Origin of the sequence: Pseudomonas sp. 2hn (assembly GCF_019646095.1) — a bacterium.
GTDB classification, from domain to species: Bacteria; Pseudomonadota; Gammaproteobacteria; order Pseudomonadales; family Pseudomonadaceae; genus Aquipseudomonas; species Aquipseudomonas peradeniyensis.
The window spans coordinates 2,094,442-2,151,746 of sequence record NZ_CP081016.1 but is presented as its reverse complement, the minus strand read 5'-3'; the positions used below and the strand labels follow the sequence as shown (position 1 = coordinate 2,151,746).

Sequence of the window (57,305 nt, the reverse complement as noted above, 5' to 3'; positions counted from 1 at the left end):
ACGCACTCAATAGCTCAGTACATAGTCATACCATTCATATTCACACCATTCCTCGCCTATAGAATCTATTTTATAAAAAAACTTTCAAACTTCTATTTCAGCCGCTCAACCAAAAAAATCCTGTACCAGCGCGGCAAAAAACTTATCACTTTTGACTGGAACAAGACCCATGGAGGCGTATTCAAACGCACCGAATTTGGAGGCTCATCCTTTAGCACCAGTTATGCACTTGCCTTCGCCCCACCTAGAGAGGATGGCAGCCTGCACCAGAAAGATTGCTTATGGGTCGACAGCAACGAACCCACTGAATCCGACATCAAACATGTCGCCGAAGTCTGGGAATACCTTCGCCAGTTCATGAACCACGGCCCGGCCAAACTCCCACCTCCCGGCGAATCCAACTGGTGGTACCGACCGCTTCATGCCATCTGCCTGACCCCGGCGGAAGCCTGGCGCCACTACGCCCCCTGGCGAACCGGCGAGCCCGGAGAAATGCAGGGCAAGAAAAACTGGCAACTGCCGTTCTGGGCCGTGTTGTTCCCTTACAACTTCGGCCTCGCCCTCTGCTGGTATGGCGTCTGCCGACTCTTCAATGTCCGGGCAGCACCGCCTCCGCCAGAGGCCTTCGACGAAGCCCCTGTTCAACTAAAAAAAGGAAAGCGCAAATGAAACCCATCGTACTCGTAGGCCATCGTCATAGTTGCCCTATCCATGGCGAAGGCACCGTAGAAACAGGCGCAAGCGCAGCATTCGTGGCTGGCAGGGCAATAGCACGCGTCGGCGACCGAATCAGTTGTGGCGCTGTCATCGAAACCGGTGCTGGCAGCACGATCATCGAGGGCCAACCGGCGGCAAGGGAGGGAGACACCACCAGCCATGGCGGAACCTTGGTCGAGGGTGATCCGGGTTGGCTGATTGATTGACAGCAAAACCGGCAGATGGCTTTGACAATCTCTAGCCCTGAAATAGGTTTACACCTGCTCAGGTAGGCCGATAGGCCATAAAACGCCCGATGCACGCATCGGGTGTTTTGTTTTTCAGGGCCATTGAAGCCGCTCTGTGTTGTAGATCTGCACGGCTTCAGCAACCATCTTCCTTGCCTGTTCCAGATTTTCAGGGCTACTTAGCAGCAGCTCTGTTTTGAGAATTCCATTGATGCGCTCAGCTAGGTGTTCTGCTCTGCAAGGTTATGGGTGCGGCGCTGATGCCGACGATGCGTGCAAGGGTTGGTGCCTTGGGCGATCAGCCGCCGCGCTTCATCGCGCAGTGAGCGCGCCTGACACAGGCCGACTTCGGGGTAGGTGCCAAGGGATGCGATTTTGCTTGCTGGCCCATAAGTAGCGGAAATGCCAAGATTTTCCGCCAGCCCCGCTCACGCCGAGTGAAAGGCCGTCGCTATCGCCGAGGGTGTAGTTCTTGCCGGTGGCCTTGGCCTGGCGAACGGTTGCATTTGAGAGTGCCATGTACGAGCTCCCGAACACGAAAAAGTCCGGATGCCCATGGATCAAAGTGGTTTTGACTGGAACGAAAAAAGACGCCGAAGCGTCTTTTTTCAATGATCTAAAGATTTCCATGGAATTCTGTAGATCGATATTTGGAGCGGGAAACGAGACTCGAACTCGCGACCCCGACCTTGGCAAGGTCGTGCTCTACCAACTGAGCTATTCCCGCGTCGTGATGGGTGCCATTCTAGCGATTTCCAGAACGGCGTCAACCCCTTGATTCAAAAAAACTTTTACTTCTGCTCCGAACCTTCGCGCAGGTGCGGCCAGGCGGCCAGCAGGTAGTGCACCATCGAGATCAAGGTCAGGCCCGCCGCCACCAGCAGCAGCCCGTAGCCCAGCACCACCCAGAAGGTCAGCAGCGGCGGGTTGGCCAGCAGGATCACCAGCGCCAGCATCTGCGCGGCGGTCTTCCACTTGCCCAGGTTCGACACCGCCACGTGGGCGCGGGCGCCGAGCTCGGCCATCCACTCGCGCAGCGCCGAGACGACGATCTCGCGGCCGATGATCACCGCCGCCGGCAGCGTCAGCCAGAAGTTGGCGTGCACCTGCACCAGCAGGACCAGGGCCACGGCGACCATCAGCTTGTCGGCCACCGGGTCGAGGAAGGCGCCGAACGGGGTGCTCTGCTGCAACCGACGCGCCAGGTAGCCGTCGAGCCAGTCGGTGGCGGCGGCGATGGCGAACACCGTGCTGGCGGCCATGTAGCTCCAGTGATAGGGCACATAGAACAGCAGGATGAAGATCGGGATGAGCAGGACGCGTAGAACGGTGAGCAGGTTTGGAATATTCATCGGTACGACTGGCTGCGAGTTGAACCCGGCATTCTACTCGCTATGCAGGCTGGCATAAATCGACTCGGCAAGCTTTTTACTGATGCCGGGGGCTTTGGCGATCTCGTCGACACTGGCGCGGTTGAGCTCCTGCAGGCCGCCGAAATGTTTCAGCAGGTCGCGACGGCGCTTGGGCCCGACCCCGGCGACGTCCTCCAGGCTCGAGGTGCGCCGGGCCTTGCCGCGCCGGGCGCGGTGGCCGGTGATGGCGAAGCGGTGGGCTTCGTCGCGGATCTGCTGGATCAGGTGCAAGGCCGGCGAGTCGCCCTTGAGGGTGAACTCGTGGGCCACGTCGTTCAGGTACAGGGTCTCGAAACCGGCCTTGCGGGTCACGCCCTTGGCCACGCCCAGCAGCGTCAGGTCAGCAAAGCCCAGTTCCTGCATCACGTCGCGGGCCATGTTCAGCTGGCCCTTGCCGCCGTCCACGAGCAGCACGTCAGGTAGCTTGCCTTCGCCGTCCTTGATCCGCCCATAGCGGCGCTGCAAGGCCTGGTGCATGGCCGCGTAGTCGTCGCCAGCGGTGACGCCCTCGATATTGAAGCGGCGGTAGTCGGACTTGAGCGGGCCTTCGGGGCCGAACACCACGCAGCTGGCCACGGTGGCTTCGCCGCTGGAGTGGCTGATGTCGTAGCACTCCAGGCGCTGCGGCACCTCGTCCAGGTCGAGCACCTGGGCCAGCGCCTCGAAGCGCGCGGCCATGTGCTGGCGGTTGGCCAGGCGGGCGTTGAGGGCCTGCTCGGCGTTGGTCACCGCCAGCTGCTGCCAGCGCGCGCGGGTGCCGCGCACCCGGTGGCTGATGCTGATTTCGCGGCCGCGCAGGGTCTGCAGCGCCTCGCTGATGGCGGCGAAGTCGTCGTGCACCACGTTGACGATCAGCTCGCCCGGCAGCTCGCGCTCGGCGTTGCCCAGGTAGTACTGGGACAGGAACGCGGCCATGACCTCGGCCACCTCCTCCTCGATGCCCACCTGGGGGAAGAAGTTCTTGCTGCCCAGCACCCGGCCGCCACGCACGCTGATCAGGTGCACGCAGGCACCGCCCGGGTTGACGAAAGCCGCCACCACGTCGACATCGCCGGAGCCGCCCTCCATGTACTGCTGGTCCTGGACCCGGCGCAGCAGGGCGATCTGGTCGCGCAGCTCGGCGGCCTTCTCGAAGTTCAGGGCCATGGCGGCCTTTTCCATCTCGGCGCTGAGCTCGTTGCCCAACTGCTGGCTGCGGCCTTCGAGGAACATCACCGAGTGGCGCACGTCCTCGGCGTATTCCTCGGCGGCGACCAGCCCCACGCACGGCCCCTTGCAGCGCTTGATCTGGTACTGCAGGCACGGGCGGGTGCGGTTGGCGTAGTAGCTGTCCTCGCACTGGCGCACCGAGAACGCCTTCTGCAACAGGCTCAGGCTCTCGCGGATGGCACCGGCGCTGGGGTACGGGCCGAAATAGCGGCCCTTGGCCTTCTTCGCGCCGCGGTGGATGCCCAGGCGCGGGAACTCACCGTCGGACAGGAACACGTACGGGTAGGACTTATCGTCGCGCAGCAGGATGTTGTAGGGCGGCCGCCATTCCTTGATCAGCGTCTGCTCGAGCAGCAGCGCCTCGGTCTCGTTGGCGGTGATGGTGGTTTCGACCTGGGCGATGCGCCCCACCAGGGCAGCCGTCTTCGGCGCCAGCCCGGTCTTGCGAAAATAGCTGGCCAGGCGCTTCTTGAGGTTCTTGGCCTTGCCCACGTACAGCAGCCGGGCCTCGGCGTCGAACATCCGGTACACGCCCGGGCGACCGCTGCAGGTCGCCAGGAACGCGCTTGCATCAAAAGGTTGTGACATGAGGTGTGCTTACAGACTTGCGTCGACCATACCGTGGCGGACAGCCAGCAAGGTCAGTTCGACGTCGCTGGTGACCGAGAGTTTTTCGAAGATTCGATAACGGTAAGTATTGACGGTCTTGGGGGACAGACACAACTTGTCAGAGATGATCTGCACCTTCTGGCAGCCGACGATCATCAGCGCAATCTGGATTTCCCGCTCGGACAGCGCGTCGAACGGCGAGCCCTGGGGCTGGAACGACTTGAGCGCCAGCTGCTGGGCGATCTGCGGGCTGATGTAGCGCTGGCCGGCGAAGGCCAGGCGGATTGCCTGGACCATTTCGTCGAGCCCGGCGCCCTTGGTGAGGTAGCCCGCGGCACCCGCCTGCAACAGGCGGGTGGGGAACGGGTCTTCCTCGCACACGGTCACCGCGACCACCTTGATGTCCGGATGGCTGCGCAACAACTTGCGCGTGGCTTCCAGACCACCGATCCCTGGCATCTTCACGTCCATCAGGACCACGTCCGGCTTGAGCTCGCGGGCCAGCTTGAGGGCGGACTCGCCAGAGTCCGCCTCCCCCACCACCTGCAGCCCGTCGATGTCGGCCAGCATGCGTGTGATGCCGGTACGCACCAGATCGTGATCGTCGACCACCAGGACCCTAATCAAGCAGACACCTCGTCAGTGGGGCGATTGGATCCCGCCACCTTAACAAAATTTTTCACAACGAACCTAGCGCAAAGCGTCATGGAAATATGCCTGCCGGTCAGGCCGCCGAATACGCAGCACTTGCGCCCCGCCCTCCTCGCCCGCCAGGCGGTTGAGCAGGTGCCAGACCGCGGCCTGGTCGGCCGAGGGCAGGCGGCGGAACGCGTCGAGCAGACGGTTCTCGTCGGACGTGAGGCTGTCCAGCGGCGCGGGGGTGTGCACGCCGCTCAGTACGTAGAGCGCATCGACGCCCTTGCTGGCGACCGCCGCGAGGTAGTCCATGCGCGGCGTGCGTTCGCCGCTTTCGTATTTGCCCTGGGCGTTGGGCTCGACCCCACCGATGTCGCCAAAGATACGCTGGGTCAGCCCCAGGCGTTCGCGCTCTTCTCTGAGTCGCGGACCGAATCCGTTCATCTGCTTGCCTCCTTTGCATGAATGGAAGAAGGGTGCATCCCGCACCCGAGTGAATGCCTGCGCAGTCGTCCGGCACTATGCCAATTGGATCCAATCCTTGCAAGCCATCATTGCGCCACAGTCGGACGGCTGGGGGACATGGAAGCGCCCGACGACAGACGAAAATAGCACTTCCAAGAATCAGAAAAATCACCCAAGCCAGTAAAAAAGCGTACATCGAAGCACCACTGAAACGGCGGAAAACATGGCGAAAAGCGCCATTTTGGCGTCATTTTATCGGCACAAACAAGCATATCGATTTTTTGACGCCTAACTTTTATCTAACTTTAACTCATTGTTTTATAAGTAATTTTTAACTTTCTCACAGCGCATTTAGAATTTATCAAAACAACAACACAACAAAGCTTGCCGAACTATCAGAAAACTCCTTAGGATGTAAAAAGACCACCAAGAAACAGCCTGCATCGCTATATATCTAGCGCGGCCTGATCCTGCGCGTCTGGCATTTTCAAAACTTCTGAACTGAGTATCTCGGCCGGCCTTGCGCCGCGCCTGGGGAGAGGGATCTATGAACATCAGTATCTTCGGACTTGGCTATGTGGGAGCGGTCTGCGCCGGCTGCCTGTCGGCACGCGGACACCAGGTACTGGGGGTGGACGTCGCCCAGGCGAAGATCGACATGATCAACCAGGGCCGCTCGCCCATCGTCGAGCCGGGCCTGGAGCAGCTGCTGCTCGACGGCGTGCGCCAGGGTCGCCTGCGCGGCACCACCGATGTCCAGGCGGCGATCCTGGCCACTGAACTGTCGTTGCTGTGCGTCGGCACGCCGAGCAAGGCCAACGGCGACCTCGACCTGGTGTACATGGAAGCGGTGTGCCGGGAGATCGGCGCGGCCCTGCGCGACAAGGCCAGCCGCCATACCGTGGTGGTGCGCAGCACGGTGCTGCCGGGCACGGTGAAGAACGTGGTCATCCCGCTCCTCGAGCAGGCTTCGGGCAAGCAGGCCGGGCGCGATTTCGGCGTGGCGGTCAACCCGGAATTCCTGCGTGAAAGCACGGCGATCCAGGACTACGACTTCCCGGCCATGACCGTGATCGGCGAACTCGACAGCCGCTCGGGCGACCTGCTCGCCGCGCTGTACGAAGGCCTCGACGCCCCGGTGATCCGCAAGTCGATCGAGGTCGCCGAGCTGATCAAGTACACCTGCAACGTCTGGCACGCCACCAAGGTCAGCTTCGCCAACGAGATCGGCAACATCGCCAAGGCCTCGGGGGTCGACGGCCGCGAGGTGATGGACGTGGTCTGCCAGGACTACAAGCTCAACCTGTCGCGCTACTACCTGCGCCCGGGCTTCGCCTTCGGCGGCTCGTGCCTGCCCAAGGACGTGCGCGCCCTCACCTACCGCGCCAGCCAGCTGGACGTGGCGCACCCGCTGCTGGCCTCGATCATGGACAGCAACCGCAACCAGGTGCGCAACGCCTTCGACCTGGTGACCCGGGCCGGCAAGCGCCGCATCGCCCTGCTCGGGCTGGCCTTCAAGGCCAACAGCGACGACCTGCGCGAAAGCCCGCTGGTGACCCTGGCCGAACAACTGATCGGCAAGGGCTACGACCTGCGCATCTTCGATGCCAACGTCGACCACGCCCGTCAGTTCGGCGCCAACCGCCAGTACATCGAGCAGCAGATCCCCCATGTCAGCGCCCTGCTGCGCAGCGACCTGCAGCAGGTGATCGACGAGGCCGAGGTGATCGTGCTGGGCAACAACGACGAGCGCTTCGTCCAGGCCCTGGACGTCGGCAACGGCAAGCAGGTGATCGACCTGGTCGGCTTCATGGCCGGCAGCAGCGACGCCCAACGCCACGGCATCTGCTGGTAAGGCACGCCGCCGCCCGCCGTCACGGCGGGCCCCGACCCAAGGAGCTACAACGCCATGGAACGACAGCAACAGCGGCCTTTCGCGGCCCCGGCGTACATGCGCGCGGCGGCCGGCTTCTGCGCCTGGGCGCTGCTCGCCGGGCTGATCGCCCTGGCCGCGCAGATGGTCGCGCCACAGTACCTGGACCCGAGCCACCACCAGTTCATCTTCATCATCGGCACCCTGGGCTTGTGGCGCTACGGTAATGCCATCGTCCACTACCTGCGTGGCATGTACTTCCTCCACTGGCGCTTCCCGCGCCTGCGCCGCCGGGTCGAGCGCCTGGGTGACGCGGCCTTGCCGTCGCACATGTTCATGGTGGTGACCAGCTTTCGCATCCCCACCCACACCACCTTCAAGGTGTACCAGTCGGTGTTCCAGGAGGTGCAACGGCTGAAGGTGCCGTGCACGGTGATCGCCTCGATCGTCGAGAAAGGCGACGAGCAGTTCATCAAGGACATCATGCGCGACGAGGTGCAGGGCCGCGACGATATCGGCCTGGTAATCGTCCGCGCCCGCGGCACCGGCAAGCGCGATGGCCTGGCCCACGCCTTCCGCGCGCTGTCGCGGCAGATGCCGCTGGACGACGCGGTGGTCGGCGTGGTCGACGGCGACACCATGATGCTGCCCGGCTGCGTCGAGCGGGCGGTCAAGCTGTTTGCCGTGCTGCCCGACGTCGGCGGCCTGACCACCAACGAGTTCTGCGAGGTCGAGGGCAGCCGCTGGATGCGCCAGTGGCACTCGATGCGTTTCGTCCAGCGGCACATCAACATGTGCTCGATGGCCCTGTCGCACCGGGTGCTGACCCTCACCGGTCGGTTGTCGTTCTTCCGCGCCGGGGTGATGACCGACCCGGACTTCATCCGTGACGTCGAGGCGGATTTTCTCGAGCACTGGCGCCTGGGCCGCTTCCAGTTCCTCACCGGCGACGACAAGTCGAGCTGGCTGAGCCTGATGCGTGCCGGCTGGGACACCTTCTACGTGCCCGACAGCCACACCCTGACCGTCGAGCACCCACCCAGCGACAGTTTCTGGGTGGCCACCCGCCAGCTGATGTTCCGCTGGTACGGCAACTCGCTGCGGCAGAACTTCCGCGCCACCGCCCTGCTCGGCCGCGCGCGCCTGGGGCTGTTCACCCTGTACGTGCTGCTCGACCAGCGGGTGTCGATGTGGACCTGCCTGATGGGCCTGACCGCTTCGGTGGTGGCCGGCCTGGTGTTCGGCATCCAGTACCTGCTGGTGTACCTGTTCTGGGTGCTGGTCTCGCGCAGCCTGGTGACGGTGCTGTTCGTCTTCGCCGGGCACCCGGTCAGCCCGATGTACCCGTTCGTTCTCTATTACAACCAGATCGTCGGTTCGCTGATGAAGGTCTACGCGATGTTCCACATGGACCAGCAACGCTGGACGCGGCAGAAGACCACCCTGGCCACCGGCAGCGTCGACTTCGACGCCAGCCTCAACCGCTGGTCCTCGAAGGCGATGCTGTGCTCCTCGATCGCCATCTTCTTCGGGGTCATCACCGTTCTCCTGGAACTCACGCAACGTTAAGGAAAGGCGCCTGCACATGAGTACTTCGAATACCCCGGCGGCCCCGGGCAAGACCGCCGCCAACATCGTCCACGAAGCCATCGACGAGCGTCAGTACGTGCGCACCCGCATGCACGCCCGGGTGCGCCTGTCCGGCGCCGGACGCGAACCGTTCGAGGCCGACCTTGCCGATATCTCGCTGGGTGGCATCGGCCTGCTGCACGAGGCGCCGCTGACCGTCGGCGCGCTGTACGACGCCTCGATCCAGCTGCGCCTGAACCAGGTGGACCTGTCGATCGACGGCAAGGTGCGCATCGTCTCCCAGCGCGGCAAGGAGGTCGGCGCGCAGTTCGTCGACCTCGACGCGCAGAAGCGCGACATCCTGCGCTACCTGATCAGCGCCTACCTGTCGGGCGAAGTCGCCGACATCAACGGCCTGTTCAACGTGATGCAGCGCGAGAACTACATCAAGGCGCGCAAGCACCAGCAGGCCAGCGCCCGCACCCCGGCCGAGCGCCTCAAGGCCGTGGCCGGCACCGCGCTGTACGCCGCCGCCGGCCTCGCCGCCCTGGGCTTCGTCGGCTACAAGGGCTACCTGCTGTTCTTCCGTGTTCCGGCGCTGCAGGCCACGGTGGCCGGCAATGCCCAGGTCATCAGCATGCCGGACAACGGCTACGTGAAGTACCTGCTTCCGGCCGGCGCCAGCGAGGTGCAGGCCGGCCAGCCGCTGGCGAACATCTCCACCCAGCTGGCCACCAGCTTCACCAGCCCGGCGGACATGAAGGCCCTGGCCGACCTCGCCCCGGGCGACCTGCAGGCGCTGCTGGGCCGCGCCAGCGTCGAGACGGTGATCAACAGCCCGTGCGACTGCCAGGTCTGGTACCCGTCGCCGCCGCTGGACGGCTATGGCTACAAGGCCGCGCCGATGATGCACCTGCTGCCGAAGAACGAGGGCTTGTTCGTGCGCGCCAACGTGCCGTTCGACAAGCTCGCCGATGTCGGCCGCGTGCGCTCGGTGGACATGCAGGTGTTCGGCCTCGACCAGCACTTCAGCGGCACGGTGGTCGACGCCCGCTCCGACGAGCTGAACCACAACCTGGCGCTGACCATCCAGCCGGACAGCCCACTGCCGGCGGCGGCCTACCAGAAGGCCGTGGCGGTCGACCTGTACCTGGGCCTGCCGTTCGGCAGCGGCAACTGAGGGCCGCTCATGAACGCCAAGAACGCCCCGCGCCTGTTGCTGGTCGGCCTAAGCCTGGCCTGGGCCGGCAGCGGCTGGGCCGGGCAGAGCCTGGAGCAGATCCGCTACGCGCTGTACAAGGACCCGAGCGCCGACGTCACGAGCGACCTGCGCGCCCTCGCCGAGCGCGGCGACCTGGCCTCCAAGCAGCTGCTCGGCGATGTGCTGGCCAACAGCGACAGTGCCAACCGCCAGGACATCGTGAGCCTGTACCAGGAGGCCTTCGCCGACGGCCACGGCCAGATCCCGGCGCTGGCCTCGCTGGCGCGCCTGCTCGACCGCACCCCGCGCCTGCAGCGCAGTCACGAAGCGTGGGTGCGCCAGGCCCTGGCCCGTTACCCCAACGACCGTGATCCGCGCAGCACCAGCACTAGCCTGGAGGTGTTCCTGGTCTATCCGCAGCTGTTCCCCGGCGAGCGCGCCGGCGAACTGCTGACGCTTTACGAACAGAGCTGCCTGCTCAACTGCCGTCCTGAGCTGTACCGCGCCGTGGTCGCCGAGCGCCAGGGCGACCGCGCCGCCGCCGAGCGCTGGTACCGGCAGGCGGCACGCATCGACCCGCGCGGCATCGAGCGCTACTACCGCTTTCTTGGCGAGCGCCAGGACCCGGCCTTCCTCGCCTTCGCCCGCAGCCTGGAGCCGGAGATGGCCAGCCTGCCGGTGGAGGTGGTGCAGCGCATCGGCGCGCTGCTGGACAGCATCCATGGCACCACCCGCGCCGAGCTGGACGCCGAGCGCGAGCAGCGCCAGAGCCGCGCCATGGGCCCCAAGGTCGAGCCGACGCCCGAGCAACTGGCCCGCGACAAGGCCAACGACCAGCTGCGCGCCGACGGCATCGCCGAGGCCCAGCGCTGGCTGGACAACGCCGTCGCCCGTGGCTACCTGCCGGCACAGGTGTCCAAGGCCAACTTCATGATTTCCAACCCCACCGAGCACAACGCCGAGCAGACCCAGGCGCTGATCGCCCAGGTGCGGGCCAAGGACCCGACCCGGGCCAAGGCGCTGGACGCGGCGTTCTACATGGTCAACAACTGGCTGACCCTGGATCCGCAAAAGTCCCAGGCGCTGATCGACGAACTGATCGCCGCCCATTATCCCGACGCGCAGCTACTGCTGGGCGACCTGTACAGCAAGGGCGGCCTCGACCAGCCCGACCAGGAACGCGCCCTGGCCATCTGGCAGCGACAGGCCGAGCAGGGTTCGACCGCGGCCTGGTACCGCATGGCCACCGTGCACCTGCGCGGCCGCGCCATCTGCCACGACCCGGTCAAGGCCTACACCTATGCCCGCATCGCCCTCGACCTGGGCGAGACCCGCGCCCGCGGCCTGATCAAACGGCTGGACAAGACCTTGCCCAAGGATGACATCGAGCGCGCCCTGGCCGCGCGCAACGATCTGTTGAAGGAGGCCACCCTGTGAAAGCCCATCCATCCCTGCTCGGCGCCCTGCTCGCCCTGGCGCCCCTGGCGGCGCTGGCGGGCGAGGAAGTCACCGGCCCCGAGGCCGACAGCAGCGCGCCGGTGCGCGTCACGGCCGTTGACGGCAGCGAGCCGGTGATCACCTCGGAGTTCTTCAACAAGCTCACCGTGCAGACCGGCTACGGGCCGGCAGACTCCCAGGTCGGCCGCGACCGCGAAAGCTTCTACAGCCTGCGCTACGAGCCGTCGTTCGCCTGGTACTCGCCGGAAAAACGCTGGGCCAGATGGATGGTCTACGGCCGCCTGTGGCTGAACTACGACTCCAGTCAGTCGAGCAACCTGGCCAACGAGTCGACCAACAACAATGAACGCGAGCAACCCGAGGGCTGGTACGCCGAGCTGCGCGAGCTGTACGTCAAGCGCAACCTGATCGGCGACGACCCGCGCTTCTCGCTGTCGTTCGGTCGCCAACGGTTCTACGACGACTACGGTATCTGGTGGGACGACAGCCTGGAGTCGCTGCGCTTCAACTACCAGGACACCTTCAGCGACGCCTTCGTCGCGGTCGGGCAGAAATTTCGCAATTACAACACTGACGTCAATTCGCTGGCCGCAAGCGAAGCGCGCACGCTGTACCTGATGGGCCAGTACGCCTATCGCTGGAGCCCGAACAACCAGGTCGGCGTGCGTCTGATGCAGGAGAACGACCGCAGCGGCCACGATGTCGACGACCGCTACGACTTCAAGGGTTGGCGCTACGGGTTGTTCTTCAAGGGCGACAACCTGCCGCTGGCCAGCGACTACCACCTGGAACTGGCGGCGCTGGACGGCACGATGGACAACACCGCCGGCAACGGCGTCACCAGCACCGGCCACGGCAGCCGCGGCTGGGCGGTGCTGGGTGAGGTCGGCAAGCGTTTCGAGACCTTGCCCTGGACCCCGCGCGTGGCCCTGCGCGGCGGCCTGACCGACAAGCCGGACGACGACAACGACGGCTTCCGGCTCAACCCGATCCAGTCCGACCGCATCACCCGCCAGGGCTCGTACAGCACGCGCCTGACCAGCTCGTTCGTCGCCCTCGACCTGCGCAACCTGAGCTACTACGGCTTGGCCCTGGAGACCCGGCCCACGGCGCGCAGCGCCCTGGACCTGCGGGTGACCCAGCTCAACCTGCGCGATGAAGGCGGCGCCCTGCCGATCCGCATGGCCGCCGATGTCCGCGCCCGGCGCCAGAGCGAACTGAACGCCGGCCGGCACGGCAAGGGCGACAACGTCGGCCAGATGATCGACCTCAACTACTACTGGAAGATGTTCCCGGTAGCCCTCGACGGCAAGCACTTGGACGTCAACACCCTGGTCAGCGCCAGCTACCTCAACGCAGGCAGCGCGCTGGACAGCGGCGACGACTACCAGCTGAGTGTCGGCGTGGTGATCAGCTACTAAGGACCGGCCAGCATGATCTTCGCCTCCAACGTCTTCCTGTTCCTCTACCTGCCGCTGTTCCTGGCCATCTACTACCTGGCCCGGCCGCAGTGGCGCTCGCTGGTGATCGTCGCCGCCAGCTATGTGTTCTACGCCTGGTGGCGCCCGGACTTTTTGCTGCTGTTCGTCGCCATCACCGCCTGGAACTACGGCTTCGGCCTGTTCATCAAGGCGCGCCTGGACGCCGGCGACAAACGCCGCGCCCTGCGCCTGCTGTGGCTCGGCGTGGCCGGCAACCTGGCAACACTGGGCTACTTCAAGTACGCCAACTTCGGCGCCGAGGTGCTGGCCCTGCTGCTGGCGCCGCTGGGCATCAATACCTGGACCCTGGAGAACATCTTCCTGCCGCTGGGCATCTCGTTCTACGTGTTCCATGCGCTGAGCTACATCGTCGACATCTACCGCAAGGACGCCACGCCCACCCGCAGCTTCATCGACTTTGCCGCCTTCGTCGCGCTGTTCCCGCACCTGGTGGCGGGGCCGATCCTGCGCTACAGCCAGCTCGCGCCGCAGCTGCGCCAGCGCAGCCACTCGCTGGAGCTGTTCTCGCTGGGCGTGTGCCGCTTCATGCTCGGTTTCATCATGAAGGTGCTGATCGCCGACCGCCTGGCGCCGATCAACGTGCTGTTCGTCGGCGAAGGCACCCTGCAGTTCAGCGATGCCTGGTTCGGCCTGGTGGTCTCGACCCTGCAGCTGTACTTCGACTTCGCCGGCTACAGCCACATGGCCCTGGGCCTGGCGCTGATGATGGGTTTGCGCTTCCCGGAAAACTTCAACCAGCCCTATGTGTCGCAGAGCATCACCGAGTTCTGGTCGCGCTGGCACATGACCCTGGCGCATTTCCTGCGCGACTACGTGTACCTGCCGCTGGTGCGCAAGCGCGTGGCCGGCGCCCTGCCGGCGCTGGTGTGGACCATGCTGCTGTCGGGCCTGTGGCACGGCGCCAGTTTCGCCTTCATCTGCTGGGGGCTGTTCTTCGGTATCGGCATGGTGCTGGAGCGCAGGTTCAACCTCGCGACCAAGGTCACCACGCCCTACCACCTGGGCCGCAACCTGCGCACCGCGCTGCTGATCATCCTCAGCATGCCGCTGTTCTTCACCATGGACCTGCGCCACAGCCTGCAGATCTACCAGGCGCTGCTGGGCTTCAATGGTTTCGGTTCGCTGGAACTCTACGTGCTCGGCGCCTCGAAGATGGCCATGGCCTTCGCCCTGGTGGCGGTCGCCTGGCTGATCCTGGCCGGGATCAACAACGTGCGCTTCTACGCCGGCAACAAGGAAGGCTACTTCATGCGTCACGTCGGCGTGCTGCACAGCCTGCTGCTGTGGGGGGGCTTTCTGCTGGCGCTGAGCAGCCTGGCGGCCAGTTCGTTCTCGCCGTTCCTGTATTTCCAGTTTTAGGAGAGTGCCATGTACCCGGTGATGAATTCGGCCGGCAAGGCCAACGGTGTGGTCTTCGCCCTGGCGCTGGCGGCGATGTTCATCTACTCGCTGCCGCCGGTGCTGAGCTTCGCCCGCGCCCAGACCGACAGCTGGAACCTGTTCGTCGACGGCAAGCTGCTGCGCAAGTTCGAACAGGTCTACGACCAGCGCCTGTTCCTGCGCGAGCCTTCGCAGCGGCTGTGGGCCGACGCCCAGTTCCAGCTGTTCGGCGAGGGCACCAAGGGCGTGGTGCTGGGCAAGGACGGCTGGCTCTACACCAACCAGGAATACCGCGTGCCCAACGACCTGGACGCCAGCCTGGCGAGCCAGCTGGAGCAGATCGTCAAGGTCCAAAGGCAACTGGCCGAGCACGGCAAGCACCTGGTGCTCCTGCCGCTGCCGATGAAGCTGGATATCTACGCCAGTCACGCCGCGCACGCCTTCGACCCGCGGGTGCACAGCCTCTACGACCGCTTCGTCGCCGACCTGCAGCTACGCCGGCTGGACGTGGTGCCGCTGCGCGACGCCTACCTGCGCAACCTGGCCGGCCCACGGCTGTTCCTAAAGTCCGACACCCACTGGAGCCCGGACGGCGCGCGCCTGTCGGCCTATGAGCTGGCCCGTCAGCGCCCGCAGTTGCTCGGCGACCAGGTGTACGTGTCACGCAAGGCCGGCGACAAGACGGTCAAGGGCGACCTGATGAACTACCTGCAGTTCGACCATGCGCGCCTGGCGCCGCAGTTCGGCCCCAACCCGATCGAGCTGTACGAGACCCTCCAGGCCGAACAGGACAGCGACGCGCTGTTCGCCGAGCAGACGCAAAGCCTGCTGCTGGTGGGCACCAGCTACAGCAAGATCGACGACTGGAACTTCGTCGGGTTCCTCAAGGAGGCGCTCAACCGCGACCTGCTGTCCATCGCCGTGGAGGCCCGCGGGCCGTTCGAGGCAATGAACCAGTTCCTCGCCGGCGACCAATTGCAGAACCCGCAGATCGACACCGTGGTCTGGGAGTTCCCCCTGCGCACCCTGTTGGCCCACCGTCCCGGCGCGCTGGCCCGCAGCGCCCAGCCCGGGCATTTCTGACGTCCCTAGGAGAACCTGATGAAGCTTTCGCCCCTGTTCACCGCCCTGGCCCTGGCTGCCACCAGCCACGCCGCCCTGGCCGCCGAAGGCAATGCCGACCTGTACGACGCCGTGGCCCCGGCGGATTCTGCGTTCGTGCGTGTGCTCAATCTGTCCGACAACAACGTTGATGTGGCCCTCAGCGGCAAGCTCAACCCGCAGAAGGTCGCCCCCGGTCAGCTCAGCGGCTACCGCTTCGTGCCGGCCGGCGTGCACAGGATCGGCATCGGCGCCAAGGCCATCGAACCGACCCTGGCGGCCAACGCCGCCAGCACCGTGGTCTACGACGGCAAGCAGCTGCAGTTGATCGCCGACCAGTACGTCAACGAGCCGAAGAAGGCCCAGGTGGCCTTCTACAACCTGACCCCGGCCCAGGCCACGCTGCGCACCGCCGACGGCAAGCACGAGGTGGTCAAGGCCCTGGCCAGCGGCCAGACCGGCGCGCGCATGGTCAACGAGATCAAGATCGACTTCGCCGCCTATGTCGGTGGCCAGGAAGTGGCCAGCTTCGACGAGCTGTTCCTCAAGAAGGGCCGCTCGTACAGCTATGTGCTGCTGCCAGGCAACCGCAGCCTGAGCCTGGCCAACAGCATCGACCCGACCGAGTGACGCCGTGCCGCACGCAAGGATGACTGGCCCATGAACACCCTCCTCCCCCTCGGCCTCGCGGCCACCCTGGCTCTGCTCGGCGTGCAGGCAAAGGCCGCCGAACCCGCCCGGCCCGGCTGCGAAAACCTGCAGTGCATGGTCTGCCCGGCCCTGGCCGAACCGCAGCACTATGCCGAAGGGCGCATGAAGCTGATGCGCCAGATCGTCCCCGGCAAGGAGCGCTGGCTGTTCCGCTCGAGGGTCGACCTGACCAATGACTTCGGCATTCCCGCGCCCATGCGTCCGGAGTTCGCCCGACTGATGGACGCGTTCCACCGCCAGGGCATCCAGGTGGCCATGGCGATCCAGCCGACCCGCGGCCTGATGCACCGCGACAAGCTCTATGCCGATCAACTGCACGGGTTCGACTACGAGCGCGCCAGCCGCAACCTCGACAGCTACCTGGGGCAGCTGCGCCAGGCCGGCGCGGTGGTGGCACCGATGATGCAGCTGGTGCGCCAGCCGCCCCAGGGCGAATACTTCTTCCGCCGCGACCACCACTGGACCCCGAGCGGCGCCGAGGCGACGGCCAGGCTCATGGCCGAGGAGATCCGCCGCCAGCCGTTCTACGAAGGCCTGACCAGGAAGCGCTACAGCACCGAGCCCGGCGTGATGGTGCCCAAGGACGGCACCCTGAACCTGGCCCTGAGCTACATTTGCGGCAACAACTACGGTTTCCAGTACGTTCGCGGCTACCAGACCGTGCCGGTGGCCGACAGCAGCGACGCGCTGTTCGACGAGGCGCCCGACCCCGAGGTGATCCTGGTTGGCGACAGCAACGCCGCGGCCCGAGAGGACGAGAGCAAGCAGTTCAACTTCGACGGCTACCTGAAACAGTACCTGGAGGCGGATGTCCTCAACTACGCCCTGCCCGGCGTGGGCGAGGACGGCTCGCTGCTGGAGTACCTGCTGTCCGCCGACTACAAGCCCGAGGCGCCGCCCAAGCTGATCGTCTGGGAGCTGCCGGCCAACTACCGTCTGGATTCGCCGTTGATGTACCGCCAGTTGGTACCGGCGATACACGGCGGCTGCAAGGCGTCCAGGGAAATCCTTGGCACGAAACTGCAGCGTCCGCCACTCAAGGTCGGCGAGCGCATCGAACTGCTGAGCAATGCCGGTGGCGCCCGGCAGGCCGTGTCCAAGGGCTTTCTCGATATCCGCCTGAGCGACAGGAGCGTCAAGGACTTCTACATCATCGTCTATTACGACAATGGCGCCCGCGACAAGGTGTGGTTCCGCCGCGAGGCGGCCGTAAGCGGCGGCCAGTACTACCTGGAACTGAGCAAGGCCCCCGAGTTCGCCGGAGCCAACCTGCTCTCGGTATTCCTCGAACCGACCAAGGCCGGCACCGCCGCCACCGATGTGGAGACCCGCCTGTGCCTGTGAAACCGGCCCCTGGGGTGCTCCTGCTACTTGCAATCGCCCTGCTACCCCTCCCCACCCACGCGGCTCAATCGATCTGGCCCGCCCGCGCCACCGCGCAATCGGCCATGATCGCCGACTACCGCACCCTGACCTGCAGCAAGGCGCCGCCACCGCCCTATACCGGCAGTCTGCGCCTGCAAAGCAAGTACGACCCGCGCGACGCCAGCAAGTCCACCCTGCGCGCCAGCCCCGACGCCGACAGCGAGCGGGTCGCCCGGCAGCTCAAGCAGTTCGTCGGCGGCCTGATCCAGGCCGGCAAGCGCTTCCAGAGCGCCAGCAAGCCGCAGCAGGCCAACATGGCCCTGGCCTGCCAGGACCAGTGGCTGGAGCACTGGGCGCAAGCGGGTGCCCTGCTCGACCCGGATGCCAGCAACACCGGCATGGCCGCGCGCAAGTGGGCCCTGGCGGCCATGGCCGGCGCGGTACTGCTGACCCAGGCGGCGGCCGACGGCAAGGCGCCGTTCAGCCCCGCGCAACGACGCTGGTTCACCCAGCTCGGCGAGCAGGTGATCCGCGAATACGACCCGCGCCGCCAGTCCACCACGGTCTACTTCAACAACCACGACTACTGGGCCGCCTGGGCGGTGGCCGCCGCCGGCATGCTGGTGGACCGCGACGACTTCATCCGCTGGGCCGACGGCAATCTGCGCCGGGGCCTGGCCCAGGCCGTGCGCCATGGCGACCAGGCCTACCTGCCGCTGGAGGTGGCACGCAGCAAGCTGGCCGCCAACTACAGCCAGTACGCCCTGGTGCCGCTGGTGCTGCTCGGCGAATCGGCCCGGGCCAACGGCCTGGCCTGGAGCGAGGACGACCAGCTCACCCTCGACCAGTTGGCCACCTTCGCCGCCCGCAGCGTGCTCGCCCCGGACTCCCTGCCCCAGCTCAAGGGCCAGCGCCAGGCCGACGTCGCGCCCTACAAGCTGGCCTGGCTGATCCCGTTCCTGGCCCGCCGCCCCGATCATGCCCTCGCCCGCCAGCTCTACGACAGCGAGGACGGCGAAGTGGACAACTACAGCCAGATCGGCGGCCCGCTCAAGCCGGCCTACCCCAACCTGCCTTGATCAAGGACGCTCCCATGGTACCGTTCAGCCGCATTTCCCTCACCTGCCTGGCCGCCCTGCTGCTGGCGGCGACCGCCCAGGCCGCGCCGGTGCTGGACACATTGCCCCAGGCGCAGTATCAGCAGCAGCTGGAGCAACTGCGCCACCAGGCCCGCCAGGCGGTGACCTTCGAGCAGGCGCGCCGTCCGCCACCCTCAGGCCGCGCCAGTGTCAGCCTGCAACCGATGTTCTCGTCCCAGGCCGGCAGCTGGCCGTTCGAGCCGTTCGTCAACAACGGCCTGTTCCGCGCCATCGCCGGCTACCAGGCGCATCACCCCCAGGCCGTGGTGCTGCGCGGTGGCAGCATCACCCTGGCGCAGCTGCATGATGCGCTGCACGACCCACGGGTCCTCAAGCGCTACAAGGACGGCTACCTGCTCAGCTACCCGTTGATGATCGGCGCCGATGCCGGCCTGCGGCTGGAGGGCACGAGCCTCTACCTGTACAGCTTCTCCGGCACCGCGCTGATCAACCAGGGCTGGCTGGGGCTGAACCGGTCAACGCTGGAGAGCGTGGCCGGTGACAAGCCCGGCAACACCGACCGCGCCTGGCGGCCCTTCGTGGTGACCTGGGCTGGCAGCCATACCGAAGTGATCGGCTCGACGCTCAAACGTCTGGGCTACAACGCCAACCTGTCACGCGGCCTGAGCACCGCGCTCAGCACCCAGCAGCCGGGCAGCACGCGTCCCGCCACGCTGCTGGTGGAGGCCAGCCATTTCAGCGAGCTGTCCAGCGCGGTGGAGCTGCAGCACAGCCAGGCGACCGTCGTCGACAGCCGTTTCGAAGGCTCGCAGCAGTACGCCATCGACGCCCGTGACAGCCAGCTGAGCCTGCGTGGCAACCAACTGCGCGGCGTCGACAACAACAGCGGCGTGCGCCTGCGTGGCCAGACCCGGGCATTGGTCGAAAACAACCTGATCCTCGGCGCCGCCAAGGCCGCCATCGAGATCAGCGACCAGCACGGCGCCGTGCTGCTGGCCGGCAACCGCATCGGCGACAGCCGTGGTCATGGCATCCAGTTGCGCAACCTCGCGCCCACGGCCCAATCCCCGCTGCTGATCGACGGCAACCTGCTGGCCAGCAGCCAGGGCAGCGCGGTGGACGCCAGCGAGGTCTCGGGCCTGACGCTGGTGGGCAACCGGATCGGCAATACGCCGGAGTACGCCATCAGCCTGCGCAACACGACGCCACAGCCCGGGCCGCTGGTGATCAGCGACAACCGCCTGGGACAGGTGGGCAAGGCCGTGGTACGGGTGGAGGGGGTGCGCGAGGTCGAGTTGGGGGGCAATCGCTTCGATGGCAAGGCGCTGTTGCAGAACCTGCTGGCCGGCGACCTGCTGGCGTTGCAGGGGCCGGCGCTGGAGGCGATGCTGGTTCAGGGGCGGATGGTCAGGGTGCGCCAGGACTGAAATACACCGCCCCCTGTAGGAGCGGCCTTGTGCCGCGAAAGGGGCGCGGAGCGGCCCCAGGAGTTCAGCGTTAAAGCAAAGATCGCCGGGGCCGCGTTGCGCCCCTTTCGCGGCGCAAGGCCGCTCCTACACAGGATCGCGTCAGGGTACCGGGCGCTGCATCCGCACGAAGCACTCGTCCATCCCAACCTCGACGAACCCTCGACGCTGGTACAGGCGCCGCGCCGGATTGCTGCTGAACACCATCAACCGCAGCCAGGGCAACCCGCGCTGCGCGGTCCAGCCGGCCAACTGCTCCAGCACCCAACCGCCCACTCCCCGACCGCGCTGCTCGGGCAGCAGGTGCAGTTCGCGGATATACAGCGCCTGGCGGTCCTGGCTGAGGCTGCAAAAGCCCAGCACCCGGTCGTCCTCGACCACCAGCCACTGTTCGCGCCAGCCCCAGGCTTCGTCGAAGGCTTCTTCGATCCACAACAGATCGAATTCGCGGTAATACGGCAGCATGGCGCGGCGCGTGAGGTCACGGGCGAACGTGAGGTGTTCGTCGCTGGCGGGAATCAGTTCAAGGGGCATAGCACACCGGCGAACTGGCCGGGCCACGGCGCTCCAGTTCGTCCTCGAGCCACCGGGCCAGGACCTGGGCGTTGTTGTGCTCGGTGTCCTTGCCGGCATACAGCAAGGTCAGGTCGCCTTTGCCGGCCAGGTCCAGCAGCGGGTACCAGTGCTCGGGGTGGGCGGCCAGTTCCTGCTGGTAGCGCCGGGTGAAACCGGCAAAGTCGAATTCGCCGGCGTGATAAGCCTTGCGCAGTGCGTCGGACGGCGCCACTTCGCGTAGCCACTGCCCATGCAGGTCTTCCTTGCGCGTGTTGCGCGGCCACAGACGATCGACCAGCACGCGCTGGCCATCCTCGTCCCCGGCCGCCTCGTAGACGCGTTTACAGCGAATCATGCAGCACTCCTGCAACATCGTTCCCCAGACAGCCTAGGGCCTTCATTGATCGAGGTCACGCCCTGGTAACGAATTGTTTCTATGCTGAATACCTTCGGCACCACCGCCCGACGCCAACCGGAGCCCTCATGGCAACCCCGTCCCTGGCCAGCCAGTCCGACCTGACCCTGCCCAGCCCGCGCCCTCACCTTGCCCACAAACCCGGACGCGCCACCCTCACCCTGTTCTTCGGCCTGCTGCTGGCCGGCCTGGCCTACACCTTCTGGAGCCTCAAACAGGATGTCAGCGCCAGCGGCACCGTGGTCACCACCGTCACCCCCTTCCTGCTGCTGGGCCTGGCCCTGCTGATCGCCCTGGGCTTCGAGTTCGTCAACGGCTTCCACGACACCGCCAACGCCGTGGCCACGGTAATCTACACCCATTCGCTGCCGGCGCCGGTGGCGGTGGTCTGGTCGGGGTTGTGCAATTTCCTCGGGGTGCTGCTCTCCAGCGGCGCGGTGGCCTTCGGCATCATCGCCCTGCTGCCGGTGGAGCTGATCCTGCAGGTCGGCTCGTCGACCGGCTTCGCCATGGTCTTCGCCCTGCTGCTGGCGGCGATCATCTGGAACCTCGGCACCTGGTGGCTGGGCCTGCCGGCGTCGTCCTCGCACACCCTGATCGGCTCGATCATCGGCGTCGGCGTGGCCAACGCGCTGATGCACGGGCGCGACGGCACCAGCGGCGTGGACTGGACCCAGGCCAGCAAGGTCGGCTATGCCCTGCTGTTCTCGCCGCTGATCGGCTTCGCCTGCGCCGCCCTGCTGCTGCTCGCCCTGCGCGCGCTGGTCAAGCGCCGCGAGCTGTACCAGGCGCCAGAAGGCCAGACACCGCCCCCCTGGTGGATCCGTGGCGTGCTGATCCTCACCTGCACCGGCGTGTCGTTCGCCCACGGCTCCAACGATGGCCAGAAAGGCATGGGCCTGATCATGCTGATCCTGGTCGGCACCCTGCCGATGGCCTATGCGCTGAACAAGACCATGCCCAACGAGCAGGCCCTGCAGTTCTCGGCGGTCGCCGAGGTCACCCGCCAGGCCCTGGTGCGCGCCGCGCCAGCCCCCGCGCCGGCCGATCCGCGCCAGGTGCTGACCGCGTTCATCTCCGAGCACAGGGCCAGCGCCGAGCTGCTCCCGGCGCTGGCCGCGCTGACCGGCATGATCGGCGAGGAAGTCAAAGGCTACGGCTCGCTCAAGCGCGTGCCGGCCGAGGCCATGGCCAACGTGCGCAACGACATGTACCTGACCAGCGAGGCCATCCGCCTGATCGACAAGCACCAACTGGCCCGCTACGACGCCGACACCAGCCGCCATGTGCAACTGTTCAAGCGCCAACTGGACGACGCCACCCGCTATATCCCGCTGTGGGTCAAGGTGGCGGTGGCCATCGCCCTGGGCCTGGGCACCATGGTCGGCTGGCGGCGCATCGTGGTGACGGTGGGCGAGAAGATCGGCAAGACCCACCTGAGCTACGCCCAGGGCGCTTCGGCCGAGGTGGTGGCGATGTGCACCATCGGCGCGGCGGACATGTTCGGCCTGCCGGTGTCGACCACCCACGTGCTGAGTTCGGGCGTGGCCGGGACCATGGTGGCCAATGGGTCGGGGATCCAACGCAAGACGCTGGTCAACCTGCTGATGGCCTGGGTGCTGACCTTGCCGGCGGCGATGTTGCTGGCCGGGTGCTTGTACTGGCTGCTGAACCAGTTGTTTTGAGCCATGCGCATCGCCTGTGGGAGCGGGTTTACCCGCGAATGCGATGCTGGCTTCACCGCCGCATTCGCGGGTAAACCCGCTCCCACAGGATCGCGGATAGCTGCTTAACTCGGCACTTTCAGCCCGCGCTGGACCGCCGGGCGCTCGACGAACTTCGCCAGCACCCGCTGAACTTCCTTGAACTCATCGAACCCCACCAACTCGCGCGCGTTGTAGCGCTCCACCAGGTTGCGCACCCAAGGGAAGATGGCGATATCGGCGATGCTGTACGCATCGACCATCCACTCCCGCCCCTGCAGGTGGCGGTCGAGCACGCCCAGCAGGCGCTTGGACTCATTGACATAGCGGTCACGCGGCCGCTTGTCCTCGTAGTCCTTGCCAGCAAAGAAGTGGAAGAACCCCACCTGGCCGAACATCGGCCCGATGCCGCCCATCTGGAACATCAGCCACTGCAAGGTCTGGTAGCGCTGGGCAGGATCCTGGCTGAGCAACTGCCCGCTCTTCTCGGCCAGGTACTGCAGGATCGCCCCCGACTCGAACAACGGCAGCGGCTGACCACCAGGGCCATCGGGATCGAGGATTGCCGGAATCTTGTTGTTGGCGCTCAGGGAGATGAACTCGGGGCTCAGCTGGTCGTCGTTGTCGAAGCTGACCTTGTGCACCTCGTAGGGCAGGCCGATCTCCTCGAGCATGATCGAGACCTTGACGCCGTTGGGCGTGGCCAGCGAATACAGTTGCAGGCGCTCGGGATGCCGGGCCGGCCATTTGCGGGTGATGGGGAATACGGAAAGATCGGTCATGTTCGCGCCCTGAAGGTTGAGGGACTCAATTTAAAGACTGCCGGGCGTCCTGACCATCACCCAGTCTCGGTGCCGCTCGTCACCGCAGGGAAAGATCGCCTCGCCCACCTTGCGAAAGCCATTGCGCCCGTAGAACCGGATGGCCCTGGCGTTGAGTTCATTGACAGTCAGGCGGACCGAGCCACCAGTGTGGGCCAGGGTAGCCTCGAGCAGCGACTGCGCGGCACCTGTGCCGTGGGCGGCGGGCAGTACATAGCAGCGGGAAATCTCCACCAGATGATCGGCTGCGGCGATCCCCAGCTCACCGGGCGCCAGGTCGAGCATGCTATAGCCCAGGACCTGGCCATCCTGCTCGACCACCAATAGACGCTTGTGCGGGTGGCACAGGTGCGCCTGGAAATGCTCGGGCTGCAGGTTGTGGGCGATGTAGTGCTGCTGCGCCGCCGGAGTGCTGTCGGGCGGGCTGGCCAGGGCGAAGGTGGCCTGGCCGATGTGGCTCAGGACTGCACAATCGTCGCTGCGGGCCGGGCGGATCTGGTAGGGCATGGCAACATCCTGTCGGGCATCCGGATCACCCTCGACAATGCCAGCCCCTCCCAACCGGTGCAAGGTTCAGGCGTCGCCGTGGGCCTGGCGCTTGAGCTTCTCGGTATCGACCCGTACGAACACTGAATCGGCGGTAACGGTCAGCACATCCCCAGCCCAGACTTCGCAGATCACCCGGCTCTTACGCCCCACTTCGCCCTCGACCCGCGCCTTGAGCAGCAGCTCGACGCCCATCGGGGTGGGCTTGAGGTAGGTCAGGCTGAGTTGGCCGGTAACGCAGTCGATACGCGGCAGACTACCGGGCTCGCGGCCTTCGGCGCGGTAGTGATGGGCCATGGCGGTCCAGTTGGAGTGGCAATCGACCAGCATGGCCAGCAGGCCGCCGTAGACCAGGCCGGGCCAGCCGATGAAGGTCGGGTCGGGGGAATGACGGCACAGCAGGTGGACGCCGTCGTCATCCCAGTGACTCTGCACATGCAGGCCGCTGGGGTGGGAGCACCCACAGCCATAGCAGGTGCCATCAGGGGCGGCGAGTTGTTGCAGGGAGAGGGTTTGCTCGGTCATACGCGTCCTTGGCTTGTTGGAGTTGGGAAGGAGGCTGACTGCCGATGGTAGCGCCCTGCCCACTCCACGCCAATGAGTGCGGCCCCGAGGGCGGCACAGGCTACGCATCAAGTTCAGGAAGAAAACGAATGACGGCAATCGAATAATTCGTTTGCCGGATATATCCCCGCCACGCTTGGATACGACCTGACTCGAACAACAGGCCGCGTGCAGATGAATCAGGAAAGTATCAGCCAGTCCATCGCCATCGTTCACCCGATCACCCTTTCCCACGGCCGCAACGCCGAAGTCTGGGACTCCGCCGGCAAGCGCTACATCGACTTCGTCGGCGGTATCGGCGTGCTCAACCTGGGCCATTGCAACCCGGCGGTGGTCGAGGCCATCCAGCGGCAGGCCGCGCGCCTGACCCACTACGCCTTCAACGCCGCGCCCCACGGCCCCTACCTGAAACTGATGGAACGCCTGCGCCAGTTCGTCCCGCTCAGCTACCCGCTGGCGGGCATGCTGACCAACAGCGGCGCGGAAGCGGCGGAGAACGCCCTCAAGGTCGCCCGCGGCGCCACCGGCAAACGGGCCATCGTCGCCTTCGACGGTGGTTTCCACGGCCGTACCCTGGCCACCCTCAACCTGAACGGCAAGGTCGCCCCGTACAAGCAGCGCGTGGGCGAACTGCCCGGCCCGGTCTTTCACCTGCCCTACCCCAGCGCGGACACCGGGGTGAGCTGCGAGCAGGCGCTCACGGCCATGGAGCGCCTGTTCAGCGTGGAACTGGCGGTGGAGGACGTGGCCGCGTTCATCTTCGAGCCGGTGCAGGGCGAAGGCGGCTTCCTCGCCCTCGACCCGGCCTTCGCCCGGGTCCTGCGCCGGTTCTGCGACGAGCACGGGATCCTGATCATCATCGACGAGATCCAGTCCGGCTTCGGCCGAACCGGCCAGCGCTTCGCCTTCCCCCGGCTGGGTATCGAGCCGGACCTGTTGCTGTTGGCCAAGAGCATCGCCGGCGGCATGCCGCTGGGCGCGGTGGTCGGGCGGCGGGCGATCATGGACGCGCTGCCAAAGGGCGGGCTGGGCGGGACCTACTCGGGCAATCCGATCGCCTGTGCGGCGGCACTGGCGAGCCTGGAGCAGATGACCGACGCCAATATAACCACCTGGGGCGAACGGCAGGAACAGGCCATCGTGGCGCGCCATGCGCGCTGGAAAGCGTCGGGAAGGTGCGCCGCGCTCGGTCGCCTGACCGGCACCGGGGCCATGCGCGGGCTGGAGCTGGTCAACCCGGACGGTAGCCCTGCACCGGCGCAACTGGCCAAGGTGCTGGAGGCGGCGCGCGGCAGAGGTCTGTTGCTGATGCCCAGCGGCAAGGCGCGGCATATCATCCGCCTGCTGGCACCGCTGACCATTGAACCCGAGGTGCTCGAGGAAGGCCTGGATATCCTCGAGCAGTGCCTCATGGAGCTGGGCTGAGGGTTACAGGCCCAGTTCTTCCGGGGTAGGCATGTCACATTCGAAGGCGATCCAGCCGCCTTCGAGCTCGGCGTGGCCGTTGACGATCGGGCCGTAGTAGCTCAGGCCGTTCTCCAAGGTGACGCAGATGTGCGTGGCGCCTTTTTCCGGCGCCCCGAGCGTACCGACGAAATGCACCTTCTTCAGCACCTCGGTCACCGCCTCAAGGCCCACGCGCATGTTGGTGTTCTCCGAGGCCTCGGTGTCGCCCCCACGGTCTTCGGCGCTGATGGTCACGGTGGCGGTGTAGGGGTACTTGTTGCTCAAGCGGGGTTACCTCGGTTTTGAAGGGTTGGATTGCTGGCGCGTAGAGTACGGCAGGCGTTCCCGGTTGTCTCTACCGACCTCATCGCGGGGCAAGCCCGCTCCCACGCCCGCCATCGAGCATGGCCTCCCCTGCCCTGATCTGTTAGGGTGCCCGGCGATGCACGCCACACCACGCGAGGATACCGAGTGAGCGCCGAACAACCCCTGATCGCCGACCTGTTCGAGGTCGACAAACGCCTGACCCTCAAGCCCGTCGTGGACTTCAACGCCTACCTGCGCAACGCTTTCGGCGACGGCCCCTGCCGCTGCCACCGCTGCGTCGAGGGCAATGGCGACGAGAACGGCTACGAGCACCGTCACAGCTTCGAGCTGGAAGGCCGCACCCTGCACCGGCGCTTCGCCAGCACCGCCGGCAGCGATGTGCTGATGGCGCTGAAGAAGGCCTGGCTGTCCTACACCAAGGCCGAGCTGATCACCGTCGGCGCCCTGGACATGGCCACCCTCAAGTCGTTCACCGATACCGCCCTGCACGAACGCCTGCTGGCCCTGCTGCCGGCCAGCGGCCTGGCCCGCGAAAGCGAAGGCCAGTGGCAGCTGCAGGTGCTCGCCGACTGACGGTCGCCCCGGCAGGATTCTCCCGCTCTGCTACCTTGGGAGAATCCTCACCCACAGGTGATCCGACCATGGCCCGCACGACCCCTATCGAGCTGTACCGCAACATCGGTATCGTTGCCCACGTGGATGCCGGCAAGACCACCACCACCGAGCGAATCCTGTTCTACACCGGGGTCAACCACAAGATGGGCGAGGTGCACGACGGCGCCGCGACCATGGACTGGATGGCCCAGGAGCAGGAGCGTGGCATCACCATCACCTCGGCGGCCACCACGGCCTTCTGGCAAGGCTCGACCAAGCAGTTCGAGCACAAGTACCGCTTCAACATCATCGACACCCCCGGCCACGTCGACTTCACCATCGAGGTCGAACGCTCGTTGCGCGTGCTCGATGGCGCGGTGGTGGTGTTCAGCGGCGCCGACGGCGTCGAGCCGCAGTCCGAGACCGTATGGCGCCAGGCCAACAAGTACCATGTGCCGCGCCTGGCCTACATCAACAAGATGGACCGCCAGGGCGCCGACTTCCTGCGGGTGGTGAAGCAGATCGACCAGCGCCTGGGCCACCATCCGGTGCCGATCCAGCTGGCCATCGGCAGCGAGGAAAACTTCATCGGCCAGATCGACTTGGTGAAAATGAAGGCCATCTACTGGAACGACGCTGACCAGGGCACCAGCTACCGCGAAGAAGCGATCCCCGCCGAGCTGCAGGCCCTGGCCGACGAATGGCGTGCCCACATGATCGAGGCGGCGGCGGATGCCAACGAAGAGCTGACCCTGAAGTTCCTCGAAGGCGAGGAATTCACCACAGAGGAAATCAAGGCCGCCCTGCGCCAGCGCACCATCGCCAACGAGATCGTGCCGACCATCCTCGGCTCGTCGTTCAAGAACAAGGGCGTGCCGCTGATGCTCGACGCGGTGATCGACTACCTGCCCGCCCCCAGCGAGATCCCGGCGATCAAGGGCACCGACCCGGACGACGAGGAAAAACACCTGGAGCGTCACGCCGACGACAACGAGCCGTTCTCAGCCCTAGCGTTCAAGATCGCCACCGACCCGTTCGTCGGCACCCTGACCTTCGCCCGGGTGTATTCTGGCGTGCTCAGCTCCGGCAACGCCGTGCTCAATTCGGTCAAGGGCAAGAAGGAACGCATCGGCCGCATGGTGCAGATGCACGCCAACCAGCGCGCCGAGATCAAGGACGTGTGCGCCGGCGACATCGCCGCGCTGATCGGCATGAAGGACGTCACCACCGGCGACACCCTGTGCGACATGGACAAGCCGATCATCCTCGAACGCATGGACTTCCCCGACCCGGTGATCTCGGTGGCGGTGGAGCCCAAGACCAAGGGCGACCAGGAGAAGATGGGCATCGCCCTGGGCAAGCTGGCCCAGGAAGACCCGTCGTTCCGGGTCAAGACCGACGAGGAGACCGGCCAGACCATCATCTCCGGCATGGGCGAGCTGCACCTGGACATCATCGTCGACCGCATGCGCCGCGAGTTCAACGTCGAGGCCAACATCGGCAAGCCGCAGGTGGCCTACCGCGAGAAGATCCGCAACACCTGCGAGATCGAAGGCCGCTTCGTCCGCCAGTCCGGTGGCCGTGGCCAGTACGGGCACTGCTGGATTCGCTTCGCCCCGGGCGACGAAGGCAAGGAAGGCCTCGAGTTCATCAACGAAGTCGTCGGCGGCGTGGTGCCACGCGAGTACATCCCTGCGATCCAGAAAGGCATCGAGGAGCAGATGAAGAACGGCGTGCTCGCCGGCTATCCGCTGATCAACCTCAAGGCGGCGGTGTATGACGGCTCGTACCACGACGTCGACTCCAACGAGATGGCCTATAAGATCGCCGCTTCGATGGCCACCAAGCAGTTGTCGCAGAAAGGCGGCGCGGTGCTGCTGGAGCCGGTGATGAAGGTCGAGGTGGTGACGCCCGAGGAGTACCAGGGCGATATCCTCGGCGACCTGAGCCGGCGCCGGGGGATGATCCAGGACGGCGACGAGACTCCGGCCGGCAAGGTGATCCGTGCCGAGGTGCCGCTGGGCGAGATGTTCGGCTACGCCACCTCGATGCGCTCGATGACCCAGGGTCGGGCCAGTTTCTCGATGGAGTTCACCCGCTATGCCGAAGCACCGGCGAGCATCGCCGATGCCATCGTGAAGAAGAATCGCGGGGAGTCGTAGGGAGCACGCCCTCTGTAGGAGCGGCCTTGCGCCGCGAAAGGGTCGCGAAGCGGCCCCAGGATTTCAGTGTTGGGCAAAGATCGCCGGGGCCGCCTTGCGGCCCTTTCGCGGCGCAAGGCCGCTCCTACAGGTATCGTGCCTTCAGTGTTGCTCACCCGCCCGCTTAAGCAGCTTCTTGCAGCGCTCCGACAGGTGCACCACCCGCAACTGCTTGCCGGCCTTGGCATACCGCTCGCGCAAGGTCTGCAACGCAGCTATCGCCGAATAATCGACAAAGCTCAAATGCTGGCAGTCCAAGGTCACCCTGGCCGGATCATTGGCCGGATCGAACTGGTTGAGAAACGGCGTGGTCGAGGCAAAGAACAGGGTGCCATGCACCTGGTAATGCTTGGTCCCCTCGGCGTCCACATGACTGTCGGCGTACAGCTCCCGCGCATGCTGCCAGGCGAAGTTGATCGCCGCGATGACGATACCGAACATCACCGCCATGGCCAGGTCGGTGAACACCGTGACCACGGTCACCGCAATGATCGCCAGCACATCGCTCACCGGCACCTTGTGCAGCACCCGCAGCGAAGCCCAGGCGAAGGTCTGCTGGGCTACCACGAACATCACCCCCACCAGCGCTGCCAGCGGAATACGCTCGATCAGCGGCGACAGGAACAGGATGAACAGCAGGATCATCACCCCGGCCACCACGCCCGACAGGCGTCCACGGCCATTGGAGCTGAGGTTGATCACGGTCTGGCCGATCATCGCGCAGCCGCCCATGCCGCCGCACAGCCCCGAGACCATATTGGCCGCGCCCAGGGCCACGCACTCGCGGTCCGGATAACCTCGGCTCTCGGTGATCTCGTCGGTGAGGTTGAGGGTCAGCAGGGTTTCCAGCAGACCGACCATGGCCATCAGGAATGCATAAGGCGCGATGATCTTCAGGGTCTCGAGGTTCCAGGGTATCTCCGGCAGGGCCAGGTGCGGCAAGCCACCGGCGATATGGGCCATGTCGCCGAGGGTGCGGGTCGGCAGGCCGAGCAGGTAGACCAGCAGGCCGACACCGAGGATCGCCACCAGCGCCGGCGGCACCGCACGGGTCAGCTTCGGCAGGACGTAGACCACCAGCATGGTCAACGCCACCAGGCCGATCATCAGGTACAGGGGCGTCCCGCTGAGCCAGTGCTCGCCATCCTTGAAGTGCTCCAGTTGGGCCAGGGCGATGACGATGGCCAGGCCGTTGACGAAGCCGAGCATCACCGGGTAAGGCACCAGACGCACCAGCTTGCCCAGGCGCAACGCGCCGAACAGGATCATCACCACCCCGCCGAGCAGCACCGTGGCCAGCAGGTACTGGGCGCCGTGCTGCACCACCAGGGCGACGATCACCACCGCCATGGAGCCGGCGGCGCCGGAAATCATGCCGGGACGGCCGCCGAACAAGGCAGTCAGGGTGCAGATGATGAAGGCGCCGTACAGCCCCATCAACGGATTGAGGTGCGCCACCAGGGCGAAGGCGATGCATTCCGGCACCAGGGCGAAGGAAGTGGTGAGGCCGGCGAGCAGGTCGGCGCGAAGTCGTGCGGGTTTCATGGAGGTCCTGTAAACAGCCTCGAGGTCTATAGCGTGGGAGCGGGCTTGCCCCGCGATGGCGCCATCGCGGGGCAAGCCCGCTCCCACGCTGTCGAGACAATGGGTAATAAGCCTGAAAATCGAGGGCGCGATGGTACGGAATTTGTCTGACAGCAGCCACCGTCAATCCGCACGGCAAGTTGCACGCAAATTTGCCATCATGTCCATTCCACCCGCGGAGATCATGGACATGCCGCTACGCCCCCTGCTCGCCTCCCTGCTGCTGGCCGCCAGCCTCACCGCCCAGGCCGCCACCGAGGTCATCCCCCTGCAACACCGCAGCAGCGCCGAACTGCTGCCTGCCGCCCAGTCGTTCCTGGGCAAGGACGGCAGCGTCAGCACCTTCGAGGACAAGCTGATCGTCAACGCCAGCCAGGAACGCATCGACGACCTGCGCGCCTTGCTGCAACAGCTCGACACCGCGCCCAAACGCCTGCTGATCAGCGTCGACAACAACGACAGCAACTTCCAGGACAACCGCGGCAACGCCCGCGTGATCCGCTACGGCACCGCCAACCGCGAAGGCGGCATGCAGCAGGTGCAGGCCAGCGACGGTCAGCCAGCACTGATCCAGGTGGGCCAGAGCATCCCCGTCACCAGCACCGCCACCGACGGTTACGGGCGCATCCAGAGCAACACCGAATACCGCAATGTGACCCAGGGCTTCTACGTCACGCCACGCCTGAGCGGCGACACGGTTCGTCTGCAAATCAGCACCAATAATGATCGAATGAGCCAGGAACGTGCCGATGTAGTGAAAGTGCAAAGCACCGACACGACCGTCACCGGCAAGCTCGGCGAGTGGATCACCCTGGCCGGGTTCAACCAGCAGAGCCAATCCGAACGCAGCGCGTCAAGCCTCAGTTACAGCACCCAGCGCGGTGAAAACATGACTTTGCGGGTCAAAGTCGACCTTCTCGACTGAACCCAGGCAATTCAAGGCCTCGACCAAAGGCCTTGAAACTGACCGCCAAGTCGCATTAGACCAAAGATGTAGTAAGTCGGAAAAAGCACTACAAAACATTTGACAGGCTCTTTTCGGCAAGGGCATGATGGCCTCGCTCCCGCTAATCAGAGGCCCTGGCAAGGGTCTTCGAGGTGCACTCCTCCCACCGTGGAGGCACCTCGTGTCCATACGGCCCACAAGGCGGTTCGACGGGATTGCGACTGCAACGAAGAAGTTGTCCCGAGGGACGGAAGCGCATCACCGCAGTTCTGGCAATCGCGTCGCACCGCAGCAAGGCAACCACGAGCCGACCTGCAGGGCACACCTTCGCCTGGCCTGCACAACCCTTCCCCTTCGAGCCTCCTGCGTTCGCCGCCGCACTCCCCCGGACAGGACAGCCGCCTGGCTTCTGATCCGCGTATCCGAGCATCAGCACAATTACACTCAAGATCGATGCGACGAGGTTTATTTCCATGGCACTGACACGCGAACAGCAAATTGCAGCCCTCGAGAAAGACTGGGCCGAAAACCCGCGCTGGAAAGGCGTGACCCGTACCTACACCGCCGCTGATGTCGTTCGCCTGCGTGGCTCGCTGCAGCCAGAGCACACCTTTGCTCGCCAAGGCGCAGAAAAACTGTGGAAGCTGGTCACCGAAGGTGCCCACCCGTCCTTCCGCCCAGAAAAAGATTTCGTCAACTGCATGGGCGCCCTGACCGGTGGCCAGGCAGTGCAGCAGGTAAAAGCCGGCATCCAGGCCATCTACCTGTCCGGCTGGCAGGTTGCCGCCGACAACAACTCGGCCGAGTCGATGTACCCCGACCAGTCGCTGTACCCGGTCGACTCGGTACCGACCGTGGTCAAGCGCATCAACAACGCCTTCCGCCGCGCCGACCAGATCCAGTGGAAAGCCGGCAAGAACCCGGGCGACGATGGCTACATCGACTACTTCGCACCGATCGTGGCTGACGCCGAAGCCGGTTTCGGCGGCGTGCTGAACGCCTACGAGCTGATGAAGAACATGATCGAAGCGGGCGCCGCCGGCGTGCACTTCGAAGACCAGCTGGCCTCGGTGAAGAAATGCGGCCACATGGGCGGCAAGGTCCTGGTCCCGACCCAGGAAGCCGTACAGAAGCTGGTGGCCGCGCGTCTGGCCGCCGACGTCTCGGGCGTGCCGACCATCATCCTGGCCCGTACCGACGCCAACGCCGCCGACCTGCTGACCAGCGACTGCGACCCGTACGACCAACCGTTCGTGATCGGCGAGCGTACCCGTGAAGGCTTCTACAAGGTACGCGCCGGCCTCGACCAGGCCATCGCCCGCGGCCTGGCCTACGCCCCGTACGCCGACCTGATCTGGTGCGAAACCGCCAAGCCGGACCTGGAAGAAGCCCGTCGCTTCGCCGAGGCGATCAAGAAGGAATACCCGGACCAGATCCTGTCGTACAACTGCTCGCCTTCCTTCAACTGGAAGAAGAACCTGGACGACGCCACCATCGCCAAGTTCCAACGCGAGCTGTCGGCCATGGGCTACAAGCACCAGTTCATCACCCTGGCCGGCATCCACAACATGTGGCACGGCATGTTCAACCTGGCGCACGACTACGCCCGCAACGACATGACCGCCTACGTGAAGCTGCAGGAGCAGGAATTCGCCGACGCGAGCAAAGGCTACACCTTCGTGGCGCACCAGCAGGAAGTCGGTACTGGCTACTTCGACGACATGACCACCGTGATCCAGGGTGGCGCTTCGTCGGTGACCGCACTGACCGGCTCGACCGAGGAAGAGCAGTTCCACTGAGTTCGGTGAGCTGAACAGCAAGCCCAGGTTCCGCAAGGTTCCTGGGCTTTCTTTTGCCTGCACCGACCTCTTCGCGGGTAAACCCGCTCCCACAGGCATTGCGCGAAACCGGTGGGAGCGGGTTTACCCGCGAAAGGGCCGGCACAGGCCAGAGCAAAATCAGGGATCAGGTCTAAGCTTGTGGCTACCCCACAGCAAGGACTGCCCATGCCCCGCCCTGGCCACCTACTCATCGTCGCCGTCGCAGCCGCCGCCTTCTATCTATATGCGCTGGCCAGCGACAATGCCCTGCTCGGCCTGCTGGTCAAACCCATTCCGGTGCTCGCCCTGATTGCCTGGCTGAGCACCCTCCCCGCCACACCCTATCGCCACTGGATCATCCTCGGCCTAGCCTTCTCGGTGCTCGGCGACATCCTTCTGGCGATCCCTCGGGACCTCTTTGTGTTCGGCCTGGCGGCATTTCTCTGCGCACACCTGGCCTACCTGCGCGGCTATTGCAGCCTCACGCGACGCCCGGCCTACCCGGCCCTGGCCTTCGCCGTGCTGATAGGCGGTTCGCTGTTCGGCGTGCTCGCCGACCATGGCCTGGGCCCACTGCTGATCCCCGTGGCCCTGTACGCCCTGACCATCGGCGCCATGCTCTGGCGCGCCCTGGCCTGTGGTGGCCTGGCCGCGCTGGGCGCCTGTGCATTCGTATTCTCCGACAGCCTGATCGGCATCGACCGCTTCGTCAGCCCGTTCGCCGCCGCCGAGTACCTGATCATCCTCTTCTACTGGCTCGGCCAGGGGCTGATCGCCGCGTCGGTCAGCCGCGATGCAAGCGACAAAGTATTGATCCAGAGCGGTACGCACAGTGCCGGAAGCTGCTAGAACGAGAGTTTTTCGCATTTGCAAGAGGGGACGCTCGGCAGATGAACTTTGCAAGGGCCAGAACAGCCAAAACATTACAGCTCAGGCTAAATGATATTAATTATCATTACGCAACTAGCCCGTCATTACGCGGGGTAAGAAACATAATTAACAAATCCGCGCGCAATGCCCGAAACTCAAGGGTTTCAGCCAGTTACGAAAGATTTTTGTTCTTAAACCTACGAATAAATTTGCAACGGAAATTTTACTTGCACTGGGTTTACCCATAAAATCAGCGCGATTGATTCAGCTGCGACATTTGGTCACTGCGTCTGCGACACCACGTCGCCGCTCTACTTTATTTCAGACTGCAGAGCTGGGTCTCTGTATAAGGATTTCTAGCATGTCCGATTCGGCAGGACTCATCGCCCACAACTGGGGCTTTGCCATCTTCCTCCTGGGTGTCGTCGGCCTGTGTGCCTTCATGCTCGGCCTGTCCAGCCTGCTCGGTAGCAAGGCCTGGGGTCGCGCCAAGAACGAACCCTTCGAATCCGGCATGCTGCCCGTCGGCAGCGCCCGCCTGCGCCTGTCCGCCAAATTCTATCTGGTCGCGATGCTGTTCGTGATCTTCGATATCGAAGCCCTCTTCCTGTATGCATGGTCTGTGTCCGTCCGCGAAAGCGGCTGGACCGGATTCGTCGAAGCTCTCATTTTCATAGCAATTCTGTTGGCAGGTCTTGTCTACCTATGGCGCGTCGGGGCGCTCGATTGGGCTCCCGAAGGTCGCCGCAAGCGGCAAGCGAAGCTGAAACAATGAGGCTTTGGCATGCAATACAATCTCACCAGAATCGATCCGGACGCACCCAACGAGCAGTATCCGGTCGGTGAGCGGGAAACCGTCACCGATCAACTGCTGGAAGACCAGGTCCACAAGAACATCTACATGGGGAAACTCGAAGATGTGCTGCGTGGCGCGGTCAACTGGGGTCGCAAGAACTCCCTCTGGCCGTACAACTTCGGCCTTTCCTGCTGCTACGTGGAAATGACCACGGCCTTCACGGCACCCCACGACATCGCCCGCTTCGGCGCCGAAGTCATCCGGGCCTCGCCGCGTCAGGCCGACTTCATGGTCATCGCCGGTACCTGCTTCGTCAAAATGGCGCCGATCATCCAGCGCCTGTACGAGCAGATGCTCGAGCCCAAGTGGGTCATCTCCATGGGTTCGTGCGCCAACTCCGGCGGCATGTACGACATCTACTCGGTCGTTCAGGGGGTCGACAAGTTCCTCCCCGTGGACGTCTATGTGCCTGGCTGCCCGCCGCGCCCCGAGGCATTCCTGCAAGGTTTGATGCTACTGCAGGAGTCGATCGGCCAAGAACGACGCCCGCTTTCCTGGGTGGTTGGTGATCAAGGCATCTACCGTGCCGAGATGCCCGCCCAGAAAGACCTGCGTCGTGAACAGCGCATTGCGGTAACCAACCTGCGCAGCCCCGACGAAGTCTGATCCAGCGACCTGCCGCCCGCTCCCGAAGGAGCCGGCGGCCTGGCTTCATTCTTAACGCTGACCCAAAGCGACCGAGACCATGACAGCGGACAACGCTATTTATATTCCGCCCTACAAGGCTGACGACCAGGATGTGGTCGTCGAACTGCACAACCGTTTTGGCGCCGACGCATTCGTCGCCCAGGAAACCCGCACCGGCATGCCGGTCCTGTGGGTAAAACGTGCCCAGCTCAAGGAAGTGCTGAGCTTCCTGCGCGGCGTCGCCAAGCCGTACAGCATGCTGTACGACCTGCACGGCGTCGACGAGCGCCTGCGCACCCAGCGCCGTGGCCTGCCTGCCGCCGATTTCAGCGTGTTCTACCACCTGCTGTCGGTCGAGCGTAACAGCGACGTGATGATCAAGGTGTCGCTCAGCGAAGGCGACCTGAACCTGCCGACCGTGACCGGCATCTGGCCGAACGCCAACTGGTACGAGCGCGAAGTCTGGGACATGTTCGGCATCGACTTTGCCGGCCACCCGCACCTGAGCCGCATCATGATGCCGCCGACCTGGGAAGGTCACCCGCTGCGCAAGGACTACCCGGCCCGCGCCACCGAGTTCGACCCCTACAGCCTGACCCTGGCCAAGCAGCAGCTTGAAGAGGAATCGGCGCGTTTCAACCCGGAAGCCTGGGGCATGAAGCGCCACGGCGCCAACGAGGACTACATGTTCCTCAACCTCGGCCCGAACCACCCTTCGGCCCACGGTGCCTTCCGTATCGTCCTGCAGCTGGACGGCGAAGAGATCGTCGACTGCGTACCGGACATCGGCTACCACCACCGTGGTGCCGAGAAGATGGCCGAGCGTCAGTCCTGGCACAGCTTCATTCCGTACACCGACCGTATCGACTACCTCGGCGGGGTGATGAACAACCTGCCGTACGTCCTGGCGGTGGAAAAGCTTGCCGGCATCAAGGTGCCGCAGAAAGTCGACGTGATTCGCATCATGCTCGCCGAGTTCTTCCGCATCACCAGCCACCTGCTGTTCCTGGGTACCTACATCCAGGACGTCGGCGCCATGACCCCGGTGTTCTTCACCTTCACCGACCGCCAGCGCGCCTACACCGTGATCGAAGCGATCACCGGTTTCCGCCTGCACCCGGCCTGGTACCGCATCGGTGGCGTCGCCCACGACCTGCCGCGTGGCTGGGACAAGCTGGTCAAGGACTTCGTCGAATGGCTGCCCAAGCGCCTCGACGAGTACGAGAAGGCCGCGCTCAAGAACAGCATCCTCAAGGGTCGTACCATCGGCGTCGCCGCGTACAACACCAAGGAAGCCCTGGAATGGGGTACCACCGGTGCCGGCCTGCGTGCCACCGGCTGCGACTTCGACCTGCGTAAGGCGCGCCCCTACTCCGGCTACGAGAACTTCGAGTTCGAAGTACCGCTGGCCCACAACGGCGATGCCTACGATCGCTGCATGGTCCGCGTCGAGGAGATGCGCCAGAGTATCCGCATCATCGACCAGTGCCTGCGCAACATGCCGGAAGGCCCGTACAAGGCGGATCACCCGCTGACCACGCCGCCGCCGAAAGAGCGCGCCCTGCAGCACATCGAGACCCTGATCACCCACTTCCTGCAAGTCTCGTGGGGCCCGGTCATGCCGGCCAACGAGTCGTTCCAGATGATCGAGGCGACCAAGGGCATCAACAGTTACTACCTGACGAGCGACGGCGGCACCATGAGCTACCGCACCCGGATCCGTACCCCGAGCTACCCGCACCTGCAGCAGATCCCTTCGGTGATCAAAGGCAGCATGGTCGCGGACTTGATCGCGTACCTGGGCAGTATCGACTTCGTTATGGCTGACGTGGACCGCTAAGCATGAACAGCACGCTTATCCAAACCGACCGTTTCGCCCTGAGCGAAACCGAGCGCTCGGCCATCGAGCACGAGATGCACCACTACGAGGACCCGCGCGCGGCGTCCATCGAAGCCCTGAAGATCGTCCAGAAAGAGCGCGGCTGGGTGCCGGACGGCGCCATCTACGCCATCAGCGAAGTGCTGGGCATTCCCGCCAGCGACGTCGAGGGCGTGGCCACCTTCTACAGCCAGATCTTCCGCCAGCCGGTCGGCCGCCACATCATCCGCGTGTGCGACAGCATGGTCTGCTACATCGGCGGCCATGAGTCGGTAGTCAGCCAGATCCAGAGCGAGCTGGGCATCGGCCTCGGCCAGACCACCGCGGACGGGCGTTTCACCCTGCTGCCAGTGTGCTGCCTGGGCAACTGCGACAAGGCCCCGGCGCTGATGATCGACGACGACACCTTTGGCGACGTGCAGCCTGCCGGCGTCTCCAAGCTGCTGGAGGGTTACGTATGACCATCACTTCCTTCGGCCCGGCCAACCGCATCGCGCGCTCGGCCGAAACCCACCCGCTGACCTGGCGCCTGCGCGACGACGGCGAGCCGGTCTGGCTGACCGAGTACGAGTCGAAGAACGGCTACGCCGCTGCCCGCAAGGCACTGGCCGAGATGTCCGCCGACGACATCGTCCAGAGCGTCAAGGACTCCGGCCTCAAGGGCCGTGGTGGCGCAGGCTTCCCCACTGGTGTGAAGTGGGGCCTGATGCCCAAAGACGAATCCATGAACATCCGCTACCTGCTGTGCAACGCGGACGAAATGGAGCCGAACACCTGGAAGGACCGCATGCTGATGGAGCAACAGCCCCATCTGCTGGTCGAGGGCATGCTGATCAGCGCCCGCGCCCTGAAGGCCTACCGCGGCTACATCTTCCTGCGCGGCGAATACACCACCGCGGCGAAGAACCTCAACCGCGCCATCGACGAAGCCAAGGCCGCAGGCCTGCTGGGCAAGAACATCCTCGGTTCGGGCTTCGACTTCGAGCTGTTCGTCCACACCGGCGCCGGCCGATACATCTGCGGTGAAGAGACCGCGCTGATCAACTCGCTGGAAGGCCGCCGCGCCAACCCGCGCTCCAAGCCGCCCTTCCCTGCCGCCGTCGGCGTGTGGGGCAAGCCGACTTGCGTGAACAACGTCGAGACCCTGTGCAACGTGCCGGCCATCGTCGCCAACGGCAACGACTGGTACAAATCGCTGGCCCGCGAAGGCAGCGAGGACCACGGCACCAAGCTGATGGGCTTCTCCGGCAAGGTGAAGAACCCCGGCCTGTGGGAACTGCCGTTCGGCGTCACCGCCCGCGAGCTGTTCGAAGACTACGCCGGCGGCATGCGCGACGGCTTCAAGCTCAAGTGCTGGCAGCCAGGCGGCGCCGGCACCGGCTTCCTGCTGCCCGAGCACCTCGACGCGCAGATGTACGCCGGTGGCATCGCCAAGGTCGGCACCCGCATGGGTACCGGCCTGGCCATGGCGGTCGACGACAGCATCAACATGGTTTCGCTGCTGCGCAACATGGAAGAGTTCTTCGCCCGCGAATCCTGCGGCTGGTGCACCCCGTGCCGTGACGGCCTGCCATGGAGCGTGAAGATGCTGCGCGCCCTGGAGAAAGGCCAGGGCCGCGCCGAAGACATCGAGACCCTGCTGGGTCTGGTCAACTTCCTCGGCCCAGGCCGTACCTTCTGTGCTCACGCACCGGGTGCCGTCGAGCCATTGGGCAGTGCCATCAAATACTTCCGGTCCGAGTTCGAGGCCGGTGTCGCTCCCGCTAGCGCGGCCGACACCCTGCGCCCGAACCTGGCCAAGCCGATCGTGGTCGGCGCATAACAAGATGAACAGCGGATGGTCCGTGCCATCCGCCAGCCCGCCGGCCGGCCCGAACGATTCGTGGCCGGCCGCGGGCTCACCGATTTCCATTAGCCACGCCCGCCCACGCGGGCCAACGAAGAACTTTGAACAATGGCCACTATCCACGTAGACGGCAAAGCGCTCGAAGTCAACGGTGCGGACAACCTGTTACAGGCCTGTCTGTCGCTCGGCCTCGACATCCCCTATTTCTGCTGGCACCCGGCGCTCGGTAGCGTCGGCGCCTGCCGGCAGTGCGCGGTCAAGCAGTACACCGACGAGAACGACACCCGTGGTCGTATCGTCATGTCCTGCATGACCCCCGCCTCCGACGGCACCTGGATCTCCATCGACGATGACGAGTCCAAGGCGTTCCGCGCCAGCGTCGTCGAATGGCTGATGACCAACCACCCGCACGACTGCCCGGTGTGCGAGGAAGGCGGTCACTGCCACCTGCAGGACATGACGGTAATGACCGGCCACAACGAGCGCCGCTACCGTTTCACCAAGCGTACCCACCAGAACCAGGACCTCGGCCCGTTCATCGCCCATGAGATGAACCGCTGCATCGCCTGCTACCGCTGCGTGCGCTACTACAAGGACTACGCCGGCGGCACCGACCTGGGCGTATACGGCGCCCACGACAACGTTTACTTCGGTCGCGTCGAAGACGGCGTGCTGGAAAGCGAGTTCTCCGGCAACCTCACCGAGGTCTGCCCGACCGGTGTGTTCACCGACAAGACTCACTCCGAGCGCTACAACCGCAAGTGGGACATGCAGTTCGCCCCGAGCATCTGCCATGGCTGCTCCAGCGGCTGCAACATCAGCCCCGGCGAGCGCTACGGCGAACTGCGCCGCATCGAGAACCGCTTCAACGGCTCGGTGAACCAGTACTTCCTGTGCGACCGTGGCCGCTTCGGCTATGGCTACGTCAACCGCAAGGACCGTCCACGTCAGCCGTTCCTCGCCGATGGCAGCAAGCTGAGCCTGGACGCCGCCCTGGACAAGGCCGCCGACCTGCTGCGCGGCCGCACCATCGTCGGCATCGGCTCGCCACGCGCCAGCCTCGAGAGCAACTACGGCCTGCGTGAGCTGGTCGGCGCCGAGTACTTCTACTCGGGCATGGAAGCTGGCGAACTGGCCCGCGTGCGCCTGGCGCTGAACGTGCTGAACGACAGCCCGCTGCCGGTCCCGACCCTGCGCGACATCGAAGACCACGACGCCGTGTTCGTGCTCGGCGAAGACCTGACCCAGACCGCTGCCCGCGTCGCCCTGGCCGTGCGCCAGGCCACCAAGGGCAAGGCCGAGGCCATGGCCGACGCCATGCGCGTACAGCCTTGGCTGGACGCCGCGGTGAAGAACATCGGCCAGCACGCGCTGTACCCGCTGTTCATCGCATCCTTGGCTGAAACCAAGCTGGACGATGTCGCCGAAGAGTGCGTGCACGCCGCTCCCGCCGACCTGGCCCGCATCGGTTTCGCCGTGGCCCACGCCATCGACCCGAGCGCGCCTGCCGTCGCCGGCCTGGACGACGAAGCCAAGGCCCTGGCCCAGCGCATCGCCGACGCCCTGGTCGCCGCCAAGCGCCCACTGGTGGTCTCCGGCACGTCCCTGGCTGACCCTGCGCTGATCGAAGCCGCCGCCAACATCGCCAAGGCCCTCAAGCTGCGCGAGAAGAACGGTTCGCTGAGCCTGGTCGTGCCAGAGGCCAACAGCCTCGGCATGGCGATGATGGGCGGTGAGTCCGTCGACGCGGCCCTGGACGCCGTGATCAGCGGCAAGGCCGACGCCATCGTCGTGCTGGAGAACGACCTGTACGCCCGCGTACCGGCCGCCAAGGTCGACGCTGCCCTGGCCGCGGCCAAGGTGGTGATCGTCGCCGACCACTCCAAGACCGCCACCCTCGACCGCGCCCACCTGGTGCTGCCGGCCGCCTCCTTCGCCGAAGGCGACGGCACCCTGGTCAGCCAGGAAGGCCGTGCCCAGCGCTTCTTCCAGGTGTTCGACCCGCAGTACCTGGACAGCAGCATCCAGATCCACGAAGGCTGGCGCTGGATGCACGCCCTGCGTGCCACCCTGCTCAACAAGCCGGTGGACTGGACCCAGCTGGACCACGTCACCAGCGCCTGCGCCGAAGCCGCCCCGCAACTGGCCGGCATCGTCAATGCCGCACCAAGCGCCGCCTTCCGCATCAAGGGCATGAAGCTGGCCCGCGAGCCGCTGCGCTACTCGGGCCGTACCGCCATGCGCGCCAACATCAGCGTGCACGAGCCGCGTACCCCGCAGGACAAGGACACTGCGTTCGCCTTCTCCATGGAAGGCTACTCGGGCTCGGCCGAACCGCGTCAGCAAGTGCCGTTCGCCTGGTCGCCGGGCTGGAACTCGCCGCAGGCCTGGAACAAGTTCCAGGACGAAGTGGGTGGCCACCTGCGTGCCGGTGACCCGGGCGTGCGCCTGATCGAATCGCAAGGCGACAAGCTCGACTGGTTCACCGCCATTCCGGGCGCGTTCAACCCGGCTCGCGGCACCTGGACCGCTGTACCGTTCTTCCACCTGTTCGGCAGTGAGGAGTCCTCCTCCCGCGCAGCCCCGGTGCAGGAGCGCATCCCGGCCGCCTACGTCGGCCTGGCCAAGTCCGAAGCCGACCGCCTGGGCGTCAACGACGGCGCAATGCTGAGCCTGAACGTGGCCGGCGTGTCGCTGCGTCTGCCGCTGCGTATCAATGAAGAACTGGGCGCTGGCCTGGTTGCGTTGCCCAAAGGCCTGGCCGGCATTCCGCCCGCCATCTTCGGTGCAGCCGTCGAAGGCCTGCAGGAGGCAGCACAATGAGCTGGTTCACCCCCGAAGTGATCGATGTGATCATTCAGGTCGTCAAGGCCATCGTGGTGCTGCTGGCCGTGGTGGTCTGCGGCGCGCTGCTCAGCTTCGTCGAGCGTCGCCTGCTGGGCTGGTGGCAGGACCGCTACGGTCCGAACCGTGTCGGCCCGTTCGGCATGTTCCAGATCGCCGCCGACATGCTGAAGATGTTCTTCAAGGAAGACTGGAACCCGCCCTTCGTCGACAAGATGATCTTCACCCTGGCGCCGGTCGTGGCCATGAGCGCCCTGCTGATCGGCTTCTCGATCATCCCGATCACCCCGGGCTGGGGCGTCGCCGACCTGAACATCGGCCTGCTGTTCTTCTTCGCCATGGCCGGTCTGTCGGTGTATGCCGTGCTGTTCGCCGGCTGGTCGTCGAACAACAAGTACGCCCTGCTGGGCAGCCTGCGGGCCTCGGCGCAGACCGTGTCGTACGAAGTGTTCCTGGGCCTGGCGCTGATGGGCGTGGTGGTGCAGGTGGGCTCGTTCAACATGCGCGACATCGTTGAATACCAGGCCAACAACCTGTGGTTCATCATTCCGCAGTTCTTCGGCTTCTGCACCTTCTTCATCGCTGGCGTCGCCGTGACTCACCGTCACCCGTTCGACCAGCCAGAAGCGGAACAGGAACTGGCCGACGGCTACCACATCGAATATGCCGGCATGAAATGGGGCATGTTCTTCGTCGGTGAGTACATCGGCATCATCCTGATCTCGGCGCTGCTGGTAACCCTGTTCTTCGGTGGCTGGCACGGTCCGTTCGGCATCCTGCCGCAAGTACCGTTCCTGTGGTTCGCGCTGAAGACCGCGTTCTTCATCATGCTGTTCATCCTGCTGCGCGCCTCGATCCCGCGCCCACGCTATGACCAGGTGATGGACTTCAGCTGGAAGTTCTGCCTGCCGCTGACCCTGATCAATTTGCTGGTGACCGCTGCGATCGTGCTCTACAACACGCCAGCCGTCGCGGCCCAGTGAGGATTTGACCCATGTTCAAGTATATCGGCGACATCGTTAAGGGCACCGGCACACAGCTGCGCAGCCTGGCCATGGTGTTCTCCCACGGGTTCCGCAAGCGCGACACCCTGCAGTACCCCGAAGAACCCGTGTACCTGCCGCCGCGCTACCGCGGCCGCATCGTCCTCACCCGCGACCCCGACGGCGAGGAGCGCTGCGTGGCGTGCAACCTCTGCGCGGTGGCCTGCCCGGTCGGCTGCATCTCCCTGCAGAAGGCCGAGACCGAGGACGGCCGTTGGTACCCCGAGTTCTTCCGCATCAACTTCTCGCGCTGCATCTTCTGCGGCCTGTGCGAAGAGGCGTGCCCGACCACCGCGATCCAGCTGACTCCGGATTTCGAAATGGCCGAGTTCAAGCGTCAGGACCTGGTGTACGAGAAAGAAGATCTGCTGATCTCCGGCCCCGGCAAGAACCCTGACTACAACTTCTACCGTGTTGCGGGCATGGCGATCGCTGGCAAGCCGAAAGGCTCCGCGCAGAACGAAGCCGAGCCGATCAACGTGAAGAGCTTGCTCCCATAAGGACAGAAAGATGGAATTCGCTTTCTACTTCGCATCCGGTGTCGCCGTCGTCTCCACGCTGCGCGTGGTGACTGGCACCAACCCGGTGCACGCCCTGCTCTACCTGATCATTTCGCTGATCTCCGTGGCGATGATCTTCTTCTCCCTCGGTGCGCCGTTCGCCGGCGCCCTGGAAGTGATCGCCTACGCCGGCGCCATCATGGTGCTGTTCGTGTTCGTGGTGATGATGCTCAACCTCGGGCCGGCCTCGGTCGCCCAGGAGCGCGGCTGGCTCAAGCCCGGCATCTGGGCGGGGCCGGTGATCCTCGCCGCCCTGCTGCTGCTGGAGCTGCTGTACGTGCTGTTCGTCACCCCATCGGGCGCCGCCATCAGCGGTACCACCGTCAGCGCCAAGGAAGTCGGCATCAGCCTGTTCGGGCCGTACCTGCTGGTGGTCGAACTGGCCTCGATGCTGCTGCTCGCGGCAGCCGTCACCGCCTTCCACCTGGGCCGCAACGAGGCGAAGGAGTAAATCATGGGTGCTATCCCTCTCGAGCATGGTCTGGCGGTCGCCGGCATCCTGTTCTGCTTAGGTCTGGTTGGCCTGATGGTCCGCCGCAACATCCTCTTCGTGCTCATGAGCCTGGAAGTCATGATGAACGCCTCCGCCCTGGCGTTCATCGTCGCCGGCGCCCGTTGGGTCCAGCCCGACGGCCAGGTGATGTTCATTCTGGTGATCAGCCTGGCAGCCGCCGAGGCCAGCATTGGCCTGGCGATCCTGCTGCAGCTGTATCGCCGCTTCCACACTCTCGACATCGATGCTGCCAGTGAGATGCGCGGATGAACCTTATCTTCCTGACGTTCGTATTCCCCCTGATCGGCTTCCTGCTGCTGTCGTTCTCGCGCGGCCGCTGGTCCGAGAACCTGTCGGCGCTGGTCGGCGTCGGCTCGGTCGGTCTGTCGGCGGCCACCGCCGCCTACGTGATCTGGCAGTTCAACGTCGCCCCGCCTGAAGGCGGCGCGTACAGCCAGCTGCTGTGGCAGTGGATGTCGGTGGACGGCTTCGCGCCGAACTTCACCCTGTACGTGGATGGCCTGTCGGTCACCATGCTGGGCGTGGTCACCGGCGTCGGCTTCCTGATCCACCTGTTCGCTTCCTGGTACATGCGTGGCGAAGCCGGTTACTCGCGCTTCTTCTCGTACACCAACCTGTTCATCGCCAGCATGCTGTTCCTGGTGCTGGGCGACAACCTGCTGTTCATCTACTTCGGCTGGGAAGGCGTGGGCCTGTGCTCGTACCTGTTGATCGGTTTCTACTACAGCAACCGCAACAACGGTAACGCGGCACTCAAGGCGTTCATCGTCACCCGCATCGGCGACGTGTTCATGGCCATCGGCCTGTTCATCCTGTTCGTCCAGCTGGGTACCCTGAACGTGCAGGAACTGCTGGTGCTGGCACCGCAGAAGTTCCAGGCGGGCGATACCTGGATGGTCCTGGCGACCCTGATGCTGCTGGGTGGCGCAGTCGGTAAATCGGCGCAGCTGCCGCTGCAGACCTGGCTGGCCGACGCGATGGCCGGCCCGACCCCGGTTTCGGCGCTGATCCACGCGGCCACCATGGTGACCGCGGGCGTGTACCTGATCGCCCGTACCAACGGCCTGTTCCTGCTGGCGCCGGACGTCCTGCACCTGGTCGGCGTCGTGGGTGGCGTGACCCTGGTCCTGGCCGGCTTCGCGGCCCTGGTACAAACCGACATCAAGCGTATCCTCGCCTACTCGACCATGAGCCAGATCGGCTACATGTTCCTGGCCCTGGGCGTCGGTGCCTGGGACGCGGCGATCTTCCACCTGATGACCCACGCCTTCTTCAAGGCCCTGCTGTTCCTTGCCTCCGGCGCGGTGATCGTCGCCTGCCACCACGAGCAGAACATCTTCAAGATGGGCGGCCTGTGGAAGAAGCTGCCGCTGGCCTACGCCAGCTTCGTGGTCGGTGGCGCCGCCCTGGCTGCCCTGCCGATTCTGACCGTGGGCTTCTACTCCAAGGACGAGATCCTCTGGGAAGCCTTCGCCAGCGGCAACACCGGCCTGCTGTACGCAGGTCTGGTGGGCGCGTTCATGACCTCGCTGTACACCTTCCGCCTGATCTTCATCGCCTTCCACGGCGAAGCCAAGACCGAAGCCCACGCCGGCCACGGCATCAGCCACTGGCTGCCGCTGGGCGTGCTGATCGTGCTGTCGACCTTCATCGGCGCCTGGATCCATCCGCCGCTGGCAGGCGTGCTGCCTGAGAGCGCCGGCCACGCCGGTGGCGAAGCCAAGCACTCGCTGGAGATCGCCTCGGGCGCCATCGCCATCGCCGGTATCCTGCTGTCGGCCCTGCTGTTCCTGGGCAAGCGCCGCTTCGTCACTGCGGTCGCCAACAGCGGTATCGGTCGCGTCCTGTCGGCCTGGTGGTTCGCCGCCTGGGGCTTCGACTGGATCTACGACAAGCTCTTCGTCAAACCTTACCTGCTGATCAGCCACATCCTGCGCAAGGACCCGGTTGACCGCAGCATCGGCCTCATCCCTCGGATGGCCCGTGGCGGCCACGTCGCCATGAGCAAGACCGAGACCGGCCAGCTGCGCTGGTACACCGCCTCGATCGCCGTGGGCGCCGTGCTGGTGCTCGGTGCCGTGGTAGTGGCCGCGGTATGACTATGAATCTTGCGACTTTGCCAAAGGAAACCAACCCGTCATGATTTTGCCTTGGCTGATCCTGATCCCCTTCATCGGCGGCTTCCTGTGCTGGCTGGGTGAGCGCTTCGGCGCCACCCTGCCGCGCTGGATCGCGCTGCTGACCATGTCCCTGCTGCTTGGCATCGGCCTGTGGCTGTGGGCGAACGGCAACTACACCCTGGCCCCCGCGCCGGGCGCCGAACCCGCCTGGGCCCTCGAATACAAGGTCGAGTGGATCAAGCGCTTCGGCATCAGCATCCACCTGGCCCTCGACGGCCTGTCGCTGCTGATGATCCTGCTCACCGGCCTGCTCGGCGTGCTGTCGGTGCTGTGCTCGTGGAAAGAGATCCAGCGCCACGTCGGCTTCTTCCACCTCAACCTGATGTGGATCCTCGGCGGCGTGGTCGGCGTGTTCCTGGCCCTGGACCTGTTCCTGTTCTTCTTCTTCTGGGAAATGATGCTGGTGCCGATGTACTTCCTCATCGCGCTCTGGGGTCACAGCTCCTCCGACGGCAAGAAGACCCGGATCTACGCGGCGACCAAGTTCTTCATCTTCACCCAGGCCAGCGGCCTGATCATGCTGGTGGCGATCCTCGGCCTGGTGCTGGTCAACTACAACAGCACCGGCGTGATCACCTTCAACTACAGCGACCTGCTCAAGGCCGAGCTGCCGGCCGGCGTCGAGTACATCCTGATGCTGGGCTTCTTCATCGCCTTCGCGGTGAAGCTGCCGGTGGTGCCGTTCCACTCCTGGCTGCCTGACGCTCACGCCCAGGCGCCGACCGCAGGTTCCGTGGACCTGGCGGGCATCCTGCTGAAGACCGCGGCCTACGGCCTGCTGCGCTTCGCCCTGCCGCTGTTCCCGAACGCCTCGGCCGAGTTCGCGCCGATCGCCATGACCCTGGGCCTGATCGGTATCTTCTACGGTGCCTTCCTGGCCTTCGCGCAAACCGACATCAAGCGCCTGGTGGCCTTCTCCAGCGTCTCGCACATGGGCTTCGTGCTGATCGGCATCTACTCCGGCAGCCAGCAGGCCCTGCAGGGCGCGGTGATCCAGATGCTGGCCCACGGCCTGTCGGCCGCCGCGCTGTTCATCCTGGCCGGCCAGCTGTATGAGCGCCTGCACACCCGTGACATGCGCGAGATGGGTGGCCTGTGGCACCGCATCGCCTACCTGCCGGCCATCAGCCTGTTCTTCGCCGCCGCATCGCTGGGGCTGCCAGGCACCGGCAACTTCGTCGGCGAGTTCCTGATCCTGATCGGCAGCTTCGCCCACGTCCCATGGATCACCGTGATCGCCACCACCGGCCTGGTATTCGGCTCGGTGTACTCGCTGATCATGATCCACCGCGCCTACTTCGGTCCGGCCAAGGCCGACACCGTGCTGGCCGGCATGGACGGTCGCGAGCTGATCATGGTGCTGGGCCTGGCGGGCCTGCTGATCCTGCTGGGCGTGTATCCGCAGCCGTTCCTGGACACCTCTGCCGCCACCATGAGCGGTGTGCAGCAGTGGCTCGGTTCCGCTTTCACTCAACTCGCTTCGGCCCGGTAAGAGCGCTATGGAATTCACCACTCAACACTTCATCGCATTGGCGCCGATGCTGATCACCACCATCACCACGGTGGTGGTGATGCTGGCGATCGCCTGGAAGCGCAACCACTCGCAGACCTTCCTGCTGTCCACCGTGGGCCTGAACCTGGCCCTGCTGTCGATCCTGCCGGCACTTAAAGTCGCGCCGCTGGCGGTCACCTCGCTGGTGACCATCGACAAGTTCGCCTGCCTGTACATGGCGATCATCCTGGTGGCGACGCTGGCCTGCGTCACCCTCGCCCACGCCTACCTGGGCGAAGGCTCCAAGGGCTTCCCTGGCAACCGTGAAGAGCTGTACCTGCTGCTGCTGATGTCGGCACTGGGTGGCCTGGTGCTGGTCAGCGCCAACCACCTGGCCGGCCTGTTCATCGGCCTGGAGCTGCTGTCGGTGCCGGTCTACGGCCTGGTGGCGTACGCCTTCTTCAACAAGCGCTCGCTGGAAGCCGGCATCAAGTACATGGTGCTTTCGGCCGCCGGTTCCGCCTTCCTGCTGTTCGGCATGGCGCTGCTGTACGCTGATGCAGGCAGCCTGACCTTCGACCAGCTGGGCAAGGCCCTGGCCGCCACCAGCATGCCGAGCCTGCTGGCGCAGCTAGGCCTGGGCATGATGCTGGTCGGCCTGGCCTTCAAGCTGTCGCTGGTGCCGTTCCACCTGTGGACCCCGGACGTGTACGAAGGTGCCCCGGCGCCGGTCGCCGCGTTCCTGGCCACCGCCAGCAAGGTCGCGGTGTTCGCCGTGGTCGTACGCCTGTTCATGCTCTCCCCCGCTGCCAGCAGCGGCGTGCTGAGCACCGTGCTGGCGGTGATCGCGGTTGCCTCGATCATCATCGGCAACCTGCTGGCGCTGACCCAGAGCAACCTCAAGCGTCTGCTCGGTTACTCGTCCATCGCCCACTTCGGCTACCTGGTCATTGCCCTGGTTGCCAGCAAGGGCTTGGCCTTGGAGGCCATGGGCGTGTACCTGGTCACCTACGTGATCACCAGCCTCGGCGCTTTCGGCGTGATCACCCTGATGTCCTCGCCATACGCCGGTCGTGACGCAGACGCCCTGTACGAGTACCGTGGCCTGTTCTGGCGCCGTCCGTACCTGACCGCGGTACTGACCGTGATGATGCTGTCGCTGGCCGGTATCCCGCTGACCGCAGGCTTCATCGGCAAGTTCTACATCATCGCCACCGGCGTCGAGTCGCACCTGTGGTGGCTGGTCGGCGCCCTGGTGATCGGTAGCGCCATCGGCGTGTACTACTACCTGCGCGTCATGGTCACCCTGTACCTGGTCGAGCCGAACCTGCGTCGCCACGACGCCCCGCTGAAGTGGGAACAGCGCACCGGCGGCGTGATGCTGCTGGCCATCGCCATCCTCGCCTTCGTGCTGGGCGTGTACCCGCAGCCGCTGCTGGAGATGGTGCAGCAGGCTGGCCTGCAACTGATCGGCTGATCGGCTGACTGCGTCACAAGACACCCCGCCTCGGCGGGGTGTTTTTTTAGCGTTGCATTACATCCCATCGCGGGGCAAGCCCGCTCCCACGCTGCCTCAAGAGGGCTGGATATCTGGAAATGGCGTGGGAGCGGCGGTGCGCCGATGCGACTTGCCCCGCGATTGCGATTACAGATCGACCACTGTGCTTCGTCTGCCCTTTGCAGCGTCAGACTCCCGCACTCGATCTGGAACCCCGTCCCCATGCGCCCCACCCTCCCCTACTCCCTGCTGGCCCTGTTCGTCGCCGGCGCCACTCAGGCCGCCAACCGCGTCGAACTCGACCAGGTGCTGATCCACGACCGGGGGCAATCCGAACTGGAAGCCGCCGCTGACCAGCTGCGCGAAATCCCCGGCGCCAGCAACCTGGTGGACATGGACAAGGTGGGCCAGGGCCGGGTGGCCAGCAACCAGGACGTGCTGGCCTATCAGCCGGGGGTGTTCGCCCAGTCGGCGGGCAACGATGGCATCAAGCTGTCGATCCGTGGTTCGGGCATCAACCGCGCGCCGGGCGCCCACGGCTCGGGCGTGTACACGATGTTCGACGGCCTGCCGCTGACCGGTCCGGGCGGCACGCCCTATGAACTGTTCGAACCGCTGTGGCTGAGCCGTGCCGAAGTGCTGCGCGGCGCCAATGGCTTCGACCAGGGCTCGCTGGCCCTGGGTGGCGCGATCAACTATGTGACCCATACCGGCTACGATGCCGCGCCCTTGCAGGTGCGCTACGAAGTCGGCAGCCGTGGCTACCAGCGCCGGCACATCAGCTCCGGGCAGGTGCTGGGCAATCTCGACTACTACGTGGCCCTGACCGATGCCGAGTACGACGGCTACCAGGACCACAGCAGCGGCAGCGCCAAGGGCATCGCCGCCAACGTCGGCTACCGCTTCAACCCGAACCTGGAGACGCGCTTCTACCTGCGCTACCGGGAAACCGAGAACGACCTGGCCGGGCGCCTGACCAAGGACCAGATCAAGCACCATCCCCGTGCCGCCAACCCGGCATACCTGGCCCGCGACGACAGCCGCCCGCAACCGGGCAGCACCTGGGTGGGCAACAAGACCACCTTCTTCCTGGATGACGATTCGCGTCTGGTGGCCGGGCTGGTCTATCACGACTATCCCATGGACCTGCGCGAAGGCCCGATGCGCCTGAAGGTCGCCTACACCGATGTCAGCGGCACGCTGAACTACCTGCGGCGCGACACCCTGTTCGGCCACGAGAGCAAGACCACCCTCGGCTGGCGCACCACCAAGCACTTGCCCAACAGCGGCGCCTCGCAGTTCGCCCGCAACGGCGGCGACAATTTCGGTGCCCGCACCCGCGATTTCAGCTACCAGGGTTCGGACACCGTGCTGCATGCGGGCAACGACCTGGAGCTGATTCCGAACCTGTGGCTGACCACGGGCCTGGCGATGATCTACACCCGCCGCGAAAGCGACGTCACCTACCCAAGCAGTGGCGGCAAGGTCAGCCAGCATGACTGGGACTACGCCCCACGCCTGGGCCTGCGCTACGACATCCACCCGGACCTGCAGGTCTACGGCAACCTCAGCCGCTCGGTGGAGCCGCCGCACCCGTGGTCGCTGGTCTGGAGTGCGCCGGTCGCCAACCAGCCCATGAAGATGCAGAACCAGACCGCCACCACCCTCGAGCTGGGCGCCCGCGGCGATTCGGCACTGGGGCGCTGGGACCTGGCCTGGTACTACGCCCAGGTACGCCACGAACTGCTGAACGTGGAAGTCGTGCAAGGCTTGCCGTTCAAGGAGTTCAACGCCAGCCCCACCGTGCACCAGGGCGTCGAGGCCGGCCTGGACAGCCTGCTCTGGGAACAGCCGGGCACCGGCAAGCTCAGCCTGCGCCAGGCCTACACCTTCAGCGACTTCCACTACCGCGACGACGACAAGTTCGGCGACAACCGCCTGCCCGGCATCCCCATGCACTACTACCAGGCCGAACTGCGCTACGACTGGCCGAGCGGCTTCTACGCCGGGGTGAACACGCAGATGGCCTCCAAGGTGCAGGTGGACTACGCCAACAGCTACCACGCCGACGCCTACGCCCTGCTCGGCGCGCGCCTGGGCTGGGACTCGCCGAAACGGGACTGGCAGACCTGGCTCGACCTGCGCAACCTGACCAACAAGCGTTACGCGGCGACGGTGACACCGGGGTACAACGATGCCGGGCAGGACATCGCCCGCTCGACGCCGGGGGAAGGGTTTGGGGTGTATGCGGGGGTTTCCTACAGCTTCCGTTGACTGACGGCTAGATCGTTACGGCGTTGCCGCGCCTCGTCCAACTCAACGACCGTACGCAACAAAGCTCGAAAAAAAGCCGCACGGGGGAAGGAACGGTTGGCCGCAGCGCCACGCACCAGCACGTTTGGGTGATCTCGCAAAGGCAATACGTAAGTCCAGTGGTCCGATTTCACTTCTGCCAACAAGGTGGAGCCCGGCAGCACCGCCTCCGCGGCGAGCATCTGACCATCATTGCGAGGATCAACTCTGGCAAGGCGTTCGTAGAAAGGACGTAATCCCGGTGAAACATCCTCGGCAGCAGTGTAGGCAAGCACGGTATAGCTGTTCACCTCAGGCAGCCTCGGGTGGTTCGCCAACCAACGTACACGCTCACGTCGAGTGAGGCTCGTGACCTCATGTCCATCCGAGGGGGTACACTGCAATCCGTTGAATCGAGAAGCAAGCTTCTTGTAAAGGTCATCATGGGTATCGGCCAGGGGGGTGCCCATCACCACCCCAGACAGCGAAACGAACGACAACGGCTTTCGAGGCAGTCCCCTATTTCCCAGTTGCGCAAGCGCTTCCAGAGTATCCGCCGCGCCTTTCGAGTAACCAACGACGACGATCCGCAATACTGCCGGATCCATCGCCTCTTGGCGGATGGCATCAGCTATCGTCATGCCATTGGTCATGGACGAGACTCTCCCTCCCACCGCCACAGCACGTACTCGTCGGAGCCCAAGGGATGCCAGGTAGGTGTAACCTTCGGTGAGATTGCGTACCGGTGTCCTGGTGGTACCGTCGCTGAACGGCAGCGACTGATCGGCCACGCAGTCACCGAAGATTCCTGGAATCACAAGCACGGAAACGCCCCTTAACGAAACTTCAGACGTTGGACCGGCAACAGCCTGCTCAGGCCAATGGATCCATGCCTGGACACTGCTTGCGCGCCCCATCGGAGATCGGGCCAACTCTGCCGCAAGATGATTGGCAAACAGTTGCCGATCATCACCAATGCCCGCCGCTCCGATAGGTAGCGATGCGACGGTAAAGGGACTGGGGATGGGGGAAGTCAGCATCTCGGGTTTACAGCCGGACAAACCTGCCAAAACCCAGGAAAAGATGACGACCAGTACCACCCGGCACACAGTTGAAACGTTGCCAACCATTGGTTTCTCCCGTCGCATGCACGCCTGGAAAAATGTAGCAGCGCGCAGCGAAGTCGGCGCAACATCCTAGATAGCAAAAGAGCACCATCGACCATTGACCGATGGCTTACGTCAGCTAGATTAAATGATGGCATTTGGAGACACGGTCCACACCCGTGTGCATTGTCCATGCATTGGTTCAATGCATGGCAAAGCGGGAGCCGAGTACTATGAAAGCCGGTTTGATTGCCACTGCCATATTCTTTGGCCAGCTCAGCCTGGCCTCTGCAACAACGCCGTCTCAAAGTGTCTTTGTTCAAGTGGCATTACCCCCGGACACCGGTTTTGATGTCGGAGCGTTGAAGACAAGGCTACCCACCCAGGCCAGCGTTGAAGTGAGGCTAGCGTCAGAAGCCTCGGAAGTTGTCGACCAGGTGCGTCAAGGGAAAATCGACATTGCGCTTGTCCCCACCAGTGGTATCAGTCGCTATGCGCCAAACTTCGCAGTGTTCGACTTACCGTTCATCGTTAGCGAAGGTGCTGCGGATAAACTTTTTTCCGGCGTTTTCGGCCATGAGACCACTCCTTATCTGCTTTCCAGCCTCAAGAGCTCGGGCCTTGGGCAGATTGGCGGTGCGCTGTATGTGGACACGTACGTACTCGCCAGCCAAACACCGGCCAGGTCGCCTGGCGACTATCGCGGCAGCAGGGTGGCGCTATTGCAGGACAGCCCAATGCGTGGCCCCCTTGAGGCTACTGGTGCGAGCCTCGTACTGATGCAGAACAATAAAGAGATTGTCAGAGCCTTGGAGCATGGAACGATTGATGCTGCCGAACTTCCCCTGAGGGAGTTAGGGCACTCCTTCGAGACGCCTTATATAGCAATGACCTCTCACCGCTTCTCTGCCTTGGCCGTCATCTACAACAAGTCCAAGTATGCACAACTCTCTACGGAGGTACGTGAGCACATCGACTCGGCATTCAGAACAACCCGCGATTCCATGTATCGGCCAAGGCCGTCCTTTCCCGAGAATGAACTAGAAGTAGACAACAATATCCGTAACGAATGGCGTCACCTAGTCGAAAAAACACAATGGAAAACGATCGACAAAGTCGATAAAGGTCTGCTGACTGCACTGCAAGAGCCTATGGTGTTTCATCCAATGAGCGCTACCGGCGAGCCAGGCAGCGACCTACGTTGGAACACCTGGTATCAGTCAGGTAGTGAAACATTTAGCCAGCAGCTATACCCAGACCGAGAGTACGACCTGACGCTTGACTTAGGGCGGGCTTCCTACCCCGGCACCCTCGCGACAGCAGCAGAGCAGTGGATCTTCAGAGAAATCCAACGAACTCCAGAAGGTGCCGATATCTCCCTGCTGATTCGCCCTGTCATTACCAGTGATATTCTGACCGTGCGCGCGGACCAACCACTGACCGCGAAGGTACTCAAAATTAAACGGGACCGGCTGGTCCCCCAGGCCAACGATTTACAATTGGTCGAGCAGGCCGCAAGTCGCCAGATAACACTGCAGACACTTTCCAAGGCACTTTCCGTCAGCGAACCACTCACCTGGCCCATAGTCGTCGCCAATCGAACGGGCTGCGCGCAGATTGCATTCTCCATCTGGAACTTCAGTGGTTTACGGCCCCTTGATCAGATCGTGATCAATGTCCCCGTGGTGGCGCATGCTGGCAGTCCTACACCTGATTGCAAAGCCTCCATTGACGGAGGCATCGACAGCCTGCTGTCACTGGATGCACAAGACCCCCTGTCGCAAGCCGACGCAGCCCTACAGTTCTTCGATACTGGCAGCAAGCGTGAAGGCGACGCCAAGACCGTGGCCGTTTTCGTCAGCCGGACCGAGCTGCAGAGCGCTCTGGATAAAGGCGCCCCCCCTCCCGTCCATGCCTGGACACTCAAAGACGAACTGTCCCGTTTTCTTCAACAACCCGAAAACCTGCAACGGTCGATTACCAAGGCTCATGATGAGATTGACAAGCAACGCCCTTACGACAGCGTTGTACGGCAGCTTTCCGCATCCATCTTCAACGCTCGTGAGCGCAGCGAGGATGCAGTGACCGAGCACGCAAAGAAGACGCTGAAGGAGCTTGCCGCGCAGTCAACCCCTGCCATGGTGCTCACCCGGTACTTCGATAACGATGGATCAATTCAATATCTGCCGCTCGCTTTGCTGGCGGCCGATGCCCAGGAACGGATCCTGTCAAAAAGACTGACGGTCGTTCAACCGGTAGCCGAGCCCAATTCACTCCCCAAGAATAGTTGCGTCGATAACTGGGACCTGGCCATTCCCGATCGACTTGAAGGTGCCCAAGCCGAGGCAGCCGAGTTGCTTGCAAAATCGGACTGGCGCCCAACAGGGGCCGGGAACCATTGGTACCGTGACAACCCTCAACTATTCAACTTCCTCAGATCACGAGGTAACGATAACCCTCCTCGCACCGGTTTGCTGCTACTTGCACATCACGATAAAGGGGGCATTACCTACGCATGGGATGAAAAGCCGGATCGTGTCATCAATGCAGAAGTTCGCAGGACGTTCGGAGCTGGCAGCTTCGCGGTGCTAGCAGCCTGTACCACAAGTGGCGCATCCAGGGAGAGCCGAAACTTCATGAACCATCTGTTGGACAACGGTATGGAAGCTGTCATCACCTCCCCGTTTCAGGTTGACACGACATTCGGCACACACTTCGCCATCAGTTTTGCCAATGCCATCAAGAAAGCTCAGGACAAGGGCGAGCCGGCCAGACTGATCGAGCTGTTCAACCGTGCAGTGGATGACACGATGCAGGCCTACCACGAGCACCCCGGCTACAGCGACATGGCTTTGGAGCTGCAGATCATTGGCAATCACGATGTGAAGCTTTGCAGCTCCACCGAAGCGAATCACTAGGGAGAGAATATGCCATGCGTGGCACAATGATGGCTACATTGCTCACCGTTTTGATGTATCTGCTACCCAACGGCTCGCCTATGGCCGCAGCACGGGTAAGCATCCTGATCAGCGACCTGCATTTCGGCTTGGGAAAAGAAGCCGCTGGGCATTGGCACCCCTATGAAGACTTCCGTTGGCCGAATGCCCTTGCCGGCTTCCTACAAGCACTGTCCAGTGAATACGGCGACAACATCGATCTGGTCATCGCCGGGGACTTCCTTGAGCTATGGCAAACACCCACGGATATTCCCTGCGGCAGCGGTTCAGCTGATGCGGGCTGCACGGTGGATGAGGTGACGCGGCTGGCAGCCCGCATCAGCAAGGCCCATGCCCATGAGTTGTCATTACTGGGCAACTTCGCACGCAGGGGAGACAACCGCCTGTATGTGATTCCGGGCAATCATGACGCCGCATTGCTCGTGCCCCAGGTTTGGCAACAGGTTTACCCTGGCTTCGGCGACACACAAGATCGGGTGCAACTGGTCACTGACGGCATCTGGCAATCGGCGGACAAACATGTGGTTGCCGAGCATGGACATCAAATTGGCAGCGATGTGAACTCGTTCGAGAACTGGCCGTCCGTGACCAGCAGAGGGAGTGACGGAACTCGCTTCATGGTGCGGCCATGGGGAGAACGGTTCGTTCAGCAATTGTTCAACGCAGAAGAACGCGCTTACCCGATGATCGATAATCTCAGCCCGGAAACCGCAGGTGCTCGTTACCGAATGCAGGAACGAGGCTGGCTTGGAACCTTGGCCGACACAGCCAGATTCATTGCATTCAATATTTTCGAAACGTCGCTGACCCAGAAAGCCGATGCGCTGGGCAGCCAGGACCCTGGCCAGGACAGCTTCAGCCGCAAGGCAGCAGAGCGCGCCGGTCACCAGCTGTTTTTACTGTCACTTCCGGCTCACGACCCACTCCGGGAGCTGATTGAAGGGGGGGATGAACAGCAAATAGCCATGCGCAAACAACTCGACACACTGGTTACCCAGCTTTCTGACGATGACCTCAGTACGTTGTGCCGCACTGCAGCCCGGCAGTCGAACGGCAATCCGTGCGTCGATTCGCTGGGGGCCTTGCTGACCAATACCCTGGTCCCTCAGCTATCGATCTTCCGCTCGCATCTGGCCAACCGCCAACGAGAGTTGGGAGGCTTCGACATATTCGTTTACGGCCACACGCACTTGTGGGAACACCCTTGGAAGGTGACCA

Annotated in this window: 48 protein-coding genes, 1 tRNA gene and 2 pseudogenes (2 of these 51 only partly in view); 36 read left to right on the top strand and 15 right to left on the bottom strand. The window is 64.3% G+C overall.

Going from position 1 to position 57,305, the window contains the following annotated elements; all coding sequences use genetic code 11:
• Together K2O50_RS09880 and K2O50_RS09875 are read left to right on the top strand one after the other, a co-directional pair.
• Positions 1 to 669: the 3' portion of a DUF6708 domain-containing protein gene (locus K2O50_RS09880; protein ID WP_082337684.1), read on the top strand. Its footprint begins 225 nt before the window's first position; only the last 669 of its 894 coding nucleotides appear in the window; the start codon falls outside the window, past its left edge; the stop codon is at positions 667 to 669.
• The gene (locus K2O50_RS09875; RefSeq protein ID WP_082337683.1) at positions 666 to 923 is read left to right on the top strand and encodes a PAAR domain-containing protein; all 258 of its coding nucleotides are present in this window, start codon (positions 666 to 668) and stop codon (positions 921 to 923) included. Before K2O50_RS09880 ends, K2O50_RS09875 begins: the two co-directional genes overlap by 4 nt.
• Before the next feature lie 80 nt (positions 924 to 1,003).
• Here K2O50_RS09875 and K2O50_RS09870 read toward each other — a convergent pair.
• From K2O50_RS09870 to K2O50_RS09840, 7 genes and pseudogenes are all read right to left on the bottom strand, one after another.
• Positions 1,004 to 1,184, bottom strand: a pseudogene (locus K2O50_RS09870) (integrase core domain-containing protein); the annotation flags it as partial.
• Positions 1,169 to 1,463: pseudogene (locus K2O50_RS09865) on the bottom strand (Arm DNA-binding domain-containing protein); the annotation flags it as partial. The pseudogenes K2O50_RS09870 and K2O50_RS09865, both read right to left, overlap by 16 nt.
• A 132-nt stretch (positions 1,464 to 1,595) precedes the next feature.
• A tRNA-Gly gene (locus K2O50_RS09860) sits at positions 1,596 to 1,671 on the bottom strand.
• Positions 1,672 to 1,735: 64 nt separating this feature from the next.
• Positions 1,736 to 2,296 (bottom strand): CDP-diacylglycerol--glycerol-3-phosphate 3-phosphatidyltransferase, encoded by a 561-nt coding sequence (gene pgsA, locus K2O50_RS09855; RefSeq protein ID WP_028692524.1) that lies wholly within the window; start codon positions 2,294 to 2,296, stop codon positions 1,736 to 1,738.
• A 33-nt stretch (positions 2,297 to 2,329) separates the two neighbouring features.
• Complete coding sequence (uvrC, locus tag K2O50_RS09850) at positions 2,330 to 4,153, bottom strand: excinuclease ABC subunit UvrC (protein ID WP_050704747.1); 1,824 nt, start codon at positions 4,151 to 4,153, stop codon at positions 2,330 to 2,332.
• Between the two features lie 9 nt (positions 4,154 to 4,162).
• Positions 4,163 to 4,801 carry a UvrY/SirA/GacA family response regulator transcription factor gene (uvrY, locus tag K2O50_RS09845; RefSeq protein ID WP_028692526.1) on the bottom strand — a complete coding sequence of 213 codons (639 nt, stop codon included), beginning with the start codon at positions 4,799 to 4,801 and terminating at the stop codon, positions 4,163 to 4,165.
• A 63-nt stretch (positions 4,802 to 4,864) separates the two neighbouring features.
• Positions 4,865 to 5,254: a helix-turn-helix domain-containing protein gene (locus K2O50_RS09840; RefSeq protein ID WP_028692527.1), complete on the bottom strand. Its 390-nt coding sequence runs from the start codon at positions 5,252 to 5,254 to the stop codon at positions 4,865 to 4,867.
• A 568-nt stretch (positions 5,255 to 5,822) separates the two neighbouring features.
• On the opposite strand from K2O50_RS09840, the gene K2O50_RS09835 reads away from it, so the two are divergent.
• The 11 genes from K2O50_RS09835 (at position 5,823) to K2O50_RS09785 (ending at position 19,962) form a co-directional block, all read left to right on the top strand.
• Entirely contained in the window at positions 5,823 to 7,130 is a 1,308-nt protein-coding gene (locus tag K2O50_RS09835; protein ID WP_050704746.1) for a nucleotide sugar dehydrogenase, read from the top strand.
• Between the two features lie 96 nt (positions 7,131 to 7,226).
• Positions 7,227 to 8,717 (top strand): glycosyltransferase, encoded by a 1,491-nt coding sequence (locus K2O50_RS09830; protein WP_050704749.1) that lies wholly within the window; start codon positions 7,227 to 7,229, stop codon positions 8,715 to 8,717.
• A 16-nt stretch (positions 8,718 to 8,733) separates the two neighbouring features.
• Positions 8,734 to 9,897: a PilZ domain-containing protein gene (locus K2O50_RS09825; RefSeq protein ID WP_050704745.1), complete on the top strand. Its 1,164-nt coding sequence runs from the start codon at positions 8,734 to 8,736 to the stop codon at positions 9,895 to 9,897.
• A gap of 9 nt (positions 9,898 to 9,906) precedes the next feature.
• Complete coding sequence (locus tag K2O50_RS09820; RefSeq protein ID WP_050704744.1) at positions 9,907 to 11,355, top strand: hypothetical protein; 1,449 nt, start codon at positions 9,907 to 9,909, stop codon at positions 11,353 to 11,355.
• Positions 11,352 to 12,797, top strand: coding sequence for an alginate export family protein (locus K2O50_RS09815; RefSeq protein ID WP_050704743.1), 1,446 nt, complete (start codon positions 11,352 to 11,354; stop codon positions 12,795 to 12,797). Before K2O50_RS09820 ends, K2O50_RS09815 begins: the two co-directional genes overlap by 4 nt.
• A gap of 12 nt (positions 12,798 to 12,809) precedes the next feature.
• Positions 12,810 to 14,237: an MBOAT family protein gene (locus K2O50_RS09810; RefSeq protein WP_050704742.1), complete on the top strand. Its 1,428-nt coding sequence runs from the start codon at positions 12,810 to 12,812 to the stop codon at positions 14,235 to 14,237.
• Between the two features lie 9 nt (positions 14,238 to 14,246).
• Entirely contained in the window at positions 14,247 to 15,341 is a 1,095-nt protein-coding gene (locus K2O50_RS09805) for an alginate O-acetyltransferase (RefSeq protein ID WP_050704741.1), read from the top strand.
• An 18-nt stretch (positions 15,342 to 15,359) separates the two neighbouring features.
• Positions 15,360 to 15,989, top strand: a complete 630-nt coding sequence (locus K2O50_RS09800; RefSeq protein ID WP_050704740.1) for an alginate O-acetyltransferase AlgF — start codon at positions 15,360 to 15,362, stop codon at positions 15,987 to 15,989.
• 30 nt (positions 15,990 to 16,019) lie between these two features.
• On the top strand, positions 16,020 to 17,414 hold the full coding sequence (locus K2O50_RS09795; RefSeq protein WP_050704739.1) for an alginate O-acetyltransferase AlgX-related protein: 1,395 nt from the start codon (positions 16,020 to 16,022) through the stop codon (positions 17,412 to 17,414).
• A gap of 14 nt (positions 17,415 to 17,428) precedes the next feature.
• Positions 17,429 to 18,514: a polysaccharide lyase gene (locus K2O50_RS09790; RefSeq protein WP_256205970.1), complete on the top strand. Its 1,086-nt coding sequence runs from the start codon at positions 17,429 to 17,431 to the stop codon at positions 18,512 to 18,514.
• Positions 18,515 to 18,528: 14 nt separating this feature from the next.
• A complete protein-coding gene (locus K2O50_RS09785; RefSeq protein ID WP_052896370.1) occupies positions 18,529 to 19,962 on the top strand; it encodes a right-handed parallel beta-helix repeat-containing protein in 1,434 nt (477 codons plus the stop codon).
• Between the two features lie 141 nt (positions 19,963 to 20,103).
• Here K2O50_RS09785 and K2O50_RS09780 read toward each other — a convergent pair whose 3' ends face one another.
• Together K2O50_RS09780 and K2O50_RS09775 are read right to left on the bottom strand one after the other, a co-directional pair.
• Positions 20,104 to 20,535: a GNAT family N-acetyltransferase gene (locus K2O50_RS09780; RefSeq protein WP_050704737.1), complete on the bottom strand. Its 432-nt coding sequence runs from the start codon at positions 20,533 to 20,535 to the stop codon at positions 20,104 to 20,106.
• Positions 20,525 to 20,911, bottom strand: a complete 387-nt coding sequence (locus tag K2O50_RS09775) for a DUF488 domain-containing protein (protein WP_050704736.1) — start codon at positions 20,909 to 20,911, stop codon at positions 20,525 to 20,527. Before K2O50_RS09775 ends, K2O50_RS09780 begins: the two co-directional genes overlap by 11 nt.
• Before the next feature lie 128 nt (positions 20,912 to 21,039).
• On the opposite strand from K2O50_RS09775, the gene K2O50_RS09770 reads away from it, so the two are divergent.
• Entirely contained in the window at positions 21,040 to 22,656 is a 1,617-nt protein-coding gene (locus K2O50_RS09770) for an inorganic phosphate transporter (protein ID WP_050704735.1), read from the top strand.
• 104 nt (positions 22,657 to 22,760) lie between these two features.
• Here K2O50_RS09770 and K2O50_RS09765 read toward each other — a convergent pair whose 3' ends face one another.
• The 3 genes from K2O50_RS09765 to K2O50_RS09755 form a co-directional block, all read right to left on the bottom strand.
• Positions 22,761 to 23,456 carry a glutathione S-transferase N-terminal domain-containing protein gene (locus K2O50_RS09765; protein ID WP_050704734.1) on the bottom strand — a complete coding sequence of 232 codons (696 nt, stop codon included), beginning with the start codon at positions 23,454 to 23,456 and terminating at the stop codon, positions 22,761 to 22,763.
• 30 nt (positions 23,457 to 23,486) lie between these two features.
• On the bottom strand, positions 23,487 to 24,002 hold the full coding sequence (locus K2O50_RS09760) for a GNAT family N-acetyltransferase (protein ID WP_050704733.1): 516 nt from the start codon (positions 24,000 to 24,002) through the stop codon (positions 23,487 to 23,489).
• 66 nt (positions 24,003 to 24,068) lie between these two features.
• Positions 24,069 to 24,566: a PaaI family thioesterase gene (locus tag K2O50_RS09755; protein ID WP_050704732.1), complete on the bottom strand. Its 498-nt coding sequence runs from the start codon at positions 24,564 to 24,566 to the stop codon at positions 24,069 to 24,071.
• A 213-nt stretch (positions 24,567 to 24,779) separates the two neighbouring features.
• On the opposite strand from K2O50_RS09755, the gene K2O50_RS09750 reads away from it, so the two are divergent.
• Positions 24,780 to 26,030: an aspartate aminotransferase family protein gene (locus K2O50_RS09750; protein WP_220690006.1), complete on the top strand. Its 1,251-nt coding sequence runs from the start codon at positions 24,780 to 24,782 to the stop codon at positions 26,028 to 26,030.
• A 3-nt stretch (positions 26,031 to 26,033) separates the two neighbouring features.
• On the opposite strand, the gene K2O50_RS09745 is transcribed toward K2O50_RS09750, so the two are convergent.
• On the bottom strand, positions 26,034 to 26,336 hold the full coding sequence (locus tag K2O50_RS09745; protein WP_050706483.1) for a hypothetical protein: 303 nt from the start codon (positions 26,334 to 26,336) through the stop codon (positions 26,034 to 26,036).
• A gap of 186 nt (positions 26,337 to 26,522) precedes the next feature.
• Here K2O50_RS09745 and K2O50_RS09740 point away from each other — a divergent pair, with 186 nt between their 5' ends.
• Positions 26,523 to 26,951: a hypothetical protein gene (locus tag K2O50_RS09740; protein WP_050706484.1), complete on the top strand. Its 429-nt coding sequence runs from the start codon at positions 26,523 to 26,525 to the stop codon at positions 26,949 to 26,951.
• Between the two features lie 68 nt (positions 26,952 to 27,019).
• Positions 27,020 to 29,134 (top strand): elongation factor G, encoded by a 2,115-nt coding sequence (gene fusA / locus K2O50_RS09735; RefSeq protein WP_050706485.1) that lies wholly within the window; start codon positions 27,020 to 27,022, stop codon positions 29,132 to 29,134.
• A 141-nt stretch (positions 29,135 to 29,275) separates the two neighbouring features.
• Here the strand turns inward: fusA and K2O50_RS09730 are convergent, their stop codons facing one another.
• The gene (locus K2O50_RS09730; protein ID WP_050706486.1) at positions 29,276 to 30,718 is read right to left on the bottom strand and encodes a SulP family inorganic anion transporter; all 1,443 of its coding nucleotides are present in this window, start codon (positions 30,716 to 30,718) and stop codon (positions 29,276 to 29,278) included.
• Positions 30,719 to 30,917: 199 nt separating this feature from the next.
• On the opposite strand from K2O50_RS09730, the gene K2O50_RS09725 reads away from it, so the two are divergent.
• From K2O50_RS09725 to K2O50_RS09645, 17 genes are all read left to right on the top strand, one after another.
• Positions 30,918 to 31,682 carry a secretin N-terminal domain-containing protein gene (locus tag K2O50_RS09725; RefSeq protein WP_177330852.1) on the top strand — a complete coding sequence of 255 codons (765 nt, stop codon included), beginning with the start codon at positions 30,918 to 30,920 and terminating at the stop codon, positions 31,680 to 31,682.
• A 494-nt stretch (positions 31,683 to 32,176) separates the two neighbouring features.
• Positions 32,177 to 33,502 (top strand): isocitrate lyase, encoded by a 1,326-nt coding sequence (gene aceA / locus K2O50_RS09720; RefSeq protein WP_050706488.1) that lies wholly within the window; start codon positions 32,177 to 32,179, stop codon positions 33,500 to 33,502.
• Between the two features lie 207 nt (positions 33,503 to 33,709).
• Positions 33,710 to 34,372, top strand: a complete 663-nt coding sequence (locus K2O50_RS09715; RefSeq protein ID WP_050706489.1) for a lysoplasmalogenase — start codon at positions 33,710 to 33,712, stop codon at positions 34,370 to 34,372.
• A 382-nt stretch (positions 34,373 to 34,754) separates the two neighbouring features.
• Positions 34,755 to 35,168 (top strand): NADH-quinone oxidoreductase subunit A, encoded by a 414-nt coding sequence (locus K2O50_RS09710; RefSeq protein WP_028692461.1) that lies wholly within the window; start codon positions 34,755 to 34,757, stop codon positions 35,166 to 35,168.
• A gap of 9 nt (positions 35,169 to 35,177) precedes the next feature.
• Positions 35,178 to 35,855: an NADH-quinone oxidoreductase subunit B family protein gene (locus tag K2O50_RS09705; protein ID WP_008096180.1), complete on the top strand. Its 678-nt coding sequence runs from the start codon at positions 35,178 to 35,180 to the stop codon at positions 35,853 to 35,855.
• Positions 35,856 to 35,934: 79 nt separating this feature from the next.
• Entirely contained in the window at positions 35,935 to 37,716 is a 1,782-nt protein-coding gene (nuoC, locus tag K2O50_RS09700; protein ID WP_220690005.1) for an NADH-quinone oxidoreductase subunit C/D, read from the top strand.
• A 2-nt stretch (positions 37,717 to 37,718) separates the two neighbouring features.
• Entirely contained in the window at positions 37,719 to 38,216 is a 498-nt protein-coding gene (nuoE, locus tag K2O50_RS09695) for an NADH-quinone oxidoreductase subunit NuoE (protein WP_050706491.1), read from the top strand.
• Complete coding sequence (gene nuoF, locus K2O50_RS09690) at positions 38,213 to 39,577, top strand: NADH-quinone oxidoreductase subunit NuoF (RefSeq protein ID WP_050706492.1); 1,365 nt, start codon at positions 38,213 to 38,215, stop codon at positions 39,575 to 39,577. Before nuoE ends, nuoF begins: the two co-directional genes overlap by 4 nt.
• A 132-nt stretch (positions 39,578 to 39,709) precedes the next feature.
• Positions 39,710 to 42,424, top strand: coding sequence for an NADH-quinone oxidoreductase subunit NuoG (nuoG, locus tag K2O50_RS09685; RefSeq protein ID WP_050706493.1), 2,715 nt, complete (start codon positions 39,710 to 39,712; stop codon positions 42,422 to 42,424).
• Entirely contained in the window at positions 42,421 to 43,428 is a 1,008-nt protein-coding gene (gene nuoH / locus K2O50_RS09680) for an NADH-quinone oxidoreductase subunit NuoH (protein WP_050706494.1), read from the top strand. Before nuoG ends, nuoH begins: the two co-directional genes overlap by 4 nt.
• An 11-nt stretch (positions 43,429 to 43,439) precedes the next feature.
• A complete protein-coding gene (nuoI, locus tag K2O50_RS09675) occupies positions 43,440 to 43,988 on the top strand; it encodes an NADH-quinone oxidoreductase subunit NuoI (protein WP_003251442.1) in 549 nt (182 codons plus the stop codon).
• A gap of 10 nt (positions 43,989 to 43,998) precedes the next feature.
• Positions 43,999 to 44,499 carry an NADH-quinone oxidoreductase subunit J gene (nuoJ, locus tag K2O50_RS09670; RefSeq protein WP_023631348.1) on the top strand — a complete coding sequence of 167 codons (501 nt, stop codon included), beginning with the start codon at positions 43,999 to 44,001 and terminating at the stop codon, positions 44,497 to 44,499.
• A gap of 3 nt (positions 44,500 to 44,502) precedes the next feature.
• Positions 44,503 to 44,811, top strand: coding sequence for an NADH-quinone oxidoreductase subunit NuoK (gene nuoK / locus K2O50_RS09665; protein WP_008096201.1), 309 nt, complete (start codon positions 44,503 to 44,505; stop codon positions 44,809 to 44,811).
• Positions 44,808 to 46,661 carry an NADH-quinone oxidoreductase subunit L gene (nuoL, locus tag K2O50_RS09660; RefSeq protein ID WP_050706495.1) on the top strand — a complete coding sequence of 618 codons (1,854 nt, stop codon included), beginning with the start codon at positions 44,808 to 44,810 and terminating at the stop codon, positions 46,659 to 46,661. Before nuoK ends, nuoL begins: the two co-directional genes overlap by 4 nt.
• Positions 46,662 to 46,701: 40 nt before the next feature.
• The gene (gene nuoM / locus K2O50_RS09655) at positions 46,702 to 48,234 is read left to right on the top strand and encodes an NADH-quinone oxidoreductase subunit M (RefSeq protein WP_050706496.1); all 1,533 of its coding nucleotides are present in this window, start codon (positions 46,702 to 46,704) and stop codon (positions 48,232 to 48,234) included.
• A 7-nt stretch (positions 48,235 to 48,241) separates the two neighbouring features.
• A complete protein-coding gene (nuoN, locus tag K2O50_RS09650) occupies positions 48,242 to 49,711 on the top strand; it encodes an NADH-quinone oxidoreductase subunit NuoN (protein ID WP_038706426.1) in 1,470 nt (489 codons plus the stop codon).
• 243 nt (positions 49,712 to 49,954) lie between these two features.
• Positions 49,955 to 52,006: a TonB-dependent receptor domain-containing protein gene (locus K2O50_RS09645; RefSeq protein WP_220690004.1), complete on the top strand. Its 2,052-nt coding sequence runs from the start codon at positions 49,955 to 49,957 to the stop codon at positions 52,004 to 52,006.
• Here the strand turns inward: K2O50_RS09645 and K2O50_RS09640 are convergent.
• A complete protein-coding gene (locus tag K2O50_RS09640; RefSeq protein ID WP_156329658.1) occupies positions 51,991 to 53,154 on the bottom strand; it encodes a hypothetical protein in 1,164 nt (387 codons plus the stop codon). The genes K2O50_RS09645 and K2O50_RS09640 overlap by 16 nt on opposite strands.
• A 209-nt stretch (positions 53,155 to 53,363) precedes the next feature.
• Here K2O50_RS09640 and K2O50_RS09635 point away from each other — a divergent pair, with 209 nt between their 5' ends.
• Positions 53,364 to 56,048 carry a TRAP transporter substrate-binding protein gene (locus tag K2O50_RS09635; protein ID WP_050706498.1) on the top strand — a complete coding sequence of 895 codons (2,685 nt, stop codon included), beginning with the start codon at positions 53,364 to 53,366 and terminating at the stop codon, positions 56,046 to 56,048.
• A 14-nt stretch (positions 56,049 to 56,062) separates the two neighbouring features.
• Positions 56,063 to 57,305: the 5' portion of a metallophosphoesterase gene (locus tag K2O50_RS09630; RefSeq protein ID WP_220690003.1), read on the top strand. The gene runs 296 nt beyond the window's last position; only the first 1,243 of its 1,539 coding nucleotides appear in the window; it begins with the start codon at positions 56,063 to 56,065; its stop codon lies beyond the right edge, outside the window.

Bases quoted from the DNA above. Each gene is read 5' to 3' on its own strand.
- K2O50_RS09770 (WP_050704735.1), top strand. From the start codon at position 21,040: ATGGCAACCCCGTCCCTGGCCAGCCAGTCCGACCTGACCCTGCCCAGC.
- K2O50_RS09645 (WP_220690004.1), top strand. From the start codon at position 49,955: ATGCGCCCCACCCTCCCCTACTCCCTGCTGGCCCTGTTCGTCGCCGGC.
- K2O50_RS09705 (WP_008096180.1), top strand. From the start codon at position 35,178: ATGCAATACAATCTCACCAGAATCGATCCGGACGCACCCAACGAGCAG.
- nuoC (WP_220690005.1), top strand. From the start codon at position 35,935: ATGACAGCGGACAACGCTATTTATATTCCGCCCTACAAGGCTGACGAC.
- K2O50_RS09760 (WP_050704733.1), bottom strand. From the start codon at position 24,002: ATGCCCTACCAGATCCGCCCGGCCCGCAGCGACGATTGTGCAGTCCTG.
- K2O50_RS09810 (WP_050704742.1), top strand. From the start codon at position 12,810: ATGATCTTCGCCTCCAACGTCTTCCTGTTCCTCTACCTGCCGCTGTTC.
- nuoJ (WP_023631348.1), top strand. From the start codon at position 43,999: ATGGAATTCGCTTTCTACTTCGCATCCGGTGTCGCCGTCGTCTCCACG.
- fusA (WP_050706485.1), top strand. From the start codon at position 27,020: ATGGCCCGCACGACCCCTATCGAGCTGTACCGCAACATCGGTATCGTT.
- K2O50_RS09730 (WP_050706486.1), bottom strand. From the start codon at position 30,718: ATGAAACCCGCACGACTTCGCGCCGACCTGCTCGCCGGCCTCACCACT.
- K2O50_RS09715 (WP_050706489.1), top strand. From the start codon at position 33,710: ATGCCCCGCCCTGGCCACCTACTCATCGTCGCCGTCGCAGCCGCCGCC.
- nuoL (WP_050706495.1), top strand. From the start codon at position 44,808: ATGAACCTTATCTTCCTGACGTTCGTATTCCCCCTGATCGGCTTCCTG.
- K2O50_RS09820 (WP_050704744.1), top strand. From the start codon at position 9,907: ATGAACGCCAAGAACGCCCCGCGCCTGTTGCTGGTCGGCCTAAGCCTG.
- K2O50_RS09800 (WP_050704740.1), top strand. From the start codon at position 15,360: ATGAAGCTTTCGCCCCTGTTCACCGCCCTGGCCCTGGCTGCCACCAGC.
- K2O50_RS09825 (WP_050704745.1), top strand. From the start codon at position 8,734: ATGAGTACTTCGAATACCCCGGCGGCCCCGGGCAAGACCGCCGCCAAC.
- K2O50_RS09750 (WP_220690006.1), top strand. From the start codon at position 24,780: ATGAATCAGGAAAGTATCAGCCAGTCCATCGCCATCGTTCACCCGATC.
- K2O50_RS09640 (WP_156329658.1), bottom strand. From the start codon at position 53,154: ATGGTTGGCAACGTTTCAACTGTGTGCCGGGTGGTACTGGTCGTCATC.
- aceA (WP_050706488.1), top strand. From the start codon at position 32,177: ATGGCACTGACACGCGAACAGCAAATTGCAGCCCTCGAGAAAGACTGG.
- K2O50_RS09780 (WP_050704737.1), bottom strand. From the start codon at position 20,535: ATGCCCCTTGAACTGATTCCCGCCAGCGACGAACACCTCACGTTCGCC.
- nuoI (WP_003251442.1), top strand. From the start codon at position 43,440: ATGTTCAAGTATATCGGCGACATCGTTAAGGGCACCGGCACACAGCTG.
- uvrC (WP_050704747.1), bottom strand. From the start codon at position 4,153: ATGTCACAACCTTTTGATGCAAGCGCGTTCCTGGCGACCTGCAGCGGT.
- nuoH (WP_050706494.1), top strand. From the start codon at position 42,421: ATGAGCTGGTTCACCCCCGAAGTGATCGATGTGATCATTCAGGTCGTC.
- K2O50_RS09635 (WP_050706498.1), top strand. From the start codon at position 53,364: ATGAAAGCCGGTTTGATTGCCACTGCCATATTCTTTGGCCAGCTCAGC.
- K2O50_RS09875 (WP_082337683.1), top strand. From the start codon at position 666: ATGAAACCCATCGTACTCGTAGGCCATCGTCATAGTTGCCCTATCCAT.
- K2O50_RS09840 (WP_028692527.1), bottom strand. From the start codon at position 5,254: ATGAACGGATTCGGTCCGCGACTCAGAGAAGAGCGCGAACGCCTGGGG.
- K2O50_RS09775 (WP_050704736.1), bottom strand. From the start codon at position 20,911: ATGATTCGCTGTAAACGCGTCTACGAGGCGGCCGGGGACGAGGATGGC.
- K2O50_RS09765 (WP_050704734.1), bottom strand. From the start codon at position 23,456: ATGACCGATCTTTCCGTATTCCCCATCACCCGCAAATGGCCGGCCCGG.
- K2O50_RS09725 (WP_177330852.1), top strand. From the start codon at position 30,918: ATGTCCATTCCACCCGCGGAGATCATGGACATGCCGCTACGCCCCCTG.
- pgsA (WP_028692524.1), bottom strand. From the start codon at position 2,296: ATGAATATTCCAAACCTGCTCACCGTTCTACGCGTCCTGCTCATCCCG.
- nuoE (WP_050706491.1), top strand. From the start codon at position 37,719: ATGAACAGCACGCTTATCCAAACCGACCGTTTCGCCCTGAGCGAAACC.
- K2O50_RS09710 (WP_028692461.1), top strand. From the start codon at position 34,755: ATGTCCGATTCGGCAGGACTCATCGCCCACAACTGGGGCTTTGCCATC.
- nuoK (WP_008096201.1), top strand. From the start codon at position 44,503: ATGGGTGCTATCCCTCTCGAGCATGGTCTGGCGGTCGCCGGCATCCTG.
- nuoN (WP_038706426.1), top strand. From the start codon at position 48,242: ATGGAATTCACCACTCAACACTTCATCGCATTGGCGCCGATGCTGATC.
- K2O50_RS09805 (WP_050704741.1), top strand. From the start codon at position 14,247: ATGTACCCGGTGATGAATTCGGCCGGCAAGGCCAACGGTGTGGTCTTC.
- K2O50_RS09830 (WP_050704749.1), top strand. From the start codon at position 7,227: ATGCGCGCGGCGGCCGGCTTCTGCGCCTGGGCGCTGCTCGCCGGGCTG.
- K2O50_RS09785 (WP_052896370.1), top strand. From the start codon at position 18,529: ATGGTACCGTTCAGCCGCATTTCCCTCACCTGCCTGGCCGCCCTGCTG.
- K2O50_RS09755 (WP_050704732.1), bottom strand. From the start codon at position 24,566: ATGACCGAGCAAACCCTCTCCCTGCAACAACTCGCCGCCCCTGATGGC.
- K2O50_RS09835 (WP_050704746.1), top strand. From the start codon at position 5,823: ATGAACATCAGTATCTTCGGACTTGGCTATGTGGGAGCGGTCTGCGCC.
- nuoG (WP_050706493.1), top strand. From the start codon at position 39,710: ATGGCCACTATCCACGTAGACGGCAAAGCGCTCGAAGTCAACGGTGCG.
- nuoM (WP_050706496.1), top strand. From the start codon at position 46,702: ATGATTTTGCCTTGGCTGATCCTGATCCCCTTCATCGGCGGCTTCCTG.
- K2O50_RS09795 (WP_050704739.1), top strand. From the start codon at position 16,020: ATGAACACCCTCCTCCCCCTCGGCCTCGCGGCCACCCTGGCTCTGCTC.
- nuoF (WP_050706492.1), top strand. From the start codon at position 38,213: ATGACCATCACTTCCTTCGGCCCGGCCAACCGCATCGCGCGCTCGGCC.